58 protein-coding genes and 1 pseudogene (1 of these 59 cut by a window edge) are annotated in these 57,069 nt (G+C 53.5%); 52 read left to right on the top strand and 7 right to left on the bottom strand.

Translation table 11 applies throughout. From position 1 onward, the window contains the following. Positions 1 to 213 precede the first annotated feature (213 nt). From ACFQDL_RS32475 to ACFQDL_RS32575, 20 genes are all read left to right on the top strand, one after another. Positions 214 to 1,341: an adenine nucleotide alpha hydrolase family protein gene (locus tag ACFQDL_RS32475; RefSeq protein ID WP_379914135.1), complete on the top strand. Its 1,128-nt coding sequence runs from the start codon at positions 214 to 216 to the stop codon at positions 1,339 to 1,341. A gap of 415 nt (positions 1,342 to 1,756) precedes the next feature. Then, entirely contained in the window at positions 1,757 to 2,959 is a 1,203-nt protein-coding gene (locus ACFQDL_RS32480; RefSeq protein ID WP_379914137.1) for a DUF3150 domain-containing protein, read from the top strand. A gap of 86 nt (positions 2,960 to 3,045) precedes the next feature. Further along, positions 3,046 to 4,056 carry a hypothetical protein gene (locus ACFQDL_RS32485; RefSeq protein ID WP_379914139.1) on the top strand — a complete coding sequence of 337 codons (1,011 nt, stop codon included), beginning with the start codon at positions 3,046 to 3,048 and terminating at the stop codon, positions 4,054 to 4,056. A gap of 8 nt (positions 4,057 to 4,064) precedes the next feature. Continuing rightward, on the top strand, positions 4,065 to 4,949 hold the full coding sequence (locus tag ACFQDL_RS32490) for a VWA domain-containing protein (protein WP_379914141.1): 885 nt from the start codon (positions 4,065 to 4,067) through the stop codon (positions 4,947 to 4,949). Between the two features lie 604 nt (positions 4,950 to 5,553). Beyond that, the gene (locus ACFQDL_RS32495) at positions 5,554 to 6,123 is read left to right on the top strand and encodes a hypothetical protein (protein ID WP_379914143.1); all 570 of its coding nucleotides are present in this window, start codon (positions 5,554 to 5,556) and stop codon (positions 6,121 to 6,123) included. A 158-nt stretch (positions 6,124 to 6,281) separates the two neighbouring features. Next, a complete protein-coding gene (locus ACFQDL_RS32500; protein ID WP_379914145.1) occupies positions 6,282 to 6,803 on the top strand; it encodes a hypothetical protein in 522 nt (173 codons plus the stop codon). Positions 6,804 to 7,006: 203 nt separating this feature from the next. Further along, positions 7,007 to 7,231: a class I ribonucleotide reductase maintenance protein YfaE gene (gene yfaE / locus ACFQDL_RS32510; protein WP_379914149.1), complete on the top strand. Its 225-nt coding sequence runs from the start codon at positions 7,007 to 7,009 to the stop codon at positions 7,229 to 7,231. A gap of 332 nt (positions 7,232 to 7,563) precedes the next feature. Then, entirely contained in the window at positions 7,564 to 7,764 is a 201-nt protein-coding gene (locus ACFQDL_RS32515; protein ID WP_379914151.1) for a hypothetical protein, read from the top strand. A 494-nt stretch (positions 7,765 to 8,258) separates the two neighbouring features. Next, complete coding sequence (locus ACFQDL_RS32520) at positions 8,259 to 8,636, top strand: topoisomerase II (RefSeq protein ID WP_379914153.1); 378 nt, start codon at positions 8,259 to 8,261, stop codon at positions 8,634 to 8,636. A gap of 367 nt (positions 8,637 to 9,003) precedes the next feature. Beyond that, positions 9,004 to 9,291: a hypothetical protein gene (locus ACFQDL_RS32525; protein WP_379914155.1), complete on the top strand. Its 288-nt coding sequence runs from the start codon at positions 9,004 to 9,006 to the stop codon at positions 9,289 to 9,291. A 58-nt stretch (positions 9,292 to 9,349) separates the two neighbouring features. Then, a complete protein-coding gene (locus tag ACFQDL_RS32530) occupies positions 9,350 to 9,829 on the top strand; it encodes a hypothetical protein (protein WP_379914156.1) in 480 nt (159 codons plus the stop codon). Then, positions 9,816 to 10,349, top strand: coding sequence for a hypothetical protein (locus tag ACFQDL_RS32535; RefSeq protein WP_379914158.1), 534 nt, complete (start codon positions 9,816 to 9,818; stop codon positions 10,347 to 10,349). Before ACFQDL_RS32530 ends, ACFQDL_RS32535 begins: the two co-directional genes overlap by 14 nt. 4 nt (positions 10,350 to 10,353) lie before the next feature. Further along, positions 10,354 to 10,908, top strand: a complete 555-nt coding sequence (locus ACFQDL_RS32540) for a hypothetical protein (protein ID WP_379914160.1) — start codon at positions 10,354 to 10,356, stop codon at positions 10,906 to 10,908. A 65-nt stretch (positions 10,909 to 10,973) separates the two neighbouring features. Continuing rightward, entirely contained in the window at positions 10,974 to 11,285 is a 312-nt protein-coding gene (locus tag ACFQDL_RS32545; RefSeq protein WP_379914162.1) for a hypothetical protein, read from the top strand. A gap of 92 nt (positions 11,286 to 11,377) precedes the next feature. Continuing rightward, the gene (locus ACFQDL_RS32550) at positions 11,378 to 11,590 is read left to right on the top strand and encodes a hypothetical protein (protein WP_379914164.1); all 213 of its coding nucleotides are present in this window, start codon (positions 11,378 to 11,380) and stop codon (positions 11,588 to 11,590) included. A gap of 43 nt (positions 11,591 to 11,633) precedes the next feature. Beyond that, entirely contained in the window at positions 11,634 to 12,020 is a 387-nt protein-coding gene (locus ACFQDL_RS32555) for a hypothetical protein (protein ID WP_379914166.1), read from the top strand. A 472-nt stretch (positions 12,021 to 12,492) separates the two neighbouring features. Further along, positions 12,493 to 14,142 carry a DNA cytosine methyltransferase gene (locus tag ACFQDL_RS32560; protein WP_379914168.1) on the top strand — a complete coding sequence of 550 codons (1,650 nt, stop codon included), beginning with the start codon at positions 12,493 to 12,495 and terminating at the stop codon, positions 14,140 to 14,142. 57 nt (positions 14,143 to 14,199) lie between these two features. Next, positions 14,200 to 14,631, top strand: coding sequence for a hypothetical protein (locus ACFQDL_RS32565; RefSeq protein WP_379914170.1), 432 nt, complete (start codon positions 14,200 to 14,202; stop codon positions 14,629 to 14,631). Positions 14,632 to 14,757: 126 nt separating this feature from the next. Continuing rightward, complete coding sequence (locus tag ACFQDL_RS32570; RefSeq protein ID WP_379914171.1) at positions 14,758 to 15,123, top strand: hypothetical protein; 366 nt, start codon at positions 14,758 to 14,760, stop codon at positions 15,121 to 15,123. A 220-nt stretch (positions 15,124 to 15,343) separates the two neighbouring features. After that, positions 15,344 to 17,191 (top strand): phosphoadenosine phosphosulfate reductase domain-containing protein, encoded by a 1,848-nt coding sequence (locus ACFQDL_RS32575; RefSeq protein ID WP_379913550.1) that lies wholly within the window; start codon positions 15,344 to 15,346, stop codon positions 17,189 to 17,191. Between the two features lie 230 nt (positions 17,192 to 17,421). On the opposite strand, the gene ACFQDL_RS32580 is transcribed toward ACFQDL_RS32575, so the two are convergent. Further along, entirely contained in the window at positions 17,422 to 17,559 is a 138-nt protein-coding gene (locus tag ACFQDL_RS32580; protein ID WP_379913551.1) for a hypothetical protein, read from the bottom strand. Positions 17,560 to 17,736: 177 nt separating this feature from the next. Between ACFQDL_RS32580 and ACFQDL_RS32585 the strand changes: the two genes are divergently transcribed. Continuing rightward, positions 17,737 to 18,786, top strand: coding sequence for a hypothetical protein (locus ACFQDL_RS32585; RefSeq protein WP_379913553.1), 1,050 nt, complete (start codon positions 17,737 to 17,739; stop codon positions 18,784 to 18,786). Positions 18,787 to 19,069: 283 nt separating this feature from the next. Here the strand turns inward: ACFQDL_RS32585 and ACFQDL_RS32590 are convergent, their stop codons facing one another. Next, positions 19,070 to 20,422 carry a hypothetical protein gene (locus ACFQDL_RS32590; protein ID WP_379914173.1) on the bottom strand — a complete coding sequence of 451 codons (1,353 nt, stop codon included), beginning with the start codon at positions 20,420 to 20,422 and terminating at the stop codon, positions 19,070 to 19,072. Positions 20,423 to 20,763: 341 nt separating this feature from the next. On the opposite strand from ACFQDL_RS32590, the gene ACFQDL_RS32595 reads away from it, so the two are divergent. The 12 genes and pseudogenes from ACFQDL_RS32595 (at position 20,764) to ACFQDL_RS32650 (ending at position 32,532) form a co-directional block, all read left to right on the top strand. Then, entirely contained in the window at positions 20,764 to 20,994 is a 231-nt protein-coding gene (locus ACFQDL_RS32595) for a hypothetical protein (protein ID WP_379913559.1), read from the top strand. 203 nt (positions 20,995 to 21,197) lie between these two features. Then, positions 21,198 to 23,381, top strand: a pseudogene (locus ACFQDL_RS32600) (Ig-like domain-containing protein); the annotation flags it as partial. 9 nt (positions 23,382 to 23,390) lie between these two features. After that, positions 23,391 to 26,789, top strand: coding sequence for a hypothetical protein (locus ACFQDL_RS32605; RefSeq protein WP_379914212.1), 3,399 nt, complete (start codon positions 23,391 to 23,393; stop codon positions 26,787 to 26,789). Between the two features lie 256 nt (positions 26,790 to 27,045). Beyond that, positions 27,046 to 27,324, top strand: coding sequence for a hypothetical protein (locus ACFQDL_RS32610; RefSeq protein ID WP_379913561.1), 279 nt, complete (start codon positions 27,046 to 27,048; stop codon positions 27,322 to 27,324). Between the two features lie 24 nt (positions 27,325 to 27,348). After that, on the top strand, positions 27,349 to 27,567 hold the full coding sequence (locus ACFQDL_RS32615) for a hypothetical protein (RefSeq protein ID WP_379913563.1): 219 nt from the start codon (positions 27,349 to 27,351) through the stop codon (positions 27,565 to 27,567). A 349-nt stretch (positions 27,568 to 27,916) separates the two neighbouring features. Continuing rightward, a complete protein-coding gene (locus ACFQDL_RS32620; protein ID WP_379913564.1) occupies positions 27,917 to 28,474 on the top strand; it encodes a pyruvate dehydrogenase in 558 nt (185 codons plus the stop codon). A gap of 129 nt (positions 28,475 to 28,603) precedes the next feature. Beyond that, positions 28,604 to 29,479: an NgrC gene (locus ACFQDL_RS32625; RefSeq protein ID WP_379913566.1), complete on the top strand. Its 876-nt coding sequence runs from the start codon at positions 28,604 to 28,606 to the stop codon at positions 29,477 to 29,479. Between the two features lie 185 nt (positions 29,480 to 29,664). Then, entirely contained in the window at positions 29,665 to 29,832 is a 168-nt protein-coding gene (locus ACFQDL_RS32630; RefSeq protein WP_379913568.1) for a hypothetical protein, read from the top strand. A gap of 73 nt (positions 29,833 to 29,905) precedes the next feature. After that, positions 29,906 to 30,274, top strand: coding sequence for a hypothetical protein (locus ACFQDL_RS32635; protein WP_379913570.1), 369 nt, complete (start codon positions 29,906 to 29,908; stop codon positions 30,272 to 30,274). A gap of 71 nt (positions 30,275 to 30,345) precedes the next feature. Further along, on the top strand, positions 30,346 to 30,636 hold the full coding sequence (locus tag ACFQDL_RS32640; protein ID WP_379913572.1) for a hypothetical protein: 291 nt from the start codon (positions 30,346 to 30,348) through the stop codon (positions 30,634 to 30,636). Between the two features lie 135 nt (positions 30,637 to 30,771). Further along, on the top strand, positions 30,772 to 32,037 hold the full coding sequence (locus tag ACFQDL_RS32645) for a DUF7146 domain-containing protein (protein WP_379914175.1): 1,266 nt from the start codon (positions 30,772 to 30,774) through the stop codon (positions 32,035 to 32,037). A gap of 267 nt (positions 32,038 to 32,304) precedes the next feature. Next, complete coding sequence (locus ACFQDL_RS32650) at positions 32,305 to 32,532, top strand: hypothetical protein (protein ID WP_379913576.1); 228 nt, start codon at positions 32,305 to 32,307, stop codon at positions 32,530 to 32,532. A 177-nt stretch (positions 32,533 to 32,709) separates the two neighbouring features. Here ACFQDL_RS32650 and ACFQDL_RS32655 read toward each other — a convergent pair whose 3' ends face one another. Beyond that, complete coding sequence (locus ACFQDL_RS32655) at positions 32,710 to 33,162, bottom strand: hypothetical protein (protein ID WP_379913578.1); 453 nt, start codon at positions 33,160 to 33,162, stop codon at positions 32,710 to 32,712. Between the two features lie 658 nt (positions 33,163 to 33,820). Here ACFQDL_RS32655 and ACFQDL_RS32660 point away from each other — a divergent pair. The 5 genes from ACFQDL_RS32660 to ACFQDL_RS32680 all read left to right on the top strand — a co-directional run bounded on the left by ACFQDL_RS32660 (position 33,821) and on the right by ACFQDL_RS32680 (position 36,343). After that, entirely contained in the window at positions 33,821 to 34,036 is a 216-nt protein-coding gene (locus ACFQDL_RS32660; RefSeq protein ID WP_379913579.1) for a hypothetical protein, read from the top strand. Between the two features lie 489 nt (positions 34,037 to 34,525). Next, positions 34,526 to 35,251, top strand: a complete 726-nt coding sequence (locus tag ACFQDL_RS32665; RefSeq protein WP_379913581.1) for a hypothetical protein — start codon at positions 34,526 to 34,528, stop codon at positions 35,249 to 35,251. Positions 35,252 to 35,262: 11 nt separating this feature from the next. Then, positions 35,263 to 35,385 (top strand): hypothetical protein, encoded by a 123-nt coding sequence (locus ACFQDL_RS32670; protein WP_379913583.1) that lies wholly within the window; start codon positions 35,263 to 35,265, stop codon positions 35,383 to 35,385. A gap of 328 nt (positions 35,386 to 35,713) precedes the next feature. After that, the gene (locus tag ACFQDL_RS32675) at positions 35,714 to 35,965 is read left to right on the top strand and encodes a hypothetical protein (RefSeq protein ID WP_379913585.1); all 252 of its coding nucleotides are present in this window, start codon (positions 35,714 to 35,716) and stop codon (positions 35,963 to 35,965) included. Between the two features lie 219 nt (positions 35,966 to 36,184). Then, entirely contained in the window at positions 36,185 to 36,343 is a 159-nt protein-coding gene (locus tag ACFQDL_RS32680; RefSeq protein ID WP_379913587.1) for a hypothetical protein, read from the top strand. A gap of 171 nt (positions 36,344 to 36,514) precedes the next feature. Here the strand turns inward: ACFQDL_RS32680 and ACFQDL_RS32685 are convergent, their stop codons facing one another. Then, positions 36,515 to 37,510, bottom strand: a complete 996-nt coding sequence (locus ACFQDL_RS32685) for a hypothetical protein (protein WP_379913588.1) — start codon at positions 37,508 to 37,510, stop codon at positions 36,515 to 36,517. Positions 37,511 to 38,093: 583 nt separating this feature from the next. Here ACFQDL_RS32685 and ACFQDL_RS32690 point away from each other — a divergent pair. From ACFQDL_RS32690 to ACFQDL_RS32710, 5 genes are all read left to right on the top strand, one after another. Further along, positions 38,094 to 38,330 (top strand): hypothetical protein, encoded by a 237-nt coding sequence (locus ACFQDL_RS32690; protein WP_379913590.1) that lies wholly within the window; start codon positions 38,094 to 38,096, stop codon positions 38,328 to 38,330. Positions 38,331 to 38,544: 214 nt separating this feature from the next. Next, positions 38,545 to 39,633 carry a tyrosine-type recombinase/integrase gene (locus ACFQDL_RS32695; RefSeq protein ID WP_379914177.1) on the top strand — a complete coding sequence of 363 codons (1,089 nt, stop codon included), beginning with the start codon at positions 38,545 to 38,547 and terminating at the stop codon, positions 39,631 to 39,633. Between the two features lie 7 nt (positions 39,634 to 39,640). Next, positions 39,641 to 40,141, top strand: coding sequence for a hypothetical protein (locus tag ACFQDL_RS32700; protein ID WP_379913594.1), 501 nt, complete (start codon positions 39,641 to 39,643; stop codon positions 40,139 to 40,141). Positions 40,142 to 40,264: 123 nt separating this feature from the next. Beyond that, positions 40,265 to 41,233, top strand: a complete 969-nt coding sequence (locus ACFQDL_RS32705) for a hypothetical protein (protein WP_379913596.1) — start codon at positions 40,265 to 40,267, stop codon at positions 41,231 to 41,233. Then, positions 41,184 to 41,654 (top strand): hypothetical protein, encoded by a 471-nt coding sequence (locus tag ACFQDL_RS32710; RefSeq protein WP_379913597.1) that lies wholly within the window; start codon positions 41,184 to 41,186, stop codon positions 41,652 to 41,654. The genes ACFQDL_RS32705 and ACFQDL_RS32710 overlap by 50 nt, the downstream gene beginning before the upstream one ends. Positions 41,655 to 42,379: 725 nt before the next feature. Here ACFQDL_RS32710 and ACFQDL_RS32715 read toward each other — a convergent pair. Both ACFQDL_RS32715 and ACFQDL_RS32720 read right to left on the bottom strand, forming a co-directional pair. Next, complete coding sequence (locus ACFQDL_RS32715) at positions 42,380 to 43,447, bottom strand: nucleotidyl transferase AbiEii/AbiGii toxin family protein (RefSeq protein ID WP_379913601.1); 1,068 nt, start codon at positions 43,445 to 43,447, stop codon at positions 42,380 to 42,382. Then, the gene (locus ACFQDL_RS32720; protein WP_379913603.1) at positions 43,448 to 44,071 is read right to left on the bottom strand and encodes a DUF6088 family protein; all 624 of its coding nucleotides are present in this window, start codon (positions 44,069 to 44,071) and stop codon (positions 43,448 to 43,450) included. A 424-nt stretch (positions 44,072 to 44,495) separates the two neighbouring features. On the opposite strand from ACFQDL_RS32720, the gene ACFQDL_RS32725 reads away from it, so the two are divergent. From ACFQDL_RS32725 to ACFQDL_RS32760, 8 genes are all read left to right on the top strand, one after another. After that, positions 44,496 to 45,035, top strand: coding sequence for a site-specific integrase (locus ACFQDL_RS32725; protein ID WP_379913604.1), 540 nt, complete (start codon positions 44,496 to 44,498; stop codon positions 45,033 to 45,035). 332 nt (positions 45,036 to 45,367) lie between these two features. Continuing rightward, the gene (locus ACFQDL_RS32730) at positions 45,368 to 46,240 is read left to right on the top strand and encodes a DNA replication terminus site-binding protein (RefSeq protein WP_379913606.1); all 873 of its coding nucleotides are present in this window, start codon (positions 45,368 to 45,370) and stop codon (positions 46,238 to 46,240) included. Between the two features lie 175 nt (positions 46,241 to 46,415). Continuing rightward, positions 46,416 to 47,429 carry a DNA-binding protein gene (locus ACFQDL_RS32735; RefSeq protein WP_379913608.1) on the top strand — a complete coding sequence of 338 codons (1,014 nt, stop codon included), beginning with the start codon at positions 46,416 to 46,418 and terminating at the stop codon, positions 47,427 to 47,429. Between the two features lie 298 nt (positions 47,430 to 47,727). Continuing rightward, positions 47,728 to 48,555 carry a UvrD-helicase domain-containing protein gene (locus tag ACFQDL_RS32740; RefSeq protein ID WP_379913610.1) on the top strand — a complete coding sequence of 276 codons (828 nt, stop codon included), beginning with the start codon at positions 47,728 to 47,730 and terminating at the stop codon, positions 48,553 to 48,555. Continuing rightward, positions 48,555 to 49,346, top strand: a complete 792-nt coding sequence (locus ACFQDL_RS32745) for a 3'-5' exonuclease (RefSeq protein ID WP_379914179.1) — start codon at positions 48,555 to 48,557, stop codon at positions 49,344 to 49,346. Before ACFQDL_RS32740 ends, ACFQDL_RS32745 begins: the two co-directional genes overlap by 1 nt. Further along, positions 49,340 to 50,362, top strand: a complete 1,023-nt coding sequence (gene traF, locus ACFQDL_RS32750; protein ID WP_379913614.1) for a conjugal transfer protein TraF — start codon at positions 49,340 to 49,342, stop codon at positions 50,360 to 50,362. The genes ACFQDL_RS32745 and traF overlap by 7 nt, the downstream gene beginning before the upstream one ends. Position 50,363: 1 nt before the next feature. Further along, complete coding sequence (locus tag ACFQDL_RS32755) at positions 50,364 to 51,797, top strand: conjugal transfer protein TraH (protein WP_379914181.1); 1,434 nt, start codon at positions 50,364 to 50,366, stop codon at positions 51,795 to 51,797. A 5-nt stretch (positions 51,798 to 51,802) separates the two neighbouring features. Beyond that, the gene (locus ACFQDL_RS32760) at positions 51,803 to 55,519 is read left to right on the top strand and encodes a conjugal transfer protein TraG N-terminal domain-containing protein (protein WP_379913618.1); all 3,717 of its coding nucleotides are present in this window, start codon (positions 51,803 to 51,805) and stop codon (positions 55,517 to 55,519) included. Positions 55,520 to 55,571: 52 nt separating this feature from the next. On the opposite strand, the gene ACFQDL_RS32765 is transcribed toward ACFQDL_RS32760, so the two are convergent. Further along, on the bottom strand, positions 55,572 to 56,111 hold the full coding sequence (locus ACFQDL_RS32765) for a hypothetical protein (protein ID WP_379913620.1): 540 nt from the start codon (positions 56,109 to 56,111) through the stop codon (positions 55,572 to 55,574). 692 nt (positions 56,112 to 56,803) lie between these two features. On the opposite strand from ACFQDL_RS32765, the gene ACFQDL_RS32770 reads away from it, so the two are divergent. Continuing rightward, positions 56,804 to 57,069 carry the 5' portion of a helix-turn-helix domain-containing protein gene (locus ACFQDL_RS32770; protein ID WP_379913622.1) on the top strand. Its footprint extends 7 nt past the window's final position, so the window shows 266 of its 273 coding nt (coding positions 1-266); its start codon is at positions 56,804 to 56,806; its stop codon lies beyond the right edge, outside the window.

The raw sequence follows: 57,069 nt of genomic DNA on the forward strand, positions 1-57,069 counted from the left end.
TCAACGAGAGTGAAGTGAGGTAGCTGGCCTCTCCAAACAAACAGCACATACCACACCCATATCCCAGCGTCCATGCGGCCAAGGGAACCCATCTTAGTGCATTGCTTTCCCTAACAGGGGAGAGTCCCTTAATCATATCTCCCTCGGGAGAAATCAAAGCAAGTCCATTGGCCCCTGACGGGAGCTGGTGGACCTTACTCATGGAGGCAATTTATGAATAGCGCATTGTCAGATTCATACGACGACCGCGTGGTAATACCTGACGCTCAGATGAGCCTTTTTGGTCTCGAACCGAAAGACATCATTGCGCGTCAACCAGCCATGCCGGGAGTGTTTTTCGACGCTCCCGACATCGAACTTGATTACGACATCGCTGTAGTCTGCATGTCCGGTGGTAAAGACTCGCTGGCGGCGCTCAAATACCTTTTGGACCGAGGCTTCCCGGCGTCCCGGATAGAGCTGTGGCACCACCTGGTAGATGGACAGGAGGCCGCCGAGAGCTTTATGGATTGGCCGTTCATTGACGACTATTGCGTAAAGCTGGCGGATGCGCTCAATATGCCACTGTACTTCTCATGGCTAAAACATGGTTTTAAGGGAGAGATGCTCAAGCACAACTCCCGGAGCCATTCACACATGGTCGGTACACCGGATGGCATTGTTGAGTTAATCCGCAATGCAGCTAAGGAAGCAACTCGACGCAAATTCCCGCAACAAGCGGCCAGTCTTCAAACCCGCTGGTGCTCCAGTGCATTGAAGATAGATGTAGGCCGCAGGGCTGTAACTTGCCAAGAACGATTCATCGACAAAAAGGTGTTGTTCGTGACAGGGGAGCGGCGCGAGGAATCTAGCAATCGCGCTAAGTACAATCAGTTGGAGCCACATTCAACTGATACTGTTCGCAAAAGTGCGAGGCCGCTGAAACCGCGTCATGTTGATGCGTGGAGGCCGGTACTACACCTGAGCGAAGAGGAAGTGTGGCAGATGCTCTGTGACTGGCGCATCAATCCTCCCGTGCCATACCGGCTCGGGTGGGGGCGATCCAGTTGCCAGACCTGCATCTTTAACGGTGACCGTATATGGGCAACCATAGAGCACTACTGGCCGGAGCGAGCCCAAGCGATTTCTCAGTATGAGGAAGAATTCGGGACCGCTATTAGCCGGAACGGCAAAACTGTCATCGAGAGAGCGGCAATGGCAGAGCCCTTGGAAATTGCTGACGAGCAGGCACTTCGCCAGGCAAGTCGCAATGAGTACGAGCTGCCAATCTTTGTCCCAGAGAAACAACCGTGGATGCTGCCTGCTGGCGCGTATAGCGGGTTGTCGGCTGGGGCAAACTGACCCATCAATCCTGCCCTTCGGGGCAGGATTTCTGCTTTGCGCCCGAAAACGGCGATTACAGCGTGGCACCCCCTTTAATGCTGGGGTAATATGAAAATAAGCCTGTTTCCCAAGTCGTTCTGGCTGTTTCGAGCCAAATAACTTGGAAAGCAGGTTTTACTCTCCACGCGAGAGTGAAAGAGGCAGCTGGCCTCTGAAAACAAACAGCATTTGAACTTACCCCACCTGGGCGTACTGGCCCGGTGGGGGACTGGTGCGCCCTTTACACCCGTAAGGAGTGCATCATGAGCAACACTGTCCAACATCTCGACAGCCTTTGTGTTATCCATGTCGATTTCGACATCTGGAGTGGACAGACCCGTCTGACCCCTGCTGATTTGAAGCTGGGTGAGGGTGGTGAAATCCCCCTGAGAAGGTGGCACAGCTTGGCTCGAAGAAGATCTGTGATCCGGCAAAGCTCAAAGGCTTCAATCGCCTGAAAACAGAAACCCGTCGCTTGCTGTTAAGTTACGGTATGCCGTTCATGAACGGTTTTGCTGTACCTGCCAGCAAAGCAGACGATATCTGCGACAAGCTCAATAACATCAGTGCTGAGTTTGATGCGTTAAAACAAAACTTCATCATAGGCTACAACGCCGCTGTTGAAGAGTGGATTCTTGAAAACCCGGAGTACGAAACTGCGATTCGTGCGGGAGCCCTCCCGAGGTCTACTGTCGAAAGGCGGATTGGCTTTGAGTATCAGGTCTTCATGATCCAACCCATCAGTGACGACGATGCAACGGCTAAGAGCCTGAGCCGCAAGGTTGAAAGCCTCGGTCGAGACCTTCTGGATGAAGTCACTGAAGAGGCCACCAAGTTCTTTTCCAAGAACCTGTCTGGTCGAGAAGAATGCGGTGTTACCACTCGCATCACGTTGAAGAATATCCGCGACAAAGTTGATGGCCTGTCGTTTCTTAACGGCGCCTTCATCCCGCTGGTCAACCTGCTGGATGAAACATTGCGTGGGTATGAGCAACATGCTCAGGGCCGTGTAGTCAAAGCGCCTTTCTTCTACCAGGTAGTTGCAGCCGTGCTCATCATGAGCGACCGGAAGCGTATTGAAGAATATGCCAACGGTGCTGTAACACTTGCCGGCATGACTGAATCAGTGACCCCTGAGCATCGCGCAAAGGGAGCTGAGGACGCAAGTGCGCAAGAAAGTACCATCCAACCGGACGGGAAGGCGGCGGAGGGCGAGAGCCTCTCCTACCAGCCGCTGACGCCTGAAGAACGGGGAGAGGTTGTCGGAAACGAGAAAGCCGAGGGCATATCGACCCAAGGTAAAACCGTTGAAGCCGCAAACAGTGAAGAGCCCCCGATTGAGGATCTCGACGCTGATATGGACAGGTTCTTCCAGCAATTCTCTGGTGATGTCGAAGCTAAGGCTTCGGCGGTGCCGGAAGCCGTCGAAACGAAAGCCCCACAACAAGCTGAGGTTGAAGAAACGGCAGCGCCGGAGGCAGAACCTGATGTTGTAAACGAGCCGGAGTATGCGGAATCTGAGCCAGCGAGTGCTGGTGGAGAGGAAGCACATCCGGTAATGCCTGATACGTCGGACGACGAAGATTTCTACTTCTGACGTTAAGGCAACCCAACCCCGGAGGGGCAGCCACCCCTCTTGGGGGTGGCATGTCTCTTCGTCCCTTTCTGTGAAGGAGAAAAGACATGTCAAAACGCAAAACCATTTACAGCGCACTTCCGATCGTGGCTGCGGCTTACGGCGAGAAGTTCGGAGTGAAAGTTGCCATCGGCGGCGATACTGCCTACACCGATGGCAAGACTATCGTGGTTCCTAAGATCCCCGACAACTATCCGAATATGGATGCGGTCTGGGGGTATCTCGCTCACGAGGCAGGTCATGTACGTTTCACTGACTTCACGGTGAATCGTCGTCCTGGTCTTCATGCAGACCTCTCGAACGTGTTTGAGGACTGCCGGATCGAGAGAGGTATGATTGGTATTTACCCCGGTACAGCGCAAACCCTGAGTGAAGTGGCTCGATACATGGCCCAAGCTGGTCATTATCAGCACGTCACGAAGGACAGCTCACCGGCCTCCATCCTGGAGGGGTTCTGCCTCTATTGGCTGCAATCGCAGGCAGTTGGTCAGACCGTGTTACAGCCATACTTGGATTCTGCCAAGGTGGCACTAGAAGAAACTTTCCCGCGTGGCGTTGTTGTTCGTCTCAATGCCCTCCTGCGCAAAGTGGTGGATGCTCAGTCCACGGCTGAAGCTGTCGCTCTTACGGAAGAGGTCATGAAGATGCTCGAAGAGGAGAAAGAAAAGGAGGAGAAAAAGCAGCAACAACAGCAACAACAGCAACAACAGGCGAATCAGGGTCAGCAACAGCAGCAGGGCTCCAACGATTCGTCTGATGGGCAAGGCGACTCCCAAGGGCAACAGGGCCAGCAGGACCAGAAGGACGGCCAGGAGATCAGCAGAATAGTGCTGATCAAGCGCAGGGCGACCAGAAAGGTGCTTCCGGGCAGCAGCTTGGAAATGCGGGCAAGGATGACCCGAAGGAGCAATCCACAAACCAAGCTCAGTCAAACCCGACTGGTTCGGACAATGCTTCATCGCAATCCGGGAACGGAGACAAAGGTGAGCAAAAGGACGGATCTGCCCAAACCCGAGGAGGGGCTGGCGATAACAAGGCAAAAAACGCCGCTGAAGTGATTCGGCAGGTGCTAAATGCCAAAGGCGATGAGCTGCTCGGAGACGCGCACAAATCACTGAAGGCAGAGCTGGAAAGATCGGCAGAGCAGGGTGGGGACACTCACTACCAGACGGTTCGGAGGGCGGTGGAAGCACCGAAACATCCGATGGGCCGTCAGCTGGTCGATTCCGTTAAAAGCACCACATCGAAAATTCGGAGCCAGCTCTATGGCTTGGTGCAAGCCAGCCAGCGAACTGGAAACCGAAATAGGCGGTCAGGGAAGCGCCTGGATACCCGTAGCCTCCATCGTGTGGTTGCCGGTGATACTCGGGTGTTCCGTTCTCCTGTAGAGCGGCAGCGACCGAACACAGCGGTCCATATCCTGGTGGATATGAGCGGATCAATGAGGAGGATAGTCAGCTCTGAAGCGCAAGGGAAAACCCGCGAACAGGTGGCGAGGGAGTCTGCTCTTGCACTGGCGCTGGCGTTGGAACCAATCCCTGGGGTAAACCCTGCTGTGACCTACTTCTGCGGTGACAGTAGCCAACCGGTCTTCAGTGTTGTGAAGCATGGGGAGAATGTTCTTAACCAATCTGGGCGTTTTATGCTTGGTTCAAGAGGCAACACGCCGATGGCTGAGGCCATCTGGTACGCGGCCTATGAACTGAGCAAGACCAGAGAGGATCGGAAAGTGATGATTGTTGTGACCGATGGACAGCCCAACCGGGTTGCCCCGTGCCAGGCAGTCATCGACCTGTGCGAACGCAGTGAGATTGAAATGGTCGGCATTGGCGTCGAAACCTCAGCCGTGTCTTCTTTGTTCCAAAAGAACATCGTGATTGACGATGCGGCTGAGCTGCAACGGACCCTGTTCAGGCTGATGGAGCGGTCATTGACCGCGAGCGCAGCCTGACAGGGAAGTGAAACAGGGCGGCTTTTCCCGGACGGGGAGGGGCGCCCAGCTACCCTAGAGGGGGGAATTATGCACGTAAATCGTGTGACAGGCCCGTACTCCGCAATCATCGATGGCAAGGCTACCAGCCTTGCAGGTTGCAGCAATGCCACCGAGTGCGTCGGAGCACGTCACTGCCTACGCAGTCTGGCCATACTGAAAGTCCGCGTGCCTCACAACCCGAGTGGCGACGACAAGTGCCGCTTTCAGATACCAACGGCGATGCGGTAAAGAGCGGGGCATCACGCCCCGCCTCTATTCAAACAGTTCTTTTTCTTTCGACGTTGCCATCACCCCACCTTGTGCGCCCAGAAAAGGCAAAACTAGCGTGGCGCCAAACTCTTTTCTTGGGTTAATATCGTGTGAACTTTGCTTCCCACGATGCTTTAACTTTCACATGTGAAAGATTTAGAGCCTCTTGGAAAGTATGGTTTTGCTCTCTTGGAGAGCGAAGGTGAGATAGCTGGTCTCTTGAAACAAACAGCAATTCAATCAACCCTCATGGGGCACATCAGCCCTGTGGGGGCCTGGTGCGCCCCGAATTTTTAGAGTTAGGAGACGCACTATGACCCATCACGTAGATCATCTTGATCGCATTAAAGCCACTATGGAAACCGTAGCGGCTTCCCTCAAGCTGCCTGAGTATTACCGTAACGATCTAGCCATGGACTTCGATTCACTGAATCGGTTCAACGGCACAAAGCTCGTCTGGCTGCTGAGAACCTGTGGTACCGTCTTGGTGCCCGCGAAACTCGGTGTAGATCCGGGATACATCACGCACTGGCTGTGGGGTAATCACGGCCAAGAAGTCGTGCCCTTCATTGTCGATACCCAGACCGGGATCGTCGAGAAGACGACGTTCGAGAAAGCGGAAAAGCTCATCATGGAGCAGCCCTGCAACCTCAGCTCCGCCATGCCTCGGGAAGCATTGATCGAACAGGTCAACGCCGTCCTGGAGCGTGGATGTGAGCAGCGGATCTGGGGCGTGTTTGAGTCACCCAACTCGGTGCCAGCCGTTGGTGGATGGAGTGAGTGGCAAGCCTACTTCAGCTCCACAGGCAACCGTCTGATGGCTGATTTTTTGGGCCGAGCCATTCGTTTTGCAAACATTGGGACTGGCGCCAAGGCTTCCTGAGAAGGTAGGCAACGATGATCGAGGTAATGAAGCGAAAGGAATTGGGAGTAGCTGCTATCACTCTCGATGGCAATGCATAACCGTCCTCTGTAACCACCCTTTCGGGGCCACACAGCCCCGAGGGGGTAGTGGCCTCCATGGCCAATGGAGACCATCCAATGATGAACAACCTTTCTGCTCTTGAGTCTGTCCTGTTCGATGACAGATCGGTGCGGCAACTGCTGGGTTCGTTTAACCAGAACGAGATGCAGCAGCTGTCCGGGGAAATTTACGCAAAGCTCTACTGGAGAAAGCGTAAGCCGGATTGGTACAAAGACGACAGCAACAGGCTGTTTGCAAGACTTCGCCAGGTGCAGCGCATCGTCAAGAAGCGACTGAAGACTGGTAACGTCAAACCAGAGCTGACCGAAAACGGTTGTGTGATGGAACGTTTCAACTTCCCGCTTGGGGACAGCCTGGACTTCTGTCAGCGATTTCTTCGCCATCCCGGATGGCAAGTCGTATTACTCGGGTCGTCTCATCCGTATTGCCCACGAGAAGCTGCTCGTGTTTCGTCGGGACGGTGCTTCATCGTTGGTGTTTCTGATAGAAGCCCAGCGAAGAGCAGTGAACATGGTGGCAACCACTTGGAAGGCCGCTGTGCGCCGTGTGCTTCAGGGGAAGACGCTGAAGCTCGATGAGATTTATGCGCGTATGGAACCGTTCGCAAAGCACCGTCAGAACAATCATTGGCAAGCCAAGATTCGTCAGGTGCTTCAGGACGAGCGATTCTTCAACCGCATTGAGACCGGCGTATATGCGCTGGCTGAATAATTGCCCAACAACCCTGTGGGGGTGACGCCCCGCACGGGATAGTCATTCCCCTTTGATCTGGAGAATGACTATGGAAATCCAACTTAGCGCCAGCAGCGAAACATTGCTGGCCCAGATGGAGAAAAGCAGCATTCCGGTGGAAACGCACTGTCGTAGCGGAATCTGCGGGATGTGTCGAGCGAGGCTTCTGAAAGGTAAGGTAGCTTACCAGAAAGAACCTTTGGCCTGTCTTTCAATGGGCGAGGTTTTGGTGTGCTGCGCAAAAGCGGTCACCGATGTCTTGCTGGATGTATGAGCTGAACTAAAACCCTGCCGGGGCGTTGCCCCGGTGGGGCGCATCCCGGCTTACCCTACGTGGAGAGTCGTGATGATGAAATTGAATAAGAGGTCTGCCAGAGAGGATGAGAAGGAAGGTGTGATCCGCACCATCAAGTGGTGCAAAGCAAACAATCTTCTCCTAGCAGGACTGCCATACCGGGACGATCTTGCGGGGAGCTCCGGGATTTTTTGGAGGCTATAACGCCTCCGGGAACCTCAAACGAGCACCTTAGGCAAGCAATCCGCGAGGGGTACCAAGAGCGTGATGTTGTCCATCATGGCATTCTGGAATGCCCTCTCCGCTGGTTCATGGAAGCCGATGGGAAAACCTTTGACCGGGAGCTGATCCACAATTACGTGGTAGCTTACGGTCGTGGCGGACCCTCAAGCGAAGCCTATGAACTGGCCGAGAAATGGTTTTGGCAGGGGAAGGCGGAGTCCGACATTGCGTTTGAGATTTTTTTCCGGGGACTGACTGTACAGGAAGAGGTCGAGCAAAATGGAGGCTGACAGCCCGCGTCCAGATATGTTTGTGCCTGCGTGTGGTGGTACAGAGAAGCCGTTTACCGTCAGTGGTCGGCGATGGCTTTATGCATATCACCCGCTTAGTCAGAGGCATTGCTACCTCGACCTGGACAGCAACAAGCCTGTTTGGAACCGGAGCTTTCATCCTGCCTTTCACCCTGAGCTGGAGTTCGTGGACGAGCCCGCCGATGCAATCGCTTATCCCGGAGCCTCTGGTGATGAAATGATCGAGAATCTCTACTGGTAACCAGGTAGTCATCTCTGCAACCGGCGGTGACCCTCATGCAACTTGAAACTAACCCATAAGGGGCCTTCTCACCCCTTGTGGGGATGAATGGGCCTCTCCTTTACCGACTAAACCGGGAAAGCGTGCAGCTTATCAAGCATTAAGTTTGTAGCTTCATGGCTTACTGCAACCCCAAGGGGCTCGACTCCCTTGGGGGATCTCGGGCCTCGACGGCATACAGAAGGAGATCCCCATGGATGCAGTGCGTCTGTCTCTTCCTATATATCGCGAGGAAGTGCAACTGGAGCTCGACTTGTTCGGTTCGACCGAGCCAAGCAAGCCAGCCAAAGTCATCCCGTTTGAGCCACGGTTCGAGTGGGATGAAAAAGCCATATTCGAGCTCCGTGAGGGGCTGTTATGGCATAGCCTGAAAGTCCTGGCAGATGGTAGAGCCGGAGAGGGTATAAAGCAGGAAACGATGGAATGGTTGATGTCGGACGACATACACCCGTTCTCCTTCGTTGTCTGTTGTTCGGAGCTGGGATATTTGTCATCAGAGCTCCGAGAACAAACCCTCGCAGTGCTTCATCAACAGGAAAGGGCTAAGGTTAGGGAAAGCCGTCAGGCATGACCCTGGGTTGGCGTTGGAGAGTGCCAATGAGCTTCTCTCTGGCGCTTTCCGGGTCTCTTTAATCTTTCACATGTGAAAGAAACAGAGTGACGCGGAAAGCGTCTGAGGCGCTTTGTGTGATAGCTGGTCACCTAAAACAAACAGCACGAAACGTAATCCCATGGCTAGCGCTGTGGGCCTTCCTGAGTGAACAGGCGACATTGCCCTGCGGGACAGACTCCCGTAAGGGACGATGCCTTGCCAGGGCTTCCTACCAATGGGGGCTCTACGGTCACAATCACCTGCACTCATACAGAGATTCGATCCCATTCAGGGCGTTCGATCATCAGTGTGGTGGGGGCTCCCGTTGCTACCGAACGGAGGAAGTATGTATCTCGATGTTAATTGGCGAGGGTTGGACAGAAATGACGCGACGTTATTCTGCCATCTCAGTGGTGCCAAGGAGTTGAGTGATGCAAAACGTTATCGTGAGAACCGGAAGCTGGTGCAGGCATACCTGTACCGGGTCCAGCAGCGCATTAACGCGGGCCATAAGAAAGGGGCTATCTACCTGTTCAACCGTCTGGTTGCTCTCATAGATGCTCCTTGCTGGCTGGTGGTAGCACTGGCGGAACAGCTGGATACAACTCCGCTCTCTCATAGTAAGCGTGAATAACCCTACCGGGGTTCCGTCCCGGAAGGGGCGGATTCCGGCCAACAACCTGGAGATTCGCATGAAACGATATGAACTGATCATCACTGAACGTGATGTCAATGAGAAACTGGTGTACCTCAATTTTGGGGAAAGCTTGAGAGACGTTGTAGAGAAAGCTGTTTCTGATTTCGAGGGCTGCATTATCATTTCAATGAATAATGTCCCGACAGAGAAGCAGCTTGAAAGCATCGGCTATTCGGTGCGTGAAGACAGTGATCTACCGGGATACTGGTATTTCACGGACGGGTCCGAGGGCTCGGACATTTCGCATGAGACCAGAGACGCAGCCGCAGTTGAAGCTTTCAATCACTTCATTCAGTCGGCGTTTCCGCTGAATGCACCTGCTCCTCGTTCGATAGGAGAGGAGGTGACCTGGATTGATCCCGATGACGGGCATTCATCCGGTGTCTATGAGGTGGTGAAGAAGAGCGGGGAAGTTTACTTCCTCCGCAGTGAAGCTGGCGTCGAAGTAGAGGCACTTGCTCATGAATTGCGCTAACCGTTCATCAGTTCTTGCCACTACTCCACGCCAGACAGAAAAGGCCAGGGTTCTCCCAAGTCTTGAAGACTGGAACTACGTTGTCGAGACGAAAAAGCGCTGGAGGGTTCTTCCTGACTCGATGGAGGTCATGGAGTTCTACGGCGACGGCGATCCTTTCTTCGGAGGGCGTGCCTGCGACCTTGTGCTGAGTAAAGATGGTCGGCTGGTGGATCAACCGACTATACGAACCGGCGAGGCTGCGGTATTCATGACCATCGAGGAAGCCCATGAAGCCGCCAAAGGGATCCCGAATCGCCGTCCTGGCAGTATTCTGGGTGTACTTCCGGTTTGGGAGCGCTCCAGACCGCGAACTGTGGCCGAGCGGTATCCCCGCTTACTCAAGGCGCTCAGAGCGCATTGCCAGTTGACCGAACTGGAAGCCTTGTGCGCTTTGGCAGGACAGGAGCCTGAGGCCATTCGCCACCTTGGCGGATGGCATAAGGCCATTCAGGCAGCCTGGGAGTCGAGACACCGATAGAAAAATGGCATCCCGTAAAGCTCCGGCTTTACGGGCGCTGCCGCCTTCTGCAACCGATACTGGCAAATTGAGCGGTGACATTTCTTCCAGGGTAGGTAGAATCGTCAAAACTGAGCTGTTTTTCCCGGTCATCTGGCTTCGGGTGAGCCGGAAAAGCAGTTTTGCTCTCGCTGAGAGCGAAGATGAGATAGCTGGTCTCTCGAAACAAACAGCTTTTCAATTAACCCAGCGGGGATGCCCTGCTGGGGACATCTCCGCCATAGCCGGAGAACCTACCATGGCCTATGCAAGTCAGTTGCCTGAGCCTAAATTCAACGCCATATACGATGAGCTGTATAAGCGGTCTGAGACCGCAGCAAAAGCCGCGTATCAGGCGAAACTGGAAAAAGCCAAAACCCGTAAGCAACGTGAAGCATGTGCAGGGCACTACCCGAGTGACTGGTCAAAGTTGTTTGATCTGTGGTGCCGGGACAAAGTGACTAATCTGCATGTCCTTGACTGCCTGCGAATCGGGCATGTGTATTCTGGGGAAGATCTCTCCGGTACATCGATCCATTAATTACCTGCCCACCGGGCGCATCGCCCGGTATGGGACGTGTGCGCCTGTAATTTTCAGGAGAAAGCATGTTCCAAGAGCAGTATATAGTTGATTACAGCAATGAATTCCCGCATGCCATCCTAGCTCAAGGCATGGGGAGTGATTTCATGGCCCTGTTTCAGCTTGGAGAATCGGTTCGCCGGAAGGACGGAAAGCAGGCTCGCTACGAGCTTGTCCACCGGTGGTTGCGCAAACCCTGCGAGACTGATGATGATCAGTCGTGGGGCTCTGTTATGGGCACACAAAGAACCTATCTCCATCAGTCTGAAGTAGAACCACTGTTGACAAGGATGAAGCGGGAAGAGGTCTCCATTTTCGACGACTTCAGCATGTTTTGAATCAACAGACGGAAGATCAAAGGAGGTGAAAGGGTATGGGAAGCAACGGAGTGCTACTATTGCCTGTGACTACGAATCATAGGCAAGCACGTATGCCAACCATAGAAATCCGCTTTAGCGAGCGTGACACGCTTCCAGAGCTGCTGGAGCGCCGAGCCAAGGAACTCGACATCACTGTTGAGCAGCTGGTCAAGCGTTTCATCTGCACTGGCATGCAAGACTACGAAACCGACGAAGGCTCTGCCGCACCGGGAGAGTCCCTTGACGACTTCCTGGTGAAAAACAGGGTCCGTAAGGAAGAGTAGTCTTAACACATCACTAATTGCCCTTCAGGGCTCGGAGGTAGACATGTCTAACCTTTCGGCCCTGGTAGGGGCCATTCTGTTTGCCTGGCTGCCGGAGGACGAGCATCCCCATCGACCAGGCCCCAAGTTCCGACCGGTACTTGTAGTTGACGCCGATCCATCTGGAAAACGCCTCTGTCTGGCCTATGGCACGAGTCAGCGGGTGGAGCAGAACGGGAAAGGTGAAATTACGTTCCGAAAGGACGAAATCGAGGGTTTGAGCAAAGACACGAAGTTCTGCATAGGGAAAACCAAGTGGATTCCCCTGTCGGCTGAGTACCTTTCTCGAACCAAGAAAAATGCTGGTGGACTAGCAGTCCTTGGATTCATCCCGCAGAAGCGTTCCAGAGAACTTCAGATGAGGATAGAAGAGGTCACCGGTATCCAATAACCCTTGCGGAAGGTCTGCCCCGTAAGGGCAGCCTCCCGGTTCACTCTGGAGAGTGCTATGAAAAAAATCGCCTGTTTCGCAAATCCTGTTTCGGTTATTTAGCGAGCGCCAACTAGCGGTGTATTCGGTAGTTCGAAGTTCGTTGGTGACAAGAAAGGGTTTGTCCAGAGAGTTATAACAAAGTGGTACTGCAACCCTGGGAACACCATTCCTGTTGAGTCGCTAGCCCACATTGAGCAAGCTGAAAAGCTTTATGACTTTTACTTGGAATATCGGAAGGTGGTGGAGAAAACCGGTGAAAACATCGGCGCTGTTCTCCATAAACTGATGACAACAGGCTCTATCGAAGACGCTTCAGCGCTGCTCTCAATGGACGCGGACTGATGCCCAAGTTGCGTTTGTAACGCAAAAGCCCAGCGGGCCACCTGTCCCGCTGGGAACAGGTGGCCCTTCAATCTTTGGAGGAAAACCTATGGCTACTATCGTCAATACAAGACTCGGTGAGCACCGTGGCAAAAAGCGCGTCTGGCTAGAAGGCCAGAAGCTGGTCCGTGAAGGCTACCGTCCTGGCATGAAGTATGACCTGGAAGTAAAAGATTCTCAGGTTCTGCTTCATGTTAAAGAGGCTGGGAAGTTTACTGTCAGCAAGCGTGAACGGAATGGCCGCGTTTCGCCGATCATTGACCTGACGGTACAGGAGCTGGCGGACATCTTCGATGGCGTCGAGATGCTCCGAGTCGCAATCAAGAGCGGCAAGATCGTCATATCTTCCCATCACCAGCAGCAGCGGGTAAAGGAGCGGGTAGAACGGTTGGTCAGCAAGCTGGAGAAGGGTGAGCCCCTATCGGTATGCAGCCTCTTTCATGGAGGCGGCGTAGTAGACAAGGCTCTCCACAAAGGCTTATGGGAGGCCGGAATTACCAGCAAGGTTGCCGTGGCTGTCGAGATGGAAGGCAAGTACCTGGATTCGTCTCTTCGGAACAACCCGGAGCTGTGGGATGACAATTCCATGGTGATCGAATCACCGATCCAGGCTGTCAACATGAACCGGAATCCCCCGCAGGTGGACCTGTTGATTGCAGGTATTCCATGTACGGGAGCATCGAAGTCAGGACGTAGCAAGAATATGCTGGAGTTTGCCGAATCGCATGATGAGGCAGGCGCACTTTTCTTCAACTTTCTGCAATTCGTCGAAGTTCTCAATCCCTCTATCGTCATCGCCGAGAACGTTCCCGAGTACGTGAATACTGCCTCAATGGAGGTGATCCGTTCGGTGCTGGGGTCTCTTGGATATACCCTTCAAGAACGTATCCTCGATGGGAATGAGTTTGGAGTACTGGAGAAACGGAAACGGCTTTGCGCCGTAGCCGTATCGAAAGGCATTGAGGGGTTTGAGCTCGAAAATGTCATGCCGGTGCGGGAGAAAGAGGCTTGTCTGAACGACATCCTGGAGCCTGTGGCGCCCGACTCCGACCGATTTAAGTCCTTCGACTACTTGGCTAACAAGGAGAAACGAGACAAAGCCGCTGGGAAAGGGTTCGCTCGTCAGCTTCTGACTGGTGAAGAAACGTTCTGCGGCACTATCGGCAAAGCGTATGCGAAGTGCCGTAGCACCGAACCGTTCATCGTCAGCAAGCATAATCCTGAGCTGTCTCGCATCCTTACACCGATAGAGCACTGTCGTGTGAAAGGGATCCCAGAAGGGACCATCAATGGCCTGGCTGACACCACCGCCCACGAGATTCTGGGGCAGTCGGTTGTGTATCCCGCGTTCTTGGCGGTCGCCAAAGAACTTGGGAACAGCCTGTGGCGTTGGCGGAAACTCAAACCAGTGATGGTCGAGGTGCTGGATGTCGAGCAACCGGTAATCGGTGGTGAAGACTTCCATTGGGCCACAGCGCTGGTGGATGGAGAGGGCATTATTAAGCTCTCCCCAGCAGCAGAGGCGGTGGGAATGCCCATTAACTTCGACTTGGTGGATATGGGACGCAAGAGCAGCCACATCGCCTTCTATGACCCAGAGGGGAAACAAACCAGTTCAGATTACGAACCGTGCTACTACGTCCCGGCAGAACTCACTGTCGAGGGCAAGATCAAGGTTCCGGCTGAGCTGATCCACTGATACAGCCGGGGTGCCGCCGCAAGGTAGGTGCTCCGGCCCCATTATATGGAGGCCATCATGAAAATTGATACCGTAGTTCGCCTACCTATGGAGGACAGCGGTCTTCAGCACAGCATCGTCCGACTGAATAACCGTAACATCGACTCAAGAAGGGAAGATCGAAACCGTTTTTTTCGTCGAGAGCCGGTGATGATCGTAAACCCCGAGAGCAGAACCAAAGTTCTTCGATATGCGATGGGGAATCCGGGGCATCTCTCGATCCCGAAGTGCGCTGTAGCGTTAGACTACGATGCGGTCGATGCCTTAGGTATCCGGTCGAAAGACACAGTGAATCTGGAGGTTCGCAGAGCCAAACGCTGGGAAGTCTGGCAATGGTTCTGGTACCACCCAGATCAGAGTGTCCAACTGTCAATTAAGCTGGGCGTTGTTGGTGCCGTTTTGGGAATCATGGGATTCCTAAACGGCGTCATCCCTCTCATTCTGGGATAAAGCCAGTAACAGCCGGCATCGGGCAAAGTGAGTCCCGATGTGGGCTTCGCTTTGCCCTGCGTCATAACCCAAGGGGATCATGAAGCCCTCTTGGGCCGTGTTCTCCTGCTTTCATGGAGAAGGAGCATGCAAGATTCCATAAAGTTGAGAAACCCATACAGTTTGGATGAAACGCTTGAGAAGCTGCGTCACTATCTGACGGCTATTCAAAGGCCAGAAGCTCTCTCTCTGCTTGAAAAGGCTGACAGTAAAGCTAAGGCGGAGGAAGACTATGCTCGTCAAATGGAGTCAGCTCTGCTTAACGGCTCCACCATCGAATGCAGGGAGTTGTTCTCGGCGTTCGGTGACTACTGGGCCAGAACTCATGACGAAATTCCATGCTATCGGCATCATGATGCCGTAAACTTGATAGATAGCGCGATCTACCATATCAAACTGGGTGATAGCGAGGATGCCATTGAGTTTTTCAACTTGATGCACAACCAACCCTAGAGAGCTTGCCGCTTTCTGGGACACTACTTGATACCAAAAGCGCTGGGGGAGATCCCCCACGCTTTCCAAAAAGCCTAATCAGGAGAGGCTTTTTCGGAAAGTGCCATTGGCGCTTATGTGCGGTAGCTGGCCGCCACAAACAAACAGCATTCCATACTAACCCTACCGGGGGCCTGTCCCCTGATAGGGGCTAGCCTCCTCCTGAGTACTGGAGGCTATTATGAACATGATCGCTGTTTCCGCAGCGCCCAGAACAAATGCTGGACGCTTTTCAGAGATCATCGAGAAAGCTGAAAAGGCCATTGCCCAGATCGATGCTTTGTTCGAGCAGAACAGAACCATTCAGGTTGCGTGTAGCTTCGGCAAAGACTCATCCGCTGTTCTGGTCCTGGTCCTTGAGGCATTAAAGCGGCGTGTTGAACGTGGATCGCATTCGCAAACCATGTTTGTGTCACATGCTAATACTGGCATTGAAAACCCCGCGCTCGATATTTACGCTGAGGCAATGATGACTGAGCTTGATATGTTTGCAGCGCGATATCAACTCCCGGTAAAAGCCGTGAAGGTACAGCCCTCTCTTTCGGGGTCGTTTCAATATGCAACGATTGGTCGCGGCAAATTGCCGGTCTTTGTCGGAGCCCAGCGCTCGTGCAGCGTCGATTGGAAAATCAAACCACAAAGGAAAGCTGTTAAGCAATTGCTGAAGACCTTTCAAAATCCTGGGGATTTGGTAACACTGGTTGGAACCCGATTCTCAGAATCCAGATCTCGTGGTAACGCTATGCGTGAGCGTGGAGACAGTGCCACCAAAGTCACAGTGAATGACGATGGTAGTCTGAGCCAAGCTATTATTGCGGATTGGGAAGTGGACGATGTATGGATGCTGCTTATGGCCTGCGACAAAAATAGGGGAGGCGTCATACAGACATTTGTCGAGAACTTTAACTGGTGTTTGGATCTTTATCGAGATGCCAATGACGGAATGTGCGCCGTGATAACCGGAGATGGGGGGAATAAAGCTTCTTGTGGTGCGAGATTTGGCTGCGTATTTTGCACCGTGACAGGAGAGAAGGATCGTAGCTTAACGGCAATGATCGAAACTGATCCTAAGAAATATCGATACCTGAATGGTCTCAATGTTTTAAGGGATTTCTTGATTAAAACAAGGTGGGATATGTCCCGTCGCGATTGGTTAGGGCGTAGAGCTTCCCCTGCGGGATACATCGCTGTGACGGCGACGGCATATTCGGCAACGATGCGACGTGATCTGCTCCGTTACTTGCTCACGCTGGATATTGAAGAGGAGGAACGTGCGCTAGAGCATGACGGGCGTTTCACCACAGGTGAGATTGCTGATACAGAGGATAACCGAACATTATGCGGTCCGATGTTTCAGTTTATCACTCCCAAAATGCTTGTGGCCATCGACTTTGCCTGGTCAATGTCATTCGGAACAGACCATGCGTTTAGTGCATTAGCCGAGTGGTACGAAATTCGTGTCCTCGGAAAACGGTATCCGATTCCGGATATCGAGCCCTTCGAGCGAGGTGAAATTCCGTCAATACTTTGGTTTAAATTTGAGGAGTACGACTCCCCAGTTCATGAAGACGGCTTGATGGACTCTTATCTCGAAGCAACAAACAATAATCGCTATCCTGATCGACCACCAATGCGGACGATTCGAGACAAATACACCAACTCGAAACGCAGAATCGTGTATTACGAAGAAGCAGATGAGTTGACTGTAGATAGCATGGATGCGCTTCTTTTTGTTGATGAATTTGATAAAGAACTATATGACTTAGCAAAGAGCTTAACACCGAGTGATTCTGCAAAATTCTATCTTAATCGTGGTCTAGTCAAGCTAGCTAAGGGGCGTGCGCAGGACTACGATGAGATTCTCAGAAGAGCGCAGTATTGGACTCGGTTGCAAAGCAACCTCGGAGAAACTGATCTTCGAACCTTTGTCAGGCACCATAGCATCAGCGATGACGAGCACAGGGCTATTCTAGCGGAGCTGGAGCCCTCCAACGAGGAGGGTAGCGTAACCCTTGACTTGTTTAGCTGATATGTAAAGGCCCCCGCGAGTGGGGCCTTTTTTTGTGTGCGCCAGGCACGGCGCAAAGCGCCTTGACTGGCGCTGTTCCGGTACGCGTGGTGGCGGCATGATGACTTGGCGGTGAAAGTCCGCTATCGGCCCGGCAAGGGGAACGATTAGCCGAACGGCAAGGGTGTCCATCGCGAGATGAAATCTGAAGGAAACTGCAGGCGAAGCACTGGCCCGACGAACCCAGGCAATCAACACCACTGGCGGGATGATCGAGGCAGCGCTAAAAACTCAGTGATGGAGAATCCTACAACAATCACGATCAACGCGATCACGTACCAGCCGGCATCCTCTCGTCTCGCTGTACGATACAGCTCCTTCTCGCTCATTAATGATTTCCTTTTCTGTCATTCCCAACCACGCGACCTCCAGAACCACAATCACATACTATATGTGGTGATAGTCGCCGATTGACTAAGCACAACATGTAGTGGTAATGGTGCAGTTTCCGAGTAGCTGGTAGTTCCAAGGGAACGCTACTAGCCTGAATGCCGGAGGTGATTCATATGGAATGCTATCGGATCGATGAAAGCGGGTACACGGGGTTTGATCTGTTCAACCCCATACAACGCTTCCAGGGAGCCACGGCCATCGCTCTCAGTAATGAAGATGCTGAGTATCTAATCCGGCATTTTTTTCCTAAGCTGCAGGCAGCCGAATTGAAGTATCGGTCGCTTGTTAAGCGATCTTCCTACCGCCAGCCTCTTCTTGAACTAATCGGTACAGTGTTGTCACAGCATAAGTGTGTGACCTACGTTTGTAATAAACGCTACTTGTTAGTTCTGATGTTTTTGGACTATGCCGTAGAGCCTTTCTACTACGAACGCGGTTTTGACTTTTACGAGGATGGCCAAAATTACTCATTAGCCTCGCTGCTCTACACCGTTGGGCCGAGTCTATTTGGAAGAGAGGAGTTTGAGGCCTTACTGGCATCGTTTCAGCATGCCGTGAAGGTAAAGTCTGATAACTCGGTACGCGCCTTGGTAGAAGCGGCCAATCGCTTGAAGTGGCGAGAGCTGCCAGAAGCCTTGGGGCCGCTGGCGTATGCCTCGCCGGAATGCTTAGCTGCCATCGCAACACCGGGAGTAACTACAGACGCAGCTATGGTAGTACTGCAATCCCTGATAAGCCGAACGGAGATCATGTCGGACGGAGCGTATTGCATCGAACACGATGAGTCCAAGAACCTCCGGAACTATCACTCCTTACTTCAGCGGTTAATCGATCATCAGAATGAAATAGAGTTTAGGCAATCCGATATTGCGAGCATTAAATTCCCGCTCAAGCTGACCTCGGTCTCACAAGTGGATTCAAAGGTCAGTCCCGCCGTGCAGATTGCAGATGTCATGATTGGTGCGGCCATTGAGGCAGCAAACGGGCTGACTGGACTGCGTACCGCTTTGCTGGACCCAGAACATGTGATGTCGTTATACGCCGAACACCAGTTTATACATATGGTCCCGTCGATTGACTTTGAAGAACAGAAGCGACTCCGTCAAGGCACCCAGGCTTCAAAAGTAATCGACTACTTTGCCAAGAACTTCGGAGGGAAGTAGTAGGTGGATGAGTTATTTGGTCGGATCCGGAAAGGATATCGGTAATGTCATCACCTGCAGCAGGTTCCGAGGTCTCCTGCAGGCAACCTTGGGTCATGGGGTCTTCAGGTTATATAGCTTAATCCCACTTTGGCGTTAGATCGGCGTACGTTTGGTCTGTGGTACAGTGCGCGTCGATTCGCCTGCTTGGTAAGCAAGCTTGCGTATCGGTAGCCCATTCTCCTGGAAGAACGCCACAGCTGCCTCCAGCTGGTCTACAGCTTAAGTACCCGAACTCGTTGCCTTAATCAATAATGACAGACAGAATACCTTTTCCCCCTCCCGTATCCTCGACGGTCACGTTATAGGTGCCACGAGACGCTTTATCCTTAGGCTTGATCTGGAGGGTGGGGCCGAAGGGTGGTACGTGTTTGATTTCCAGAGCTGAGTCATCGTAACTGGAAACATAAGAGCCTGAACCGCCAGATATCTGTACTGACAGCAAAGGAGATTTGTCGTTACCGAAGGTAACTGTGGTAGGAACGAAGGTAATAGCCGTTCGTAGATTGGTCAGGTCTACACCACATGCTTCCGCCGATTGCTTGGGAATTTTTGGTGTATAGGTAGCAATTCCCAGTTCGACTTCGGCACTCATAGCGGCTAGTTCATTAAGGGAATTATCAAGATTGGATAATGCCTTGGCGAGGCCAGGTATCTCCGCCTTTTTTATCTCTGTTTCGGCACCGCCATTCTTGGTTTCACCTTCTGGACTATAGCCATGGGCTACGTACCCGCTCTCTAAGTGGGAATACATATCCAGAATGCCGCTGAGCGTACCTGGTAGCGCGCTCATGGATTGAATGGAGTCACCTAGGCCAGCATTTACGGAGGCATTGATTCGATTCACTGTGGCCACCAGTTCAAAGGGTGCATGATTGTAGGACGCGATGAGTTGTCCTGCAGTTGTGGCGGATGTCCGCGCCTCGTCAATGGACTGCCTCGCACTGGTAACCTTTGCTTTATCCAACTCCGTGAGTTTTGTAACCGTTTGGGTATTACTATCCAGCAGGACTTTCACTGTTTCAAGGTCCCTGCTGGTATATTTGATTTGTGTTCGGAGGTTTTTGACATCTGTGTCAAACTGTTTCATGTTGGCAGAGTTTGTCTGGAATGGGACCGACGCATCCACGGCGCACTGCACCGCCTTAATACCGAGGCCGTATATCTTGGTTCTCTCCGGTTGGGAGAGCCACTGTGACATACCATAAATAGCTGAGGCGCCGAGGGCGAAATCGGTCACATTAGTGGTGTGAGCATCGTTAATCGCAATGCCGGCAGTGTAGGCCGTAAGGGAGATTAGTCCTACCCCGCTCACAGAGGACAACATGGCTTGCTCGCCCATGTTTTCAACATACTTGGATTGAACTACATGGGCGCAATTCACTGCCTCTTGCATATCATTGGGCAAGGTCGAGCAAGGCTGCGATTCTTTATCCGGAGCCTTTGGGTCGACAAATTTCAACTCCGAGGAATTTACATACGGGTTAAGGAGACTGCAGGCTGTGAGATTGGTGCTGAGGGCCAAGATGATCATGCATGACCGCAGGGAAATCAGCGAAGGTACCCTCTTCATAACGGTTACTTCCTTGTAGTTCATTAAGTATAAGACCTAGCACTAGATCTAATTGCGGTCAATGTTTCTAGCATTTTGAGACGGTACCTGATACGACAAAAGCGATTAGATGGAACATTTGTGGGAGTTATGTGATTAGTTCCCGCTATTGTGACAAGACGCTGCGACATCTTCTGCAGCAGATTTCGAGCTACCGGCAGATCGAAAGGAAACTAGCGATGTGTACGCAGCCCAGGACGGATCGCCTTACATCACCTCTCATCGATGTGACTGTGTGTCGCTCTTGCCAGGTAGATCAAAGTGGTTGCGGCTGCAGACATCCACCGTGCGGGCACCCAGCCTTTCGGCGAATCAAGGAAGGAATTATGTGGGGATCCGTAACCGGCGATATCGTAGGTAGCATCTATGAGCACGCTGATCTGAGAGGGCATAACCTGCCGCCTCTCTCGAAAATTTCGCGCTTTACCGACGACACGGTGCTTACCGTGGCCACGGCCGAGACCCTGCTGAAAGGCAGCCACGACTATGCCAAGCACTACCTGAGATGGGGTTTCGCTATCCGCCAGGCGCTAAAGATGGGGTGCCCGGACGCTTAAATACAGATGGTGTGAGAATCAAGCTAGTAAGACAGGCTTGAGGCTGTTAGTGAAGAAGACGTGTCAATCTAGCACTTCCTTGCCTTTTCGCCCTAAAAGGGCAATTGGACGCCCGTGGGTTGAGGTGACTCTTCGGTAGCCTTGACGGTGGATTGATCCACCTTGCAAGGGAGAAACCGATGAAATCACTCAAACGCAGAGCAATGGCCATAGCAGGAGCGCTGGCGTTGCTGACTGGGGGAGCGGCCCATGCCGATCTTCTAGAGTATTCCTTCACGGGAACGGAGGGCACACAGCGTACCTTAAAGCCAAGTGCCGCCTACACCACTTACGCGAACCCAACCGGTGCCTTATTCTTCGCCTTGAGCGCAGGTGTTGATCGGAAAGTTCGGATTTCCATCCTGGAGCCCACTGGACAGGTGGTTAGCAGCGAGACCAGTCAGCTGCTGGGGGCAAACGACCGTATCACAGTGGGCGGCAATGAGTATTATGGGGCATTGTTATCGTTGTCTGCCCCGCCAGAAGGCGAATACCAGCTCAAGGCAGAAATTGTGTCCTCGCAAGGGGCTTCGATACAGACTGAAACTTTCAGCTTCGACATTGACGTGACACCGCCTCAGGTCGGAGGTGAGTTCTACTGGAAGCCCTGGCATGACTATCATCGGAAGAATACAGACGGGAACTGGATTGTGAGTTTCCCTCACGCGTCCGATGCTGGATTCACCGACGTTACAGACTCAGGCACGGGGGTCTACCGAGCTGAGTTCACTTCCGTTTATTTAGATGGTGAGAATGCAGGAAAGGTCTATGCTGATAAAGTTCCTGCCAACATAACTTCAGATGGAAGAGTAATAATCGGCAACGATACTCAGTCAAGTATCAATGGGAAGTATATGCCGCTATTCTGGGGTAAAATGCGTTGGCACTATGATATCTACGATAGAGCGGGTAATAAAACCCGAGCTTCGACGGATGTCTATGTTGCGACAAAGCATCCTCCTACGCCTCCAGAACCAGTGGCTGTATATACAGGAAAGTCTACAAGCTTCATGGGGCTGGATGGCTTTGAAGCATATCAGCCAGGAATTGATATCTACCACAACCCTGTACGGGTTATCTATCGAGTTCCTCGTTCAGAGTATTACGGCGGAGGTGGAGATGCCGATATTTACGGGGCTTGGGTCTATCCTCCCCATGGTGCCAATACATCTAAAGTTATCAGTTCAGACAGCGACTATCTCTATCTTGATATTGTGGGGGCTACCGATGGGAAACTGATAGATGTCACTAGAACCTACATTCATGGGCCGTCAGGCTACAGGCCCCATTTGTTCCGGCTCGCTGTTAACTTTGCAACTGATGATATTCGCCCGCCCGAACCGGTTAAGCTTGAAGCTTATATAAATGGGCTAGCGCAGTGGATCGGGTCCAACTATAACATCAGCAAAGGGCAGACAGGCGGCACTTCTGATGCCATTACGAAGATCAGGTTAACAGTTGAACCTAGACAGTATGTGCAGAAATTTTCCGTTAATCTCTCCAGAAATGGCAATACCTATCTCGGTGAGTGTGAGGTCCCATCAGGCGGAACTATCTGCTTGATCGATATTAATCTGCCGTTCCCAGGTGACGATGTCGATGTGCATCATGCACGATTTGTGGTTACTGATGAAACCGGGCAGCTAAGGAGTAGAGAGGTTGTTCCTGTCTGGCGGTACGACGGCTCACCAGCACAGATCACGCATGTGACTAAAACGCCGGAAGTAAAGTGGATACACTACAGAGTCAAGAATGACTACAAGCAGCGTGTCTGGAGTCAAAGCAAGGTGATTACACAGGATCTGATCTTTCTGAACAAGGGGACAGGTCAGGAAACAGTAATTAACCCATATTCTGAGACTGTAAAGCCAATCAGTGCAGAGGAGGATGAGTATTGGGCATCGTTCCACTATGACACTATGGCTGACGGGATATACGATGTCTTTGCTTATGTCGAGGATGGGTTTAATACGAGCTCATCCAATAAACAAAAGACGAGAATAATCCAGGACTTAACTGTTGATGCGACACCTCCACAAATAGCAATCACTATCCCTAATGGGAATTCTGTGGCGACACTGGATGAGATTACCATCGATGTGACAGATGCACTCACAGCTAAGCCAACAGTTACCACGGTCAACCTAAAAGGTGGTCCTGCATCGGACAACGTGTACTTAGCGGTTCGTGCCGTATCAGATACGCAGTACAAGCTGGAGTATCCGGTGATGTTCCCTTCCCTCAAGGCGGGAGAGGCGTACACCCTCTCTATCGAGGCAAAAGACGCGCAGCAAAACGTGGCCAAAGCGTCTGTCCGGTTCGACTATAGCCCTCGCCAGGTATCACTGGCGGACGGCATGGACGGCAAGCTGATGGTGCCTGCGGTGACGCAGGAGTTCCAGCGCCAGGGCGGTGGGGAGATCATCCAGACCGAGCCGCTCACGCTGTCGGACGGGGCCGTGGTCTCCGGTACCTATGATGTATTCGCGACCTTGCGCTCGGATGCGGAGGTGCCGCTGGTGGTCAACGGCATCCGCATCGAACCGGGCCAGACCATGAGCGTCATGAGCCAGCACAACTTTGCCAGCTCGGGCGGGCGCATCAACCTGCCGCTGCGGCCTGCGGTGGCCGGGGTCGAGGGCTCCTCGAACCTGCTGGTGATGACTTCGGCACCGAACTCTCCGGTGCTGGTGCTGGACGTGAACACCTGGGTCGGCAAAGCCAAATTGTCCGCCGAGAAGTGGGCGGTGCGCCAGGTCATCGATCCGGTGAGCATTACGGCCTCGCCGGAGGCCGGAGTGGTCTGCCGCCTGACCAGTGACGAGACCGCTGCCCGTGCAGCGGACCCGGTGCGCGACCCGGTGTGTCTGCTGGAGTGGGAGCAGACCCCGGATGAAGCGGAGCAGGTGGAGGCCGAGGCCGGAGGCCTGAAGCTGACCTCCCTGCAAGGGCAGGCGGTGGCGCTGGGCGAGCAGCCGGTGAGCTACAGCCTGTACCTGTTCAGCGGCGATGGCCGCAAGATCCGTGTCGGCGGTGGTGGTGACATCCTGACGGTGAGTTCGGCGTTCGGTGCCGTGGCGTACCAGCCGCTGGGTGAGCTGGCCGAGGTGTACCGGGTGATCCAGGACTTCGATGTGCGGATGAAGCAGACCCTGGGGCCAGCCTGCACCCTGACCCTGGATGCTCTCCAGGCGCAGGACGCGGCGCAGAACCGCCAGATCGGCAGCCGCAGTAATACCTGTCTGTTCGAGTGGATCGAGATCCCGGACGGGATGCAGCAGGATCCGTACTCGGAGAGCCCGAACCTGTTCGGTGCCCTGCGCGAGAAGCAGACGCACATGCTGCGCTGGCGCGTGAGCATCTTCACCCGCAACGGCACCCGCGTCACGCTGGCGACCGAGAGCCATGCCATCGAGGCGGTGGATCCCCCGGCGCCGGAGATCGGCATTCTGTCGGAATACCACTATGCCGACGATCTGTACATGGTGCCGATGGCAGGCGGCTATCTGGGAGACGCCATCATCGAGGGCGAGCTGACGCCGATGGACGTGCGGATGAGCCGCGACGGCGAGGAAACCACCCACGAGACCTTCCAGCCGGGGCATGGCGTCAGCCACAAGGTGTTCCGGCGCATGGTGACCGAGGCGGCGGACCTGTGGGATGAGACGGTGTTCAACATCGCGGCGGCCTACAACATCCTGCCGGAGGTTGGCACCGAGCAGCGGGTCCGGGCCGTGGCGGTACCGGGTTACGACATCGCACCGCAGATCGACGTGGACGTGAGCGAGGCGCTGGACACGGCACCGCTGCCGGTCACGGTGCGTATCGGCAACCGGCTGATGCCGGAGGCCGCTTACGACGCGGCCACGATGGGCGAATGGCAGCTCCGGCTGGTGCGGGAGGAGCGGTTCGACGAAGTGGTGCCGATGACCGACTACGTGGATGCGCCGACCGGCGAGGTGCAGTTCAACCTGGACCTGAGCGGTATCGAACGGGCCGTGCGCCTGGTGGCCCAGGCCCGCCTGAAGAGCCCGATCGAGGGCTACGAGCGGGTCGAGAGCAGTCAGCGGATGTTCCTGACGGTGCTACGCGGTGGCGCGATTGACGCCAGCTTGGAAGGTCGCCGCCTGTCGGGCGCGGCGCCGTTCGCGACGGTGTTGCAGCTGGCGCTGGAGAACCGGGCGGATACCGCTGCGACCGGTGACGTGATCTGGGAGGTCAGCGCCGATGGCGGCAGCAGCTGGGAGAGCCATCAGGCGAACGACCGTAATCGGTTCCGTTGGTACAAGACCTACGAGAAGGGCGAGTATCGGGTACGGGCGAAGGTGATCAACGTGAACTCGGGCGCGGAGTCGTACACCGAGACGCTGGAGGTGATCGCCTACGACGCGCCGCAGGTGACCATCGACGGGGCGCGGACCCTGTTCGTGGGCACCGAGGCCCGCTACACCGCGACGGCGACGGGGCCGGATGGTGCGCCGCTGGAGGGCGCGGTCATCAAGTGGACACAGGACCGGGGCGAGACCTTCTTCCACGAAGGGCCGACCCTGACCCTGCACAGCGATACCGCGCAACGGTTCAGCTTCGAGGCCTGGGTGCGCGATGCGACTGCCCCGGATGACGACCGCTATGCGTACACCCGCGAGCGGGCGTATGCGGACTTCCGTCCGGTGAAGGGGCCGCGCGTGTTCATGACCGGGCCACGGGTGATCGAGACCGGCAAGGCGTACGACTACCAGGTGCGCCTGAGCCCGCCGTACAAGGGCATGGACGTGGAGCTGGCGGGCTACTTCACGCTGCCGAACGGCGAGACCGTGGACGGCGAGACGCTGCGCTACAGCCCGACCGAAGCCGACCTGGCGGCGGGCAGTATGGCGCTGGGCTACACGGCCTGGGTGAAGGGCTACCGCGATGCCGGTACCGAGGCGAAGCAGGACATCCGGGCGCGGGTCTGGGAATACGTGTGGCCCGACTTCAACCTGCACCTGCGCAGCAGCGCGAGCATGGCGCCAGCGGAGGTGACGGCACGGGTGCGCGAGATCGCGTTCCGGGGCCAGCTGGACGCGCCGCAGTACCGCTGGGAGTTGCCGGAAGGAAACGGGTTCACGGTGACCGAGGACCGCTGGGACGACATGCGGGGGCTCCAGATCACGGCGCCGGGGACCTACCCGGTGCGGGTGACGATCAGCGATGCCCGAGGCAATGTGGCCGTGGTCGAAGGGACGCTGGAGATCGGCGAGGCCCCGCCGTATGAGGTGGCGATCACCTACAGTGCGTCGAACGACCACAGCCGGGAGCCGCTGGAGCTGCGGCTGCGCCCGTATGTGACGGGCGGGCATCCGCGAGACCGGGTGGTGGAGCGCCTCTACCAGGTGGATGGCGAGGCGGTCGAGAGCAGCGGCTACAGCGCCCGGACGGTGCTGGAGCAGGGCCGCCATGAGGTGAGCCTGACCATCCGTTCGCAGATGGGCAAGGAGGTCACCAAGACGATGACGGTGGACGTGGCGGAGAACCAGCCCCCGGTGTGCTCGATCCGCGTGGATGACGGCTACAGTTCCTGGCGGCTGTATGCGGAGTGCGAGGACGTGGACGGCGACATGGACGCCTTCGAGTGGAAGGTGAACGGCGAGCAGGTATCGGTGCAATCGAACCGCCTGACGTTGCTGAAGAGCAGCTACGACGACGCGCTGCCGCAGGTGGAGCTGGTTGGTTACGACGATGCGGGCGACCCGTCATCGAGCGTGACGGCCCGGTAACCTGAGCGCGGAGGCCCGGTTCACGCCGGGCCTTTTTCTTTCACATGTGAAAGATTTCGACAAAGAGGGCTATTCGACCCAAATGGGCAAATAGAGAGTTGTTGAATAAAAAAATGAGGGTTATTCTGTTGGTTAATGTCGGCAGTTGCTGGCGTTCTGTGGTAGCTGGCCCGAAACAGCATTCAATCTAACCCAACTGGGGTGCATCGATCCCAGTTGGGATTGGTGTACCTCCTATGTGCTATTGGAGGTTACCATGCCTAGTCCTTCCTTTGAGGCGCAGACGCCTAGTCTGCCGAGCCCGCTCAAAGTGAAAAACTTCGGGAATGACCGTTCTTTCGGTTCCGTTGCTGCGCTGAAAACCGCGCTTTCCGAGGACTACAAAGGGATGCATGTCACTATCGTTTATCCAACAAAGCCACATGGTCTGACTAAGACGGTCTTTGTTTCAGTAAGCGATACCGGTGAGATCCGGGAAAGCTACGGCGATGGAGCCTTAGTGGACTTTGATCGCATCTCCGAAACCCATTTCTAACCAAGCCTTCCAGGTGGAAAGAACATGATTGTAATGATCGTCGATACTGGGAGCTTTGAGTTTATTGGCTTGGATAACACCCGAGTAGAAGCCACCGAAGGCTTGCTCCTTCGCTGGGAGCTTCACTGCAAGAACTGCCCTGACGCTGAGAAAGGGTATATGCGGGAGCTTATAGATGGTGGAAGTGCTCAGGTAGTCGCGCTGGAGCCAGGCTCCGCCGTTATCTACGGACACGACGGCTAACCCCCTACCAACTAACAGAAACCCACTCGGGCCACCATCCCCGAGGGGGTGTGGTGCGCCCTTTAGAAGAGGACAGCACCTATGACAGAAGCTCAGCGGAGCATGCTTCGCACGCTAATGGCCGATAAATACTATGTTTCTCACCGTATGGTGGGAGATGTGATTGAGGTCCTCATGATCCGCCATTCTTCCTACGGTCATAATCCGTATGGACTTGACGGTTGGAGTAACGAGCACGGCCAAGGCGGATACCGGATTCCCCCAATGCGGTCAACTTGGCGGAAAAATAACCCACTCGGGCTACCACCCCCGAGGGGGAGTGGTGCGCCCTCAACTTGAGGAAGGCACTATGTCTATTTTTGAAGATGCTCTGGAACGTACTGACGGCAAAACCCTTATCCTCAGCAATGGGAGCAAATGGGCAGGCTCTTCTCCGGACAGCATTCAGATCCTTCTGGATGTCCTGGGCAAAGAAGTTCTAGATCCGATGTTTGAGCGATACCACTGCTATCGGGCATATCCGTTCAGCCCGCTGTTGAAGACGGGCCGCAACGAAGCGATGTTCACGCCATGGCTGGGGGCTAAACGCTTCTTTGGCAACTTCCTGACGGTTTCGCATGTGTTCAATATCATCTCTAAAGATTCGGAGGTGATTGAGGCCCTGAGCGATGCTATCCGGAAGAACATGGAAACGGAGGAGTACCAACGACACGCTTATGAGCGCTACGCCGGGTGGTTCTACGCTGAAACCAGTGAAGGACATCAGCTTGTTTCTCCGAAGGAAGCTGATGACATCAGAAACGGGAATGTAACCAAGTCGCGCTATCCGCGTAACTATGAAGCCTTGAAAACAGCAGTGTTGATTGGCCCCCGTTTCGAAGAGACTGCCAAGCATATGTGCGCTTAGCGCAGTAGCTTGACTGTGCAAGCAATGCTCCCAGACGTTGCAGTCTGGGAGCATCATTTCATCTGACCCGTCAGGGGCACTCCCCTGGCGGGAGGAATGCCCCTCAAATTAATTTTGAGGAGATGCGCGATGAGCAACATGCTTCAAGACTATTTCCAACATCGGCTGGTTTCCCTGGGATATCCGGAAGACTTCACGGTCGAGTACAGCCTGGGGTATTGCCAAGGTGACGGCGTAGCGTTCTATGGGAGGATTGACGACGATTCGGCCGAGAAACTCATGAAACGTCTGCTTTCTCCCAATCGGATTGAAGGTAGTGCCGTTGAGCGGGTAAGGAACCTCATGGCGTACAAGCACATAGACAATCTGTTGCTTGTGATTCGGGAGTACACCAGCGTTGCTCTGGAGATAGCCCGGAATAGCCATGGGAATCGCTACTCTCATTACAACTCCATGGATCTCAATGATGAGTCGGAGTCCATAGTCGATGTCTTTGCGGACGACGAGGATGACGAGCTAGAGAAGATAACTGGTATAGCTGGGTTGAACCGAGCGATGCTGGCCGAGTGGGGAGAGTTATGGGTACGATTCTACCAAGCACTTAAAGAGGACATCGTTGACACATCGAAAACCCTGGAGCAAGAGGGTTATAAACTGTTGGAGGCGATGGCCTATGAAGAGGTGGTCGTATGGGCGTTTACAACTGAAAACTACATCGTCCGCCTTTCAGAAATGCCCAGTCGAGACTTCGACATGGATGGGTGGGACGAAGACACAAAGCTCGCCACCTTGACAAGCATGCTCGACGGGGAAGAGCGCGTAGTGGGATTGAAGGCCGAAGTGCTGGATCGGGAAACCGAAACGGTATTAGGTGAAGACTCTCTCTACGGGATCGTTTATGCTACTGACGACAAGAGCTACGGTGGGTACCGCTCAGAGTTAGTCAGATACGCCGTTAAAGACGCCAAAGGATTCATAAACCGTCTGGCGACCAAGGCAGCATGACTATCAGGAGGGGGACACCCCTCCTGCTCTTCATAGCTTTCTTACCATTATTTCTGAATTCGGGGATAACGGTAAGAAGGTTTTGCTCTCACTGAGAGTGAATGTAGGTAGCTGGCCTCTGAAAACAAACAGCATATTAAATAACCCCAGCGGGAGGCATTCTCCTGCTGGAGATGCCTTCCGATATGAATCAGGAGGCATCCAAGAAAAATAAATTTCAAGACTTCAAGCTGATTTACAATCAAGGTGGTCGTCGCCTGGAACGTATCTTCAGTGACACACTCTATGCGAATGTGAAGCGCGTCGCCGACTCATTTCCGCCTACCATCGTTTGGCGTATCGAGCTGGCCTGAAATACTCTTATTAACCTCATCGGGTATACCGTTCCCGCTGGGGCTGGTGTACCCCTCAACAGGAGTTCACCAGATGACTGCAATGACTGTTTCTTCTAACGCTGCCATGGCTTTTCAGAACAAAGGTCGTATGGCCATGAATCATCTCTCCGATCAGGCCGGGTTCCTGTTCAAGGTAACCGTGACCCCACGCCTGATCGACCGGGTGTTCCTAGCGGATGGAAAACACTCTGTCGATGGCTGTCTGAGTCTGTTCCTGCGGACCTGTGCCCAGCAGGTGAAGATAGCCATCACGGACAACAAGTGCTGGAAGAGGACACGTTTCTACTATCCCATGCCAAACCTTGACGACTCCTTCACGCCAGAAGAAGTTGTGATCAAGACCTACAACGCGGACGTTGTGATCATGCTGGCCTCGGAAGAGGCCCTCATCGCTCAATGAACGTCTGAAGCCCACCGGGCGCATTCGCCCGGTTCGGGATGACTGCGCCCTCCAAACGGAGGATCGCTCTGATGGTCACCCGATACAGCCTTAAATCAGGATTTCAGATCTATTTTCTGACAGTCTCATATGAGGATAAGGTCTACGCCTTCGGGTCTGGTCTCGGTTTCACCGACGTTATCTACGGATACGCCATAGCGGAAACTGAAGACCAGGCAATCGCTCTGGCGTATAAAAAGTACGACTTGGGTAGTCCGAAAGTTCGGAATATAAGCGCGTCATGCTCTCATAACCAGAATCTTTCGGGATACTATTTTCCTGAAAACATGGCAGGTATCCGAGAAGGAGCTGTCATATCCTAATCAGCCCACGGGGAGTCCCTCCCCGAGGGGAGATCTCCCCTGATGCAGTCCCGGTGTTGGGGTTTCCCTAAGCCCCTGTCGCCGGAGGCTTACGGAAGCCTCGATGTCGGGGCACCGTTGCAAAAGGAGAGAACTATGTCCTACTACAAAGCTGAAAAAGTTCGAGCCGCTGCGGTTGGTAACTGGCTCTTCATTGTGTCGGCGCTTGCCCCTCATGCTGAAGAAGCCCTGAAAAAACCAGGGCGCCACGTTGCCTGTCCGGTCCATGGTGGCAAGGACGGTTTTCGCGTGTTCAAGAAGAACTTCCTCGAAACTGGCGGAGCTGTATGCAATACCTGCGGCCCACGCCATGATGGCTTCGAGCTGCTCATGTGGCTCAATAACTGGAGTTTCAAGGATGCACTGGATGCTGTCGGTGAATTCCTCGGCGTCGAAAAGGAACTGTCCAGGAAAGATCAGCAACGGCAACAAACGTGTCAGCAGCAGAAGGTGGCGGCTTGCGGTCATGGCCAACCAGCTCCCACTGGAGAAGCTAAGGCTGAACCGGCTCCCGCGCTTGAAGAATCCAAAGTGATTCCTCTGCTTCGGGAGCAGTCGAAGCCCTGGCTGATGGAGCTGCAAGAAGAGATGGAGCGTCGCGCAGAACGCCAACGAGAGTACAGCGCGAAGCTCCGCGAGAAGATCGCTCGGGTATGGGAGGAGGAGTGTTTGCCCATGTCCAGCGATCTGACTGAGCCGATGCGGGCCTACTTCCATAATCGAGAATTGATTTTTCGTTGGAAGCCGGTCGAGGCGAGTGATTGTCTGCGGTTCCATCCATCTCTGTCCTACTACGACGAAGATGGCAACGAGGTTGGGAAGTTCCCAGCCATCGTGTGCGCCATTCGCGACAAAGAAGGACAGTTGATCACGCTTCACCGCATCTACCTGACGCCGACCGGCAAGAAAGCCAAAGTGCCGGAGCCCAAGAAAATGATGCCTGTTCCTGATGATCTCACAGTCACGGGGGCAGCCATTCGCTTGGGAGATCCGACCGAAGGCATTCTTGGTGTGGCGGAGGGTGTAGAAACGGCTTTGTCCGCCTACCGGGGAACCCAGATCCCAGTATGGGCGACTGTGAACGCAACCCTGATGGAGTCTTTCGAGGTTCCGGATGGTGTTCACACGGTTTTGATCTGGGCGGACAAAGACAAGTCTTTGACAGGCGAAAAATCAGCGAATGTGCTGAAAGCACGTCTCGAACGCATGGGCATTCAGGTATTCGTTCTGGTTCCGAAGCTCCCAGTCCCTATACGGGCGAAGGGGGTAGATTGGAATGACGTGCTCATGAGCCAAGGGAAGCTTGGCTTCCCTGGGGCCAAGTACCTTCGTAACTTCATTGCACGAAGGTGTGCGCAGTAGGCGCGAATGTCCAGCTTGCGTCTGGATTCGTTGCAGAGTCTGGCTGACTGGACAAGTCAGTCGGGCTCGGCATCGAGCGATGGATATCTTCTATCCGACGAAAGGGATGCGGGATATTCATCTGTAGGATCAATCAGTTAGTGGGCCTTTAACCTCCTCTGGCTGATTGCAAACATTAACCAACCCCATGGGGCAAACCACCCCATTGGGGATGGTTTGCCTCCTGATAGCTGTTAGGAGGCTATATGGAAAAAAACCTTTAAGCGGGTGATCACCGAGTTGGTGTTGCTCGCCCTCCTGGTTGGGCTAATCCCTGACCTGGTAATCGGGGCTATCAAGGACCTCTACGGCCCTTGCGGCTTCTCAGATGAAGTCTGCCACGAGATACAGATCCAAGGCGCGATACAGGCGATCTTCGCCGCTATTTTCGCAATGGCGTCTGTTGTGGTAGCATTCTTAGTATCAAAGGACATCGACGGAGGGGACGAAAAATGAATAGCGTCCAGATGATAGGCACCGGAGCACTTTTACTTACTTTCATCATTTTGGGAGTAGGGCTATATCGGATCTCTCATCACTCCTGACTGCTAGTTGATTGATACAAAGAAGTGAAAATAAAAGGGAGGCGGTTTTCGTCTCCCTTTTTATTTGAGCCTCATACGGTCCGAGCTACTACCACGTCCTATTTTTATAGTGATGCGTAGAAACCCAATCTTTAAAAGCGCAAACGAGATCTTCAAAAGATCTGCTCTGTTTCCAAGCTATTGCTGCCTGCCACGCTTCCCTTTCACATTTATCTTGATATTCTTTAGAAGCGCCTCTCGATAGGGAGGTACCGTCTCCTTTTTCGTCAAGAGTACCAGAGTGTCCACAATATATATGACCTGCTTCATGTAGAAACTTCATAACAATTGCCTCTTCCCAAGACTCTACACCAAATTGAATGTAGTTTCTCCAATACTCCGCTCTAACGTTAACATAAATAGTCAATCCATGCCGGTAGGATCGTTCGACAGCTTGATCATCGATAAAATAAACCGCTTCTCCTCCGTGTTCAGAGGAAAACTCTTGAAATAACGGCGGAGCAATCTCCATTTTTGAGTTTTTAATAGTCTCTAAAATCATACTGTGCTCCATCGATTTCAGCTTTGGTACTTCAATATAGTGAACAGGATGGATATCACGTTGCCAGAGTCACTAGAAGTCAACAATTTCGCAGTAGGTTGGAGATTTGAATCTGCTAGTCGAACTCGATAATTTATTCCGTTTTCACAAGCGGCAGCAACCACGGTTGACCTATGTTGGTCACAGCGGAAGGGGAGTTAGAACAGTGGCAGTCTGTTACCTCCAACGGAACTACCGCAAGGTACGTCTCGATAACAGTCCAACAAGTGAAACGGTAGGAGTGAAGCTCCGGAACGGCGAACTGAGGTTTGTGCGTTGGCGGGGCTTCATCGAACTTGATGCAGCGAGAGCCTTCCATGCAGAACGCAAGGGGCGCCCCGTTTTGCTTAAGTTGCATTCCTACCAGGCCGGTGATGATTTGCACGCTCCGCGTATCACAATTGAGCAGGGGTTCTATGTTCAAGGGTGCTTGGTGAATGCTGGTGTTTATGGTGTGGTCTGTGAAGGAGTGCCTCGTATTATTGAAGCGGCTCCGCGATAAGAGTTATATCCTGAAAAGATAATTGGTATTGTGCGTGAATAATTTTCATGGTGTAATTGTTTCATGTTTTTAATGTCGGTTTAAAACAAAGCCGTTGATACTAATTGGGGGATATATATGCTGAGCTCTTCTCTTGTTGTAAAGAAGGACGAAGGGTGTGATCAAGGAACACCGACTTATAGCGTATGGAAAGGTGACAGAGTAGTCTTGGCAAATGTTCCTGAAGAGGAAGCGCGTGCGTATGTCGAGGCTGAGGAGATCAAAGAAAGGAGAATCGCAAGAGAGAAGTTCGAAGCCAAATTCCAGCGTGACGATTTGGATAATGGTATGTAAGTGAGATTGATAATGTCACAAAATGATAACAACTGGCGGCTTCGCTTGAGCCGGCGCCCTGGTGAAAGCTTTTTAATTGATCAGGGCAATCATGGACGAATCTGGATGCTCATCAGGAGCTCAGTAGACAAGGTTTGTCATGTAACTCTATTTTTTCCAGATGGAAGGGTTCAGGAATACCATTTGAACAAGTCTGGCAACAGAAACATTGAGGTTAGCGAACAGGTTTCAGTTTACGCTGAGACCTTTAGAGGCACTCAAGTGACTTTTGCTTTTAGGTCAGATAAAGATATTCGAATTGTACGTTCTGAACTTCTAAGCAAGGAAGAGATTGAACAATTTGCACCTCTCGACGTACCAGCACCTCTGTTAGATCAGCCATAGCCTAGGGTTGCATTTTCGAGAAATGTGATAGTCTGGAATCGAGATCAATGAGAAGCAGACGGGTAACCCCGATTTGCTTCTCACAAAACACGGGAGACATGAGCAATGATGACTTTGACTACTATTTCTGAGAAAAAGAGCGATACCGAGGCTCGTGTATTTTGGCGGGCTGGTACAAAGAAGCGAGGTATCCTTGATGTCACCCTGGACTTCGCACATGCAGATTCCGCACTCATAGCTGAGCTCGTTGCTCTCCAGCACTTGTTGTTCGATAGGAAGGTTTTCGACCGGGAGCCTGGTGCTGGCGCCGGGTACAAGCTAGTTGTCTCGAAGGGGGCGATCCGCAAACTGGCTCTGGGCAAATCAAACAAGGCATACGCTACTAAGTTTGCGGCCTTCCTGAGCAATCGTATGAAGGGCGTGACCATTGAGGTTTCGCAGGACTACGAATTCATGGCGAAGCCGGATGAGGTCGAGCCGGAACTGCTGGGTGGTGAGCGTGAGGTCTACGCCAATACCTACGACGCCATTGAGACGCCCGCCATGGGCCGGGTCCTTGTCACGCAGCATGCTGTTGAGCAGTACCAGGCCCGGATCACTTCAGGCTCTCCTAAAAAGCCATGGGCCTCTCTCGTTGGCCGCCTGATGCATCCCGAGCTTCGGATGATGAAGGTTGACGAAAAAGTTCTTCGTCACAAAGCGCGAAAATATGGCCGCTCTGACAACGTAGAATTCTGGGGACACCCAACATCTGTATTCGTGTATCAGGTTCTCCGTGAAGACAATGGTGATCGTGTCTTGGTGACTGTGTTTGAGCGAAGCGAACCGTAAAGGATAGATTGATGGCTCTTGAATTCTTTGCCCAGGTAAACAAGGACGGTGAAGTCGGTATGCCGAAGTCCAACGACTATTTATTACAGTACGCTGCACCAGATGACGGAAAGGGGCTGGGTTATGGCAAGTAAGCTAGAGCATGTAGACCCTATCTTGGCCGAACTCTTCGATGAAGGGATCTCCAGTATCGCCGCTCTGCGACTGCTGGTCTATGTCCGCCACCCTCGTAGGTTTGCAGAGATCGAAGAATCTATAGGGACAGAGCGTATGGTGGTAAATCGGATGGTCTCTCGATGTCCAGGACTGCTGAAGAAAATTCAGTTGCCGCATGATGAGAGCAATCGAGAGCGAGGAAAGCCGCCTGTAACTATTGTTACGACAAAGCGGGCAAACGAGATATTGAAGAGCCTACTGCTCTGAAAAAGCCGAATGCCAATTCAAGGGAAAGGGGGATGTCAAATGGTTACCTCGCGAAAAATAATTTTCGGTGCTGCTCTGCAGGGAATTGCCATATTCATCGGGCTTGGCCTTGCAGGGTATGGTAATGACACGATTGCTGTTGCTCTGGGTTCAATTGGAGTGGACGCTGAGATAGCGCATCGATTGAGTCGGATGGTCTTTGGGCTTTTCTCTGCAGGGGCGACGTTCTTGATTGTGTCGGGTTATCTGGATGAACGCGACGGTGTTTCTGTTATTAACCCGGCGGGTTAATACATGAAGCAGGGATGCTTCATCATCGGCCTGCGGCCAATGCGAACGCTACTAAAGCCAGCCTGTCCGCGCACCTGCGCCCGCTTTTGTGGCGTGACTGACAAAGAGGTCGGGAACCTATTTGTCAGCCAGGTTAATAGCAGAGAGCAAGTACGGCATGCTGTCAGGGATGTTGATGGTCGTATTGACGCCTGATGTCCAACAGAGCGGAAAGGAATCATGAAAGCAGGTGACATCAAGATTTTCACGAAGAGTGGCAATCGGGTACGCCTGATCGAGCGCGACGGTGATGGCTGGGTGGTAGAACGCACTCAAGGCAAGTCTGCCGGTAAGCAAATGTGGTGCGCAGAACGGGCGCTGGTGGATTCCTTGGATTGATGTAACTGTGATCTATCCGATCCGATTTCCATTTCCCAAATTCTACTTTCACCCCGAGAACAGGTGCGTACCCTGATGCACACTAATTTCTTTCACATGTGAAAGAAAAAGCCTCTTTGCTCATGATGGCGAGGAAGCCGCTTACCTCCCTTCACGTTGCGTCGGTGCGGGCTAGCTGGCAATTCTTAGGCCGGACGCCCGATATTTTTCACGCAGCGACTTGTCAAAATCAGTTACTATTCGAGCTGCTGTTGACTCTAGTGGCTCGCCCAATATCGCATGTATAGCGCTTGCAGTTTCGGCACGAAGAACATGGTTGGAAGTCAGCAGAATGAGCAGCCATAAGTTGTCCTTTGCGCAAAACTCTCTGATCAAACTACGTTGCTTCGCTACTTCTATTTTAATGCTTTTGAGCCGTTCTAACTGCTTGATGACCGCCTCAGCAGCTTTTAATTCACTGTCAGTCAGGTGTGCTACCTTCGGAAGCGTATCCAGCTGGTTACGAATCGCGTTAACGTCAGAGAGAAGAGAAGAGCTACGAGGCCGCAGCCAGTTCCCCAACCCTCTGAGTAAGCCAAAGTCCACTGGATACCAGCTCGTTACGGGCTCAGTACGACCGATCTCATTCTTCTCTTTCTGAACGATAGAGTATTCCCAGGTGATTCTGACATCGTTTCTTTTTAGCCGGTCTATAAGCGAATTAACCGTTTTTTGGGGGAGTAACTCCAATATTCTTGCGGCTTCGTTGTAGAGGTTATCGATTGCTTGGAGCAGCTCATCGATCTGGGCTATAAGTCTCTCTCTATTCGATAGGAATTGCCGAGCTTTGTCTTGACGACGTTGGAGGTATTCGGTTTTCCGTAGGTGGCTAAAGGCGCTCTTCACTTCATCATCGTTAATTCCGAAGTGCTTCTCAGCGCAGCAATGGCCGATTAAAAGCTTGATCCCGTTCTTCGTTTGAACGATGTAGCCGTGTTGGTGATATTGCCCGCAAACCTTGGCATCGCGCACATATTGGCATTTCGCATCGGCCTTGATCAGGCGGTAGGACTTTAGCGGGTGGCTGAAGTTAGCTTTCGATAAAGCCCCTTCTGGATCTATGTCGAAAAGCTCCTGGAGTTGGGTGATTGTCTTGATTTCTGCAGCGTTAGGTCCATCTGAGATCATAGGGCGAGCACACTCCTGCGTTGAGTCTCGACGAAATCCGACCACATATCTGGATGCTTAAAAAATATACTACCTTACTTTATCTGTATAAAAAAGCAGTATGTTCAGGCATACAGGTACTTGCCCTTGATCTAGAACGAGCGCCCGTTCGAAGCTGGGTGGGCTCCACCGGGCTCGCCCGAATTTCTTTCACATGTGAAAGAAAAGTCTATTGGCTCATGATGGGAGCAAGGCGCTCGGTACCCTGCGCACCTCCCACATCATTTCAAACCTACGATCATACCCGCAGGCCCCTGGCTAGTCTCAGGATGTGTCAGGGCACCTGCGTTCGCCAAGGCGGCTGCCTGAAATCCGGGGAGAGTCGTCACAGCGTTTGATCAGGCAAGTGGCGTCACACGATTACATGTTGGTAATTACCATAAATACTGTAATTACTGCTATAATTCCTACTTATTAAAATGGTGATTTGATAAAGTAGAGCTTCTGAAATAAGGTTTGGCTGGTGAGAGCCAACGAACTGCCACTTCAGCGCACGAGTTGAGGTAGTCCAACGTCCAGGCCGTCTCGTGCCTCAGGAGGGTTCATGATCAGGGTGATCTTCACAGTGGCCGCACTGCTTCTATTTGTCGCACCGGCACAAATGCTTTTTACCGGACAGCTCGGCGGTGAGCTGTTCATGATTGAGGCGGCGTTTCCGCTTCGCCTGGTGGCGGCTGTCTCGCTGCTCGCCTCAGCCGTCATAGCGCTCTACGGGCGCTACTGGACGAGCGAGGACGGTGGACTAACCGGCGTCTGGATCTATGCAGGGAGCGACTACTGAGGTCTACGCGTCCGCCACCACCTCGGGGGTTAAGGCGCGACGCCGCTGCTTTGCTGCGTCAGAACAAACACGGATTTGCGACGGTACGAAGTGCCGCCTGCTAACTACGATGCAATGGAACAGAGTTAGGACGCGCAACATGTAGAGCCGTAGCGCCCACCGCTGCACAAGATATGGTAGTTGAACGGGTATCGACAGGGATCAAGAGGGAACTATGGCGCAACATGACAAATTAGAGAGAGAGCTTGCCCTGGACGATGATGCCAGTGGGTTGCTGGGCCAAGTCCCCGCCTCGGGGTCGGTCGATGCCGGGAAGAAACCTACTCCCTCTGATCCAGCGCCTGAATTTGTCCCAGCGGAACAATCTGCTGGGCTGCTTACCCCCGTTGAAGCGACTGAGCTGGCGAGCGTTGAGAAAAATCCCGCCCTTGCCTACCTGATCAGCCTGGGGTCTCGGCAAAGTCGGCGCACGATGAAATCGTTCCTCAACAACACCGCCCGCATGATGGGCTTCGAGAACCTTGAGACGTGCCCCTGGGGGATGCTTCGGCGTCACCATGTCCAGGCCGTGCGGCAGATGCTCCAGGACGCGGATAGAGCACCAGCGACGATCAACACCTACTTGTCCGCGCTCAAAGGGGTCGCGCTGGAGGCGTGGACGCTGAAACAGATCGATACCGACGCCTACCAGCACATCCGCCAGATCAAGAATGTCCGTGGCTCCCGGCTCTCAAAAGGTAGGGCCTTGGCACCGGAAGAGATCCGTCAGTTATTTTTCACATGTGAAAGCGATTCGTCGGCTATTGGTGTCCGAGATGCAGCCATCTTCGGGATTCTACTGGGTTGTGGCCTGCGCCGAACTGAAGTGGTTGATTTGGACTACAGCAGCTACGACCCCAGGGAACGGTCACTAAAAGTGATCGGGAAAGGGAATAAGGAGCGGATTGCGTATCTGCCGGATGGGGCCTATCGGCGCCTGGAGCTGTGGGTGGAGGACGTTAGAGGGGACATTCCTGGGCCACTTTTCATCCGGATCCGCCGCTTTGACGATCTCACCTACACCCGTCTGAGCAGTCAGGCGATCTACCACATCTTGGAGACGAGACGTGTCGAGGCCGGGATTGAGAAATGCGCTCCGCACGACTTCCGGCGTACCTTTGCGTCCTCGATGCTGGAAAACGGTGAAGACCTGATCACGGTGAAAGACGCCATGGGGCATGCCAGTCTGACCACGACGCAGAAATACGATCACCGAGGCAACGAGCGGCTCCGTGCCGCGAGCAAGCGCCTGGACATAGGATGACACCGCAATGATGCCTGACATGAGCCCTGACAGCTTTGGAGAGAGCCTCAAGTTCTATTCTGACCGCCACCCTGATCCAGGAAAGCGAACGGCCATAAACATTCAGTACACGTTCACGCGGGGGCAATATCCGACCCTGAGCGTGGAAATTGCCCCCATCCATCAACCTGGTGCTGCACCGAACTGGGCTGAGAAAACCATTGTCCAGCTTACACGGGGCGAGCTGGTCGCCTTCTGTGGCGTGCTGTTTGGCCTGCGAAAGCAGATGAACGGCGCGTACCACGGCGACGCTCGGAATAAGAGCATCGCCGTCTACAACAACGGCCAAGACGGCGCCGCGATTGTGATGGCGGAGCGCGGCCACCAGTTGCAGCATTTCCTGACACCAGATAACCGACTAGAGCTGGCCGTTTTCGCTGTCAGGCGCCTCTCAGAAGCTTGGAAGGTGACGCCTTCCGATGCGATCGCTCTGCTCCGGCAAGCTGCCTGGATGGACCGAAATCTGTAACATCAGAACGCATGGTAAAGAGGAGTGCTGCACGTCAGGCTGACCCCTCATGGAGCGTGCCAATGCCATCTCCTTGATGACGGGAAGGCTAATTTTTCGTAATCAAAACCATAGGGAACGGGCGTGAGAAGAGTTGAAGATACGATCAAGGAAGCGGAGCTGATAGCAAGCAGCCCCGAGGCTGTCGCTGCATATTTGAAGGAGCGTGGTTCTCGGCTCTCCGCTGATGAGCTAGCAGAAGAAGGCGACGAGGAGTTTGAGAAGTCCCTGCTGGATCGAGAGAATACGCTGATCGAACTGGCACTTGCCAGACACTGCCGGCATTCAGATACCGCTAAAACCCTGTTCTTCAAAGAGCCGACCGAAATGGCTCTACGTCTATCGGTGCTGTCCAATCGCGTGATCGGCAGAGATGATTTGGGGATGTTCCCCAGAATCCTGTTTGACCATGACGGGCAGCTAGCGTCGTATCTCGGCACAGCAAGTGATCAGGAGCTACTCGCCCTGTTTGAGAACCCGAAGCTTGAGGACGACTTCCTGCAGGGCTTTCTCGAAGGTGGCGCATACTGGCAGGCCATTTCCGAGAGACAGCGGCTAATTGCCCTCGTCGCGCTAAGCACGAACGACCGGATGAAGACCCCCTACGACGATAGCTATATGGATGGCTTCGCCGAATATAATAGCTACGAGAAAGTCTTCGGCGCGGCATGGAAGCTGGCAGCGACCGCACCCGTCTCGCGCCAATGGGCTTCTGTCCTGAGCAAGCTTTACTACCAAGTGTTTCCCGAAGCTCACTCCATCGATAAACCGCTTGAGCTCGCTGCCCGCTGGTTCCCCCAGGACGAGGAGTCCTCAAAGCGCGAGAGTGAGCATAACGAGAGGGGCTACCTGTCGGACTACCAGGGTGTCCGCAAGGGGCTGGCGAAGCTCGCCCTCTCGAAAGACCCTTACTTACTTGGAGTCAACGCTATTGGAGAGCGAGGATGTGGCGTTCCAGGCCGCCGTCTACGCTTTCACCGACCTGTCCCCCGACCAGATCCAGATGGCCTACGAGGAGAACGGCGAGCTCGCCCTCCAACAGATGCTCCATAACCACTTCATGTGGCAGCGGGCGGACACAAGGCAGGCACTGCACGATGTTGCGTGGGCGGTCGTCAAAAACGACAAGCACGCGGATCTGATGGCGGCAAATCTCTTTAACGGCGTCCGTGAGGACTTCGCCAAGAAACACCCTGACTGGTTTAAGGACGAAGACGATAAAAGCTCCTCACCGCCCGGTGGACCTCTAACAGAAGCTGATATCGAGCAGCTGGCGCCGACTGAGGAGTGGGCTGGGGGCAAAGAGGTTACGACGTTCTCGCCGACCGGCGAGCCAGTGACCAAGGCTGACATCGACTCGCTGGAGTCGAGGCTTTCAGAAATACTCCAATCACTCAACATCCGGCTTGGGACCGTCTGGTGGTTCTCCTTGGGTACCTTGGTAGGCGTCGGCCTCAGCTTTGTGTACAGATAGAACAGGGAACCCCACCGGCCCCTCTCACATCTCCCAAGCCGCCTCCCATAGTCACCCGCCAAGGGCGCGGACTGTCAGGCTGAAGTCATAGAAGCCGTACTGCAGGCGTCAGAAAAGGCGGAAAGCTTGGGGTGGATCATAAGGGGTGATGATGATTTGTTTTATTACCGACATGCGGGAGGGAGAGCCGGAAGTTGGTTCACTGTTTGGTACAGTCCGTATAAAGGTTGTAAGCTGACCGTATCAGCTCATACTCTGATGGTTCGGCCCAAGAGGGCTGCGCAATGGTTGCCAGTTGGTAGCCAAACGCCTTCTGGTCCTTCATGATGAGCAGTTGCTCATACTTCATCACATCGGTATCCCCAATTTTTTCATAGCTACGAAGCTGGAGACTGGGCCCATCATAGGACTCGGTGAGCCACTTTGTTTTTTGGTGGACAAGATTTTCTCGTCACTTCGTCGGTAGGTCGTTGTGATGTAGTGGTCAGAAGCGATAACAATCGTCGCCCCGATACCATCTGAGTAACTGCATTCCCATACACCAAGCTCAAAGGCCGCAGCATTACCTGGCACTCCCAGCACTGCAAAGATCATCCCTGTACCCATAATCCGCCCCCATCGGGCGAGCATTCCTTTCCTCAACTCTCTATCCTCTTGCTGCGCCTCTGAACTCTTGTGGATGCAGGCCCCAAATAGCGTCTCCGAGACCTGTCCGGGGGCTGAGATCAACTCTCGTCGGTGTCGAATAGCGCCTCGTTGATGGTGTCCTGTGACGTTCGCAGGCGCTCGATAATGGTTTCGAACGGATCAGGTTCGGCGAAGAACATGCCCCCCTCAACAGCGGCCTGGTGATCCTCCCTAATTGTTGCCAATCGGGCATCGTCCGGTATTAGCTGGAGCCCGCCCCTAAGGACGGCTTCGTAATCGACTCCTCTCTGCGAGTAGCGCAGGCGTTTCATCTCTACCACGTCTTTCATGGCCTGTTCTTCGTCGAGAGGCTTGGCAAATCCCTCCTGCTGAAGCAGGCAGTTCACGTCGTACCAGTGACGTGCCAGACGATTGAAATTCGGAGTCTTCTCTTGCGTCGAAAACTGGTGCAGGGCTGTGAGCTTTTCCCACAAGATGTAACCGGCGTCATACGCGACTACTGTCCCGATTGGAAGTGCAAGTGCTTCAGCAATCTGGGGTACTTCAGACAGGTAGGTCTGAATGGTGTGTGGAGATGTAGGACGCCCCCGATTACGACCACCAAACTCCAGCAGCACATGATCGAGCTGGTAGGCATTGTCATTAGCGGTTACGCGGGGGAAATGAATATCAACCTTTTCACCGCCAGAGTCCGCTTCCAGTTCAGCCCTGAGGCCCTCGATGCGATACACAGCCAAGCGGGTATTCAGTCGTTCGACTAACTCTGTGGTCCACGCGGTGAGCAATTTGTCCTGGGCTTTGCGGAACCGGTCGCGTTGGGCTCGTTTTTCTGTTGTCTTATGCCAGGTGGCGTCTTCGTCATCTGCCAGTGCCAGGTCGGCCCAATGGATCGATAGATCGATGTCTTCAGAAAAGCGTTCGATGGCGCCCCAGCACTTGCTCAGGGCGGTACCGCCTTTGAAGGCAATGTCCCATTCACCCAGCAGCTTCTCATCGTAGAGCAGTCTTAGGATCTCCGTGACCCAGATGTCTTTCTCAAGAAAGCTCTGGGCGAGGCCGGTGGGGTGCTCTTGTGCCCCGAGCTCGATTAGAGCCTTCAATTCACCATGCTTGCTGGCATCTGCATACAGTTCGAATACATCCATTCAGGCGGGCATCCTTGTTTCCAGTTCAGCGAGCTTCTCCTGCCAGGCTTTCGGCAAGGACGAAGACTTGAGCCGTTCCACAACGGCATGGCTTTCTGAGCGTGTCAGGCCCAAACGCCTGAACGCTTTTCGTAGCGCTGGCAATCCAACCGCCGTGGGAGGGGTTACACTCAGTCCGCGAAGCAGTTCACCCTCAGGTCTGCCACTCCAGCGCAGCTTCTGCTTGGCGATGTGCCGCACTTCAACAACCTCGTTTCCCACGGAAAAAGTGCGACTTGGGCCATCGCTCCAGAAGATCGTCTTCATCGGCGCCTGAGTCTGCAAGCCGAGGCGATAGGCCGCTTCCAACCCCTGGGGCACCAGAGTGTAGCGATGCTCCTTGGCCCACACGCGGGCGACGGTCACGGCACTGGTTTTGACCTTGATGGAAGGAATACTGGGTAGGGGTTTCGGGCGCACGTACATCCCCTTGGCCACGCGCTCAATGATCCCGTCTTCGGCCAGTCTGCTCATGGCCTTTTGCACGGCGGCTTCGCTGCCCAGCTCATAGAACCGGCTGATCGAGAAGGGAACCCCTCGCTTCATCCGCTGTATGCGCTGTAGGACGTTGGCTGAGATGGACATGGCACTACACTTCTGACACGTTCGCCTTGATGTGATTTCATTATATCGCAGTGATTACAAAGTATACAGAACGGCTGATGTCAGGATGTCGGTTGTTCACCTAGCGCCTCTTGGACGGTGATGCCCCACTGGCACATGGTTTACCGATAACACAAAACACGGCGGTTATTGCCGTAGATTTGATCGTTCTCAAACCGAACGGTAGATGTCAGGACCTGAGCTATTCACCTAGCTGAACTAACGGCCCATGGAGGGTGAGGCTTTCCGATGCGAGCGGTCGGCTTCGGGAAGCACACTGGATGGTACGGAACGCCCTTGCAGTTCTATAAGGCTGCTTTTATCTGCTTTTGTTTTGCAACTATATCCTGACTCTCTCAGAGAGTGTTAGGTTGTAGCCTTCATTACGGTAACGAGGACAAACCCAATGAAAATGAGCCTAGATTCAGCCCTCAACCTAGCAGAATTGCAGGGGCTTCGCAGCACCTTGAACGGTCAAACAAATTCGCTTTCTCGGGCATTTATTTTTGCGTGCTGCTCGGGAGTGGAGTGGCTGGATATTGTGACACTTACCTGGAGCCAGGTTCGGATAGAGGACGAAAAATGCCCATACATTGAGCTTGGCTACAAGAGGCGAGACGGTTCAACAAAGCATTACCTGAGCGTTCCAGCGGTTGAGAGCATAGGGGAGCGTAAGACTGATCCTGATAGAGTGTTCGAGGGACTGGAACATCAAGATTGGAAAAACCCTGAACTCGGCGAATGGGCGTCCCACGCCGGGATCAAGAAGATACTGAACTTCGAGATCGCCAGAGCGACGTTCATACACATCATGTTGATGGAGCTGGGGTACAGCATCTATGATGTAGCGAATTTGCTTAACATGAGAGCAGACGACTTGGCCGAGCAGTATGGGCTTCAGTTACTGACCTGTGTGAAGCCTCTCCCATCCATTGGCCTGGCATAAAGCCAGGCCCTGCCATACCAACACCGGCAACACCGCAAGCCAGAATAACCAACCACCGGATGATGCTCTGATGCGACATATTAGACCATCATGCAAGGTAATGTATACAAGCCACCCGAGCTCTGCTCACTTCCCACACAACCTAGTAGCCCGACCCTCTTCTTTCTCTCTCTTTTTCTCTCTTTCTCAATCTAATTTCACGCGGGTCGCCCAGGGGGAGGCCCAACAGGGGGGTACAGAACACCGCCCTACTCCACTCTGCATGATGGTCTAAAATGTACCTATAATACGTGCTGTCTATCAACAGCACATCAGCACAGGATCGCGCCAACATGACGGATTTCATTGCGGAACAATACTCGGCCATAGACCGAGACCTCACATCACTGACCGCCCTCCTCCGACGCCTCTCCCACCGGGCGGCTCTGGTGGCGCCGCTACCCAATACACCTCGCGGCATGGAGCACGAACCGGTTCAGCGGATTGTCGTGACCGAACACAGCGGCACCGAGGCCATCGAGCTCGCGGCGGCCTGCTACCAGGACCTGCACAACAATCCACGCTACTCCCAGAAGACCGCCAGGCGAACGGTCGGGGTGCTCTGGCTCTCCCCTACCCAGACCGGGGCGAAACGCGAGATCGAGGAGCTGGTCGAGCGTATCAACGGCGCAAAGGCTGCCATCGAGGACTTCGTGACGACCACCTACCACACCCGGAACGAACGGTTCGAAGCGCTCAGGGCCGCGTGTCCCGGCATTATGACGTTACACCTCTACCGGCAGATCCGCTGCTACGGCACCGAAAACGTCACCTCGATACGCTTCTCGTGGCAGCGTAAAGATGCATTGGTGAAACCCAACAAGGCTGAGCTGCTTCAGCGCATCCACGAAGATCTGGAGCACTCAGGCCCCGATCACCAGCTGCCGCTGGAGCAGTTGATCCAGAAGGTTTCCGCGACGCCGGAGCCGCGCCTCAGGGTGCGCCGACACGTCAAAGTTCAGCCTGCGGCCAACATCATGTTCGGCGGCGCGGTGAAAACGGTCACGGCGCCCATGCCGATCATCGTGCTGCAGGACGCCGATCTGAAGCTGAAGATGATCAGCACCTTTGACGCGACGGCACGGCGCAAGACCCGAGCGGACCGGGTAGCCTCCGAGATACTGGGCACCTTCGCCGGTATTACGATTGAAGCCTTCCCCGATTGAGGGGAGGCGCATCGCTCCCCCATATCCTCCCTCCGTTCACGTCCCGGCAGTGCGCGGGCGATCCCGCATGTTGTACCGCGAGCACAAATATCGCTGTCGTCGCTCTCGCTACTCGTGTAAAATAGTAATAATTACTGTAATTACCGTAAGATTATTAAAAACAAGGAGAGTGGCGATGGCCCGTAAGCTGGTGTCAGAGGCTGATGTTTACGAAGCGGCAGAGATGATGCTGGAGGAAGGGCAGCAGCCCTCCACCATTGCCATTCATCGAATCCTTGGACGCGGCAGCTATACCACCATCGGCAAACACCTCAAGTCCTGGGAAGTGCAGCGCAGCTCCGAGACACCTTCGGCAGCGCAGCAGACTGACGAAGAGACGCCCGAGGTGATCGCCAAAGAAGCGCATAACTTCGTCAGGAAGCTCTGGCTCAATGCCCGACAGCGTGAGCACGACGAACTCCAGGCGGAACGCGAAGCCCTGAGCCAGCGGGCAACCGAGCTGGAAGAGGAGATCCAGCGCGTCGTTGATCAGTCGGACGACGCGACCAACCGAATTGCCGACCTGGAGGAGCAGCTCCAGATGAGCCGCGAAGCCCATGAACGTGAAATAGCCGCCAGACAGGAAGTCGAGAAACAGCTCGCCCTGCGCACCGCTGCTCTGGAGCGTGCAGAGCAGGAGTCGGCGAAATTGGAGAAGAAGCTGGAGGCGGTCACGGACAAGTTCGAGGGCAAACTGGACACGCTCACTGGAAAGTATGAGGCCAAACTGGAAGAGGTTACCCGGCTCAACACTGAGGTAACGAACCTGTATCGCGACCAGGAGCAAAAAAAGCAGGAAATCGAGCGTTTGAGCCAAAAACAGGCAAATACAGAGGCGTCACTCCGCGAGCAGAAGAGCAAGAATGAAGCTCTCACTGACCAGGTTCACCAGCTGCAACAGCAGGACAGCGAGAAAGCCTCGGCTTTGGTGGAAGCCCAGAAAGAGATCCGCACGCTCGCTGAGGATAATGCGACGTTCGCGGGACAGCTCAAGGAAAAGGACCGGCAGACGGCACAGCTCGAATCCAAGCTGGAGGAGACCGTCGAGAAACTTGACGCCACCAAAGCTCAGCTCGCCGCTGAACGCAAGGCCAAGAAAGAGTCCGCAGCTGACAAGGAGTCTGGTGATGATCCCGTACAGAAGGAGTAATCATGCCCCGTGGGAAGCGATACGCAAAATACAACGAGTCATGGGCCACCCAAGCAGGTGGGCTACTTGAACAGGTCAACGTGGCTGTTGCCTTGGCGGAGAGACACAGCCCTTCTGCCTTGTACTGGCTGACGGTAATGCACGCGTGGGTCCGGGACGTATCCGACAAGACAGCTCCCAATTGGTGGTCAAACGAGGACTGCGAGGCTTTGATCCCGCCCGCCGAAGCTCGCGTGAAGCAGTTTGTTCAGACGATGCAAATCTACCACCGCCAACCGTCAACTACCGGGAGGTCAACGTGGGCCGCGTAACGCTTGAACAGCTCTCGCCTGATACCCCTGAGCAGGCCCTTATCACTGACTACCAAGGGGCACGACTGGTTGTCAAAGCCTATGCAGGGAGCGGGAAAACTTCGACACTGGTGAAATACGCCCTCCGCAATCCGCAGGAGCGGATCCTCTACCTGGCCTACAACAGAGCCATACGAGATGAAGCTCTGGTGAAGTTCCCCGCGAATGTGGACTGCAAGACCTCGCATCAGATCGCGTTTGCAATCATCGGTCGTCAGTACAGCCATAAACTGAAGAACAACCTCCGGCTAACAGACATCGCCCAGACATTACCGTCGCCCAACTGGACGCTGGCAAAAGACATCCTGGCGGCGATGAACGCATTCATGTCGAGTGCTGACCCACGCATCCTCGATGTCCACTTCTGCCGCTCGGAGCGCGTTCAGGTGAAGACCAGGAACGAGGTCATGTATCAAGCTCAGGTGCTCGATGGCGCGCAACTGATTTGGCAGCGAATGACCGACGTGGATGATCCTTTCCCCATCATCCACGATGCATACTTGAAGCTATTTCAGTTAAGCCTGCCCAACCTTGCTCGCCACTACACCACAATTCTGTTTGATGAAGCCCAAGACTCCAACCCGGTAACCAATCACATCGTTCTCCAGCAAAAGTGCAAAGTGATCTACGTGGGCGACGACCACCAACAGATCTACCGATTTCGAGGTGCAAGCAACGCGCTCCAAGCCCCCTCCTTCGGAATGCAGATACAATGTATCTCACACACAGCTTCCGATTTGGCCCGCAAGTCGCGATGGTTGCCAATGCACTCCTGATGCTGAAGAAAGAAACCAAGCCAGTCATTGGTCGAGGAAAGCAAGATCAGGTGGTAACCACTCTACCGCCAGAGACCGGTCATTACACTGTTCTATCGAGGACAGTCATTGGGGTCATACAATCGGCCATGATGTCTGCCATGGCGGGCAAAAAGGTCTATTGGGTGGGCGGCGTACAATCCTATCAACTGGCTGAGCTGGAAGACCTGTTCTGGTTCGCTATCCGCAAGTTCGACAATATTCGAAACCCGAAGCAACTCAAAGACTACCGAGATTTCGAGGACTACGAAGATATTGCCAAAGCCACAAAAGATCCGGAGATGCTCAGGGCAATATCACTCCTGAAGAGCTGCGATGATGTTCCCAGACTAATCGGCACGATGCTGGAGCAGACTGTAACGAATGAGCAGAATGCCGATGTCACGGTCTCGACTGCGCATCGCAGCAAAGGTCTAGAATGGGAAAGCGTGGTACTGGCCGATGATTTTCCTGACATATTCGACCCAGAGCTTGAGCCCGAAAACCGCCAGGATGAGATAAACCTTCTATACGTGGCTTGTACAAGGGCCATGAGAACCTTGGTGATAAATCATTCAGTAGGACTGATCCTACGTTACGCTAAAGGCATCGCGGCCAGGAAGCGAGCTGACGGGGCCACCCCCAGCGGCTTAGAAAAACACACCATCCGGCTCTATTCGCCCATTATGGGCGGTTTGAGGTGCCTGCCCAGCAAAGCGACTCCAGTACCATTCTCAGCTAACATCCATGAACTACGCCCGAACTTATGCTGAGAACACACCAAGTCATATTGATAGCCCTGGGGGCGAGCCTGCTCACCCCCGTGGCTGTTGCACAGGAGATAGACCAGCCATCGGGATTCTATGAACGGAAATCGGAAGGTTGGTTCTGGTACAACGAAGAGATCCCAGAGGACATACCGGAGCCCGAAGAGCCTGAGCCACCGGTGGCGGCAGCTCCCAAGCAGGAATCCCAATCGGTCGAACCTGCGCCCTCATCATCTGAAGGGCCACCGGTATTCTCCGCTGCCTGGTTCCGGGAAAATCTGCCGAGGTACCGTGACGCGGCCTGGGATAACCCAACAATAGAGAACGTCCGCACATATATGTACCTGCAACGGTACGCTATGGACCGAAGTGAGCAATTTGCGGATACCGCAGAGATTGCCGTCGTTGGGGATCCCTTTCTGGACGAGGAAACGCGCAGACCATCTGCCACCTTTGCTTCTCAAAAGTTAGATCGGTGGGCGGGACAACAGAAAGACGAGATCGCTCGTAAGATTGCGCAAAAAGCAGGCATTTTCTTCTTCTTCAGATCGGACTCAGATACCAGTCGCGTACAGGCCCCAATCCTCAAGATGCTTGAAATGCGCGATGGCTTTACGATTCTCCCCATCTCAGTAGATGGAAAGCCCCTACCCGATGGTATTTATCCGAACTTCCGGGCTGACAAAGGGCAAGCCGAAAGGCTGGGAGCCGAAGTATTCCCAGCGCTGTACTTAGTATCGGCAGAGCGGGAAGTGGAACCTATCGCTCAAGGTGTTCTATCCCTGGCGGACCTGAAGCATCGAATCATCTTGGTCGCAAAACGCCGAGGCTGGATTAGCGATGAAGAGTTCAATAAAACAAAGCCCATCATGAATCTGGACAACAATATCGCGGCCATTTTGGATGCTCATTCCTACGAGATCTCCGATATGGCAAAAGCTGTCAGTGGCTCGGGGAGTAACTTCATCCCACCAGATCAGCTGAGTGAGTTTATTAGGCACAGACTTCGCCAGGAGCGCTGAGATGAAACCGATACGCTATAGCATCAAAACGTTGACGTTCAGCATAGCATTTTCGCTTGCTACGTTGGCTGTCCCTGAGATAAGCCGTGCCGATCTCCAAGACGAGATGGACAGCTTCTTTGGTGATATGAGCAACACCACAACACCTGGCGTTTTTGAAACACAGAGGCGCGGCGTTCTTTCTGGTGGACGATACACCGCCAAATCAAAAATCTTCGACGAGAACCTGATCAGCTTCGCGCCTCCCTCCTGGAAAGGTGGCTGCGGCGGCATCGATATGTTCAACGGCTCATTCAGCTTCGTTTCGGCGGAACAGATTGTGCAGTTGCTCCGTCAGGTAGCTGCAAATGCCAAAGGGTATGCCTTTCAGCTTGCTCTCGATAATGTCTGTCCAGACTGTGCCAAACACATCGAGGCATTCCAGAAGAAAATTCAGGCGCTCAACCAACACCTCGGCAATTCGTGTCAGCTTGCACAAGGTATCGTGAATGACACGACCTCTTCGTTCGAGATGAAAGGCAAGACAGATGCGTCAATTGCAGCAACTGTCACGGGTGTGGTCACGGATGTGTTCAGTGCTCGCGAGGAGACCGAAACCGGAAAAACGCCAGAAGAGCAGATGAGCGAGAGCGAGCTTCTACGGCGGGAGCTCATTGGCAACATTGTGTGGCAACAGCTCAAGAAGCAGAACGCAAAGAACTGGTTCACCTACGGTGATGACGCATTGCTGGAGACCATGATGAGCCTCACCGGAACAATTATCCGCCAGCCCCCGATTGCAGATCCCGACCATGTTGGCGATCCTGCTGATGCCAGTAAAACCCTGCCATTGGTAACGAAACCGGCGAAGCCGAACATTCTGCGGGCAATCTTGGAAGGCGGCAGCGTAAAAATCTATGACTGTGATACAGCGGACAAATGTCTGGAGCCTGGAGAACGAACAGCCAACATCGAAGGGCTTGGCAAAAAGGTCGAGGACATGCTTCTTGGCACCGGATCGAACATCGGCATCATCGCGAAATTTGCTCGGAATCAGGGAACTCTGAATGCCAGTGAAAAGGCATTCATATCCAACCTGCCCGCCGGAGCAGGCACCATCGTCCGTAACCTTTCCGTGCTATCTGAAGACGCTTCACGGATCTTCGCCCTCAAAGCTTCCAACAGCATTGCGTTGACCATGGTTTACACAACGACGGAAGAGCTGTTCCGCGCTGTTAGCCTAGTGGTAAGCCAGTCCAAAGCGCCTCATCAGTCCAAGGCGTTTGAATTGATCAGTAAGTCCCAAGACAAGGTGCGTAACGACTACCATCAGCTTCGCGCCCAATTTGGTGACGTAGCGGACCTCATCACTCACTACAACAGCATGCTCGACAACCTTCGGAAGCAACGGTACACCCTCAGCACTCTGACATCCCCACAGCGCACCAAGGAGTAAGCATCATGTCATTTGAGATATTTTCGGTCGGGGATGCGGCCTTTCTGGAGCAGATCCTCATGGCAGTAGCCATGGTGACCTCCATGGGGTCATTCGAGCAGATGGTCAGCGTTGGCCTTCTACTCGGAGTGATTTTTATCTTTGTTCAAAGTGTGTTTCAAGGAGCTAAACAGATCAATTTCCAACAGATCCTGGTCGGCTACCTCCTATACGCATGCCTCTTCATTCCGACCACTACTGTACTAATAGAAGATTCATATACTGGCGAGGTGCGTGTTGTAGACAACGTTCCCCTTGGAATCGGAGCGGCTGGCGGAATCATTTCTGCGGTGGGGTACAACATTACAAACCTGTTCGAACAGGGTTACGGTGCCATTGTGCCTTATGTGACTGAAACCCATTTCGCCGAGTCACTGAAAATCCTGAACGATGCTCGTAAACGCATCGCAAGCACTCCAGTGTATCAAGCCATGAATATGGCGGTTGGTAGCGATGCGGACGTACGCAAGTCATGGAACAACTACATCCGGGAATGCACTCTTACCGCTATAGACCTGGAAGATAGAAGCCTTGATGATGTGATGGCTGGGGAGCTCCCGGAAGCATTGCGCTTCAATTCGAGCCTTTACGGCACCCGACTATACCTTGGTAGTGCAGGCGGTACCGACTACACCTGCTCGGAAGCCTACCCTCGGCTGGTGGATGCGACCAACACTGCACTCGGCAGTGCGCCTATGTCCGATGCCATACTTACCGTCCTGGGAATTGACAACACCTACACCGGAATTTCGGGTCAAGGAGCAATCACGAATAGTCTGGGTATGCTGGGCATTACCTCCACATCAGGAACAAAGTACCTGACGGCAGCTGTCATTGAGCCCATCTATTACGAGGCGGCTCAGGGTCGATATGCGGATTTCCAAGACATGGCATCAGCCACAATGATCAACCAGGCCATCCAGCAGAGGAACACACAATGGGCAGCGGAACAATCCATGTTCATGACGATAGTCCGCCCCATGATGACCTTCTTCGAAGGATTCGTATACGCGATTACACCTCTTATGGGTTTTCTGATCGTTCTTGGCAGCTTTGGTGCCGGGCTCGCAGGCCGCTATTTCCAGACCTTGCTTTGGATACAGCTTTGGATGCCAGTCATGTCGATCATTAACCTCTACATCCATACCGCCGCTGGAAATGAGATGTCTAGCATTGGCAGCGAAATATCGTCGATCTATGCCCTCAGCACCGCAAGCGATCAACTACAACATTGGGTGGCGACAGGCGGTATGTTGGCCGCTTCTACACCACTTATCTCCTTGTTCGTAGTAACAGGCTCCACCTTTGCCTTCACCAGTCTTGCAGGCCGCATCAGCGGCAAGGACCATATTGACGAGAAGGTTCAGAGCAGAGACCTGGTTAGCAATGGCCCGATTATGCAGAACCAAGCCTCTCACGAGTACAATGACGTTACGGGTATGGCTGCGTCCGGTGCTGCAGGTCTGATGGGCACGATCTCCTTTGGTACCGGCCTTAGCAGCATGGCGTCATCTGCACACCAGCGCATGTCACAATCACAACAGTCATTTGCGCAGTCTCTGGGTTCATCATTTTCCAGTGGGAGAATGGACAACCAAACGTATGAAAGAGCTGCTTCGCTGGGTAGAACACACTCCGCCACGCATGGAACGACTCAGGGCGTTGTAAATGAGCGGACCAATCAAATTTTGCAAAACAGCTCGATTGGCTCACAGCACTCCGATGCAGTTAAAGGGATTGTGTCGGCTGTTGCTAGTGGCGCTATTTCCGGTGAAGTAGGCACAAGCCTCCTGACACAGCTTGCGCAGTCCGCGATGGTCAGTGAAGGTGGAAGTCAGAGCATTCCGGTTGATCCGGAAAAAGGCTCTCCTCCTGGAACGAAAGCACAGGGAACCAGAAGCGCAGCACACCAAGCGAAACGAACGGCTGCAGGTTCGAAGACTACTGGTGTGGGGTTGAAAGGTAATGTTGGGCTTTCGGCTGGCGCGAATAAGGAAACCGCTGACACTCGCAGCACGAACAATGTTAACAGCGCCGCGATCTCAGACGCACTAAAGTTTAGCCAATCTGAGCAATCTCAAGTCACAAACAACTTGGCTCAGGCCATCTCAACGGGCAAAAAGGAAGCAATAAGTGAGTCCTTTGGGCAAACGGACACCCAATCGCTGACCCGAAGCGCACAGGATGTCGTCAGCAGCAGCGAGAGTTATTCAACCGCTTCTTCAATGAACCAACAGTACGGCTCGATGAACAACCTGCGGCTTAGGGATGTCGGATCTCAGGTTGCGGGCAATGATCAGGCGATGAGGCAACTGAATGACTACTGGAATACAGGTGGGGTCAGTGCTGAAACGAAATCGGAAGCTCAGCGACTATATGAACGGTATAGCTCACCATCCACAGAAGGTGGATATGGTCTTGACCAGCGATCAGCGCTTGCTGCTGCTAGGATCAAGGCTCTTCAAAACTCAAACAATCATGCAGGCACAAGCGACGAACAATATCAGCGCAACTTCAATGCTGCTGTAGCCTCCGTGGGCCTTGGTATGGGACTCAACACTGGCCAGGCTGGCGACTATGCAGTTAACAAAGGAATAGCGCCCGTTAACAACGGTGACCTACGTCAACAGGCCGAAACCAATGCTCAGCAAGTGCGGCAGAGCGTTGCGCCCGCGAAGGGTATAGCGGTTCCTACTGCTGGGTATCCTCAATATAGCGATCCCACAACGACAGCGGATACACCTGCTGTAATCTCAGGGGAAGGAGCAGCGAACAACACTGCGGTCCGGGCTACCGCGAACACCTGGGAGCAACAAACCAATGCTGCGGCAGAAACTGAGGCTCGTCGCCAATTACTCAACAACGGGCCAGCGTACAGCCGTATGGGTGCTGCCGAGTTTTACGGCGGCGTAGAGAATGCCAATGACTGGGTTCAGCGCCGAATGACCCAAGCAGAAAACTTGGGCGAAAGCGTCTTCAGCGCAACAAGTGAAGGCATGACTGTCGCCAACGCTAATTTCGATGAGCGGTTGGAGGCCCTAAAGAGTGATCCGACCCTCCGTCAAGAGGTTGTGAGTGCTGCCAGAATGAGCGACCAAGAGCTGGCCAGCTCCGGGCTGGGCGGTAAGATTCTGTCCGGTCTATCGAGCGCTGGGCGCTCGATTATGGGAGCAACGGCAGCGGGCATAGAGCTGGCCAAAGGTGAGATTCGTTTCAATGACCTTCAAGGTATGAAGCTTGATGAAAAGGGTATGGTCTACCAGGCCGCGATGAGCCACGCGCTCGAAACTGGCGGTGAAGCCGCTGTCAAGAAGTTCGAAGAGACCTACGGAACCGACTTCCGAAAGGAGTTTTACGAGGAGGCAGTTTCTCGTGGACTTACCCATGAACAAGCACAGGTATACGCACACTCCTTCGATACACTGGGGAACAGCTCTGAGCGGGAAGCAGCAATTCAGTCTCTCGCTGCAACATACGCCGAAAAGAACCAGGACGGCAGTATCAAACGAGATCAGTCTGGGGCGCCTGTACTGTCACAGCAAAATCAAGAGTTCGTTGATCATATGATCAACACTGTCACAGAGTCTGCGAGGTCTGGCTCCACTATGTCTGGAAGCTATTTGGCCGGGATTGCCCATTACAACAACATGACAGGTCGTGGTGCTCGGGGATTAACAGACTGATCCAAGAGTCGAGCTGGGGAGATCAGGCGGCTACTCGGTAGCCGCCCGAGCCTTATCGCATGTAGTCGCCATGTGGGTCATCTTCAGAAATAAACGGGTTCGGGCCTTCAAACTGGCGATTGAGGTCAGAGTCCTCAAAAGAATCGCTGGTTCCACGAGTGGTTGCCCCAGCCTTTGAAGTACCAAATCCGTAGGCTGAAGAGAAGCTAGTAGTGCGCGGAGGCAGCTTGGGAAACGGAACTTCACCATTTGGGCCGCGCTGGAAAGCATTACGAAAGTTAACCACAAGCACCGAGACAAAGCGGAAACCCAGTACTGCGACGAAGCCAACGAGACCTAGCACCCAGGAAATCGGCAAGGTATTGGCGATCCCCAGGTATATTTCCAGCATACCTAGACCCAGAAAAAGAAATGCCAAACCAACTTTGCTCTTGCTTACCGTCATGGACATCTTAATTACCATGTACATGGCAGGGACAGCGATTAGGGCAGTGCCTAGCAGAACGCTCTCCCTAAATGCAGAAACACTAGAAACAATCATGAGAGCAAACACAAAATAAAGAAATAAGCGAAAATTCCGAAACCTGATCATATCTTTTCTCCCCATCTCTTACCTTCAGTATATCACAGGATCAAAATATGCAACTGGCTACTAGATGAGCAATCATAAATCTTTCACATGTGAAAGATTCTCTATCGCCCTACCGACCAGTAATATTCAATCAGCCCAATTATGTTCTGTCGGTACAAACTCTCGTCAACCGACAAAAATATTTCTTTTCCTGAACCACCGCCGACATAAAAACAAAGTTTTCCATTCAAATCATGAACAGGGTTGACGAACGCAAGAAACGTCAATAACATGTAAGCAGGTTGGTGTTATTAGGCATCTTCCCCCTGCACTGTGCAAGAACCTCTCTTAAAGTCCACTCTTAGCAAGTTGTTGAAGAACAAGAAATTCTCTTGCCTCTTCGGCGCACTTTGCTATACACACTATCATCTTCTATGACGCAGTTTCGCTTCTTCGAAAACGCAATTTCTAGATTACATCTCACTACACGAAACACTATTAAACCGCTATAAAGCCCGCAAACCCAGGCGGACACTGCATTTTCCGCTTTCAGTTTCGCTATTTTCTGAATGCAGTTTTGGGTATTGACTAAATGCAATTTCGGCATTATAAAGGCACCAATTCAAAGATGTCTCCTTTTGGCGACACTGCATTATTAAAGGAAAGAAACCCCGCGAATCCACGAAACACTGTGAACTGAGAGTTGCGTAGTAATGAGTGATGAGAACCAACAACCCGGAGGGGTGCCAAACGATCCCGAACGACGCCGCGAATGGATCAAGTACCAGTTGAAGATCAGAGGGATAAGCATTGCCTCCCTTGCAAGGCGACATGACGCTTCCAGACAAGCGGTGTCTACAGCCTTAGTGCGTAGCAACCCGCGATGGGAGTACGTAATTGCAGAGGCCCTTGAGAAGAGACCCAATGAACTTTGGCCAGAGCGCTACGACCCAGAAACTCTCATTCCTATTCCCAGAAG

Origin of the sequence: Marinobacterium aestuariivivens, assembly GCF_042661465.1 — a bacterium.
GTDB classification, from domain to species: domain Bacteria; phylum Pseudomonadota; class Gammaproteobacteria; order Pseudomonadales; family Balneatricaceae; genus Marinobacterium_A; species Marinobacterium_A aestuariivivens.

Coding starts and splice junctions, on each gene's coding strand:
- ACFQDL_RS32475 (WP_379914135.1), top strand. CDS start 214: ATGAATAGCGCATTGTCAGATTCATACGACGACCGCGTGGTAATACCT.
- ACFQDL_RS32485 (WP_379914139.1), top strand. CDS start 3,046: ATGTCAAAACGCAAAACCATTTACAGCGCACTTCCGATCGTGGCTGCG.
- ACFQDL_RS32495 (WP_379914143.1), top strand. CDS start 5,554: ATGACCCATCACGTAGATCATCTTGATCGCATTAAAGCCACTATGGAA.
- ACFQDL_RS32500 (WP_379914145.1), top strand. CDS start 6,282: ATGATGAACAACCTTTCTGCTCTTGAGTCTGTCCTGTTCGATGACAGA.
- yfaE (WP_379914149.1), top strand. CDS start 7,007: ATGGAAATCCAACTTAGCGCCAGCAGCGAAACATTGCTGGCCCAGATG.
- ACFQDL_RS32515 (WP_379914151.1), top strand. CDS start 7,564: ATGGAAGCCGATGGGAAAACCTTTGACCGGGAGCTGATCCACAATTAC.
- ACFQDL_RS32520 (WP_379914153.1), top strand. CDS start 8,259: ATGGATGCAGTGCGTCTGTCTCTTCCTATATATCGCGAGGAAGTGCAA.
- ACFQDL_RS32525 (WP_379914155.1), top strand. CDS start 9,004: ATGTATCTCGATGTTAATTGGCGAGGGTTGGACAGAAATGACGCGACG.
- ACFQDL_RS32530 (WP_379914156.1), top strand. CDS start 9,350: ATGAAACGATATGAACTGATCATCACTGAACGTGATGTCAATGAGAAA.
- ACFQDL_RS32535 (WP_379914158.1), top strand. CDS start 9,816: ATGAATTGCGCTAACCGTTCATCAGTTCTTGCCACTACTCCACGCCAG.
- ACFQDL_RS32540 (WP_379914160.1), top strand. CDS start 10,354: ATGGCATCCCGTAAAGCTCCGGCTTTACGGGCGCTGCCGCCTTCTGCA.
- ACFQDL_RS32545 (WP_379914162.1), top strand. CDS start 10,974: ATGTTCCAAGAGCAGTATATAGTTGATTACAGCAATGAATTCCCGCAT.
- ACFQDL_RS32550 (WP_379914164.1), top strand. CDS start 11,378: ATGCCAACCATAGAAATCCGCTTTAGCGAGCGTGACACGCTTCCAGAG.
- ACFQDL_RS32555 (WP_379914166.1), top strand. CDS start 11,634: ATGTCTAACCTTTCGGCCCTGGTAGGGGCCATTCTGTTTGCCTGGCTG.
- ACFQDL_RS32560 (WP_379914168.1), top strand. CDS start 12,493: ATGGCTACTATCGTCAATACAAGACTCGGTGAGCACCGTGGCAAAAAG.
- ACFQDL_RS32565 (WP_379914170.1), top strand. CDS start 14,200: ATGAAAATTGATACCGTAGTTCGCCTACCTATGGAGGACAGCGGTCTT.
- ACFQDL_RS32570 (WP_379914171.1), top strand. CDS start 14,758: ATGCAAGATTCCATAAAGTTGAGAAACCCATACAGTTTGGATGAAACG.
- ACFQDL_RS32575 (WP_379913550.1), top strand. CDS start 15,344: ATGAACATGATCGCTGTTTCCGCAGCGCCCAGAACAAATGCTGGACGC.
- ACFQDL_RS32580 (WP_379913551.1), bottom strand. CDS start 17,559: ATGAGCGAGAAGGAGCTGTATCGTACAGCGAGACGAGAGGATGCCGGC.
- ACFQDL_RS32585 (WP_379913553.1), top strand. CDS start 17,737: ATGGAATGCTATCGGATCGATGAAAGCGGGTACACGGGGTTTGATCTG.
- ACFQDL_RS32590 (WP_379914173.1), bottom strand. CDS start 20,422: ATGAACTACAAGGAAGTAACCGTTATGAAGAGGGTACCTTCGCTGATT.
- ACFQDL_RS32595 (WP_379913559.1), top strand. CDS start 20,764: ATGTGGGGATCCGTAACCGGCGATATCGTAGGTAGCATCTATGAGCAC.
- ACFQDL_RS32605 (WP_379914212.1), top strand. CDS start 23,391: ATGGACGGCAAGCTGATGGTGCCTGCGGTGACGCAGGAGTTCCAGCGC.
- ACFQDL_RS32610 (WP_379913561.1), top strand. CDS start 27,046: ATGCCTAGTCCTTCCTTTGAGGCGCAGACGCCTAGTCTGCCGAGCCCG.
- ACFQDL_RS32615 (WP_379913563.1), top strand. CDS start 27,349: ATGATTGTAATGATCGTCGATACTGGGAGCTTTGAGTTTATTGGCTTG.
- ACFQDL_RS32620 (WP_379913564.1), top strand. CDS start 27,917: ATGTCTATTTTTGAAGATGCTCTGGAACGTACTGACGGCAAAACCCTT.
- ACFQDL_RS32625 (WP_379913566.1), top strand. CDS start 28,604: ATGAGCAACATGCTTCAAGACTATTTCCAACATCGGCTGGTTTCCCTG.
- ACFQDL_RS32630 (WP_379913568.1), top strand. CDS start 29,665: ATGAATCAGGAGGCATCCAAGAAAAATAAATTTCAAGACTTCAAGCTG.
- ACFQDL_RS32635 (WP_379913570.1), top strand. CDS start 29,906: ATGACTGCAATGACTGTTTCTTCTAACGCTGCCATGGCTTTTCAGAAC.
- ACFQDL_RS32640 (WP_379913572.1), top strand. CDS start 30,346: ATGGTCACCCGATACAGCCTTAAATCAGGATTTCAGATCTATTTTCTG.
- ACFQDL_RS32645 (WP_379914175.1), top strand. CDS start 30,772: ATGTCCTACTACAAAGCTGAAAAAGTTCGAGCCGCTGCGGTTGGTAAC.
- ACFQDL_RS32655 (WP_379913578.1), bottom strand. CDS start 33,162: ATGATTTTAGAGACTATTAAAAACTCAAAAATGGAGATTGCTCCGCCG.
- ACFQDL_RS32660 (WP_379913579.1), top strand. CDS start 33,821: ATGCTGAGCTCTTCTCTTGTTGTAAAGAAGGACGAAGGGTGTGATCAA.
- ACFQDL_RS32665 (WP_379913581.1), top strand. CDS start 34,526: ATGATGACTTTGACTACTATTTCTGAGAAAAAGAGCGATACCGAGGCT.
- ACFQDL_RS32670 (WP_379913583.1), top strand. CDS start 35,263: ATGGCTCTTGAATTCTTTGCCCAGGTAAACAAGGACGGTGAAGTCGGT.
- ACFQDL_RS32675 (WP_379913585.1), top strand. CDS start 35,714: ATGGTTACCTCGCGAAAAATAATTTTCGGTGCTGCTCTGCAGGGAATT.
- ACFQDL_RS32680 (WP_379913587.1), top strand. CDS start 36,185: ATGAAAGCAGGTGACATCAAGATTTTCACGAAGAGTGGCAATCGGGTA.
- ACFQDL_RS32685 (WP_379913588.1), bottom strand. CDS start 37,510: ATGATCTCAGATGGACCTAACGCTGCAGAAATCAAGACAATCACCCAA.
- ACFQDL_RS32690 (WP_379913590.1), top strand. CDS start 38,094: ATGATCAGGGTGATCTTCACAGTGGCCGCACTGCTTCTATTTGTCGCA.
- ACFQDL_RS32695 (WP_379914177.1), top strand. CDS start 38,545: ATGGCGCAACATGACAAATTAGAGAGAGAGCTTGCCCTGGACGATGAT.
- ACFQDL_RS32700 (WP_379913594.1), top strand. CDS start 39,641: ATGATGCCTGACATGAGCCCTGACAGCTTTGGAGAGAGCCTCAAGTTC.
- ACFQDL_RS32710 (WP_379913597.1), top strand. CDS start 41,184: ATGGCCTACGAGGAGAACGGCGAGCTCGCCCTCCAACAGATGCTCCAT.
- ACFQDL_RS32715 (WP_379913601.1), bottom strand. CDS start 43,447: ATGGATGTATTCGAACTGTATGCAGATGCCAGCAAGCATGGTGAATTG.
- ACFQDL_RS32720 (WP_379913603.1), bottom strand. CDS start 44,071: ATGTCCATCTCAGCCAACGTCCTACAGCGCATACAGCGGATGAAGCGA.
- ACFQDL_RS32725 (WP_379913604.1), top strand. CDS start 44,496: ATGAAAATGAGCCTAGATTCAGCCCTCAACCTAGCAGAATTGCAGGGG.
- ACFQDL_RS32730 (WP_379913606.1), top strand. CDS start 45,368: ATGACGGATTTCATTGCGGAACAATACTCGGCCATAGACCGAGACCTC.
- ACFQDL_RS32735 (WP_379913608.1), top strand. CDS start 46,416: ATGGCCCGTAAGCTGGTGTCAGAGGCTGATGTTTACGAAGCGGCAGAG.
- ACFQDL_RS32745 (WP_379914179.1), top strand. CDS start 48,555: ATGCTGAAGAAAGAAACCAAGCCAGTCATTGGTCGAGGAAAGCAAGAT.
- traF (WP_379913614.1), top strand. CDS start 49,340: ATGCTGAGAACACACCAAGTCATATTGATAGCCCTGGGGGCGAGCCTG.
- ACFQDL_RS32755 (WP_379914181.1), top strand. CDS start 50,364: ATGAAACCGATACGCTATAGCATCAAAACGTTGACGTTCAGCATAGCA.
- ACFQDL_RS32760 (WP_379913618.1), top strand. CDS start 51,803: ATGTCATTTGAGATATTTTCGGTCGGGGATGCGGCCTTTCTGGAGCAG.
- ACFQDL_RS32765 (WP_379913620.1), bottom strand. CDS start 56,111: ATGATCAGGTTTCGGAATTTTCGCTTATTTCTTTATTTTGTGTTTGCT.